The following is a 57,671-nucleotide window of genomic DNA, read 5'->3' as shown; positions in this document are numbered from 1 at the left end:
CCGTGCTGGTGTGTACGACAACCTTGCGCTGAGCCGTGGTTTGTCACCAGAGCGTCGTCGTATGTTCTTTGAGAACAATGGTGATGGTCGCATGAAGGTGAACGATAAAGTGAAGCGAATGGTGAACTTCCGTCCGCAAAACTTGAAAGACAGCTACGCGCTTTTGGGCAAGTTCGATGTCATTTTCTGTCGTAACGTACTGATTTACTTCTCTCCAGAGATGAAGTCTAAAGTACTTAACCAAATGGCAGCATCGCTAAACCCTGGTGGTTATTTACTACTGGGTGCATCTGAGTCACTAACGGGTCTGACTGATAAGTTTGAAATGATCCGTTGTAACCCAGGTATCATCTACAAACTTAAGTAATAATCGGTCGTCAGTTCAGCGGAGAAGCCATATCGCGTCTTCTTAGCTCTGATACCAGATTGGCATAAAACTAGCATCGCATTGTTTAGGGCACGCTCTAAACGGCGATGCTTTTTTTGTTTTTGTGGCGCAGTTTTGCTATTGCGCTGTAAAGCCCTTATGCTGGCAAAGCGAAACCTTTTCCCTTTTTCTGAACACCACAAAACAAACTTGGCACCCTACTTGCATTTATTCGTGCAGGTTAACTGGAGGCAACATATGTCCATTTCTTTTGATAAAGCATTAGGTATTCATCAACACACCGTTGGTGTACGTGCAAAACGTGCGGAAACCTTGGCAAGTAACATCGCTAACGCGAATACGCCGGGCTATAAAGCAAAAGATTTGGATTTCGATCGTGCACTGCGAGCGGCAAAGTCTGGGGCAAGCATTAGCCTTAGTCGTACCAGCGAGCGGCATATCTCTGCCTCAACCCAGTTAATGGGTGAGCAAATGTACCGTGTACCAACGCAACCTGATACAGGTGATGGCAACACAGTAGACGCCCAACTGGAAAAAAGCTTGTTCATGCAGAACTCGCTGGAGTACCAAGCATCGTTAGACTTCCTTGGGTCTAAGTTTAAAAACATGTCCAAGGCACTGAAAGGAGGGGAGTAATAAATGAGCCTATTTAACGTATTTAATGTGGCAGGTTCTGCCATGAGTGCAGAATCGGTTCGTTTGAACACTACTTCAAGTAACCTAGCGAATGCTAATAGCGTAAGCAGTTCTGCAGAAGAAACCTACAAAGCGCGTCACCCTATTTTTGCTGCGGAGCTGCAAAGCGCAAGCTACCGTCGTGAAGATAGTGTGCCAGTGCAAGTGAAAGGTATTGTTGAAAGCCAAAAACCACTGCGTGCGGAGTATAACCCTGCGCACCCAATGGCAAATGCGGAAGGCTACATCTACAAACCGAATGTTAATGTGATGGAAGAAATGGCTAACATGATTTCAGCCTCACGTTCCTATCAAACCAATGTGCAAGTAGCTGATGCGGGTAAGCAAATGCTGATGAGCACATTGCAGATGGGCAAATAGGTTAAGGAGTTTCTGTAATGACCGGTATTAATGGTGCGGGTGGTGCTTCTAACCTGACTTATCTTGATCAGCTTAAAGCGATGCAAGAGAAGAAGGTACAAGAAGAGCAGAAAACCACAGGTCAGAATGAACTAAAACAAGAAGATTTCTTGTCGCTCCTAACGAAGCAGTTAGCGCAGCAAGACCCGTTCAAACCTGTGGGTAATGACCAAATGATTGCCCAAATGGCATCATTTGCGACCGTAGATGGCATCAGCCAAATGAACGAACAGTTCGGTAGCTTGAACTCAGCAATGACGTCGAATCAGGCGTTACAGGCATCGTCTTTGGTCGGACGTGACGTACTGATCCCAAGCACTACTGCAGTGAAGGGTATCGAAGGTGGGGTTGCTGGCATGGTGAAATTGCCACAAGCCATCGACAACCTGATGGTACGGATTGAAAACGAACAAGGCCAGTTGATTAAGACAATGGATCTTGGTGCTAAGCCACCGGGTGAACACCGCCTTGATTGGGATGGGAATGACGAAAACGGCAACCCATTGCCAGAAGGGCGTTACAAAGTGAAAGCGGCAGGCTTAGTTGGTGGTGAAAACCGTGAGTTCGATGTATCGACCTACGCCAACGTAAACAGCGTGTTGTTAGGCAACGGTGACGGCAACGTCATGCTTAACCTTGCCGGGTTTGATAGCCCATTTAAGTTAGCAGAAGTATTAGAAGTCGGTCAGGTTTAATACCACTAGGTAAAAGGTATTCGGAGAATTAATCATGGGATTCAACATTTCACTAAGTGGTATTGGTGCGTCACAAAAAGACCTCAACACTACCAGTAACAACATTGCCAACTCCAACACATACGGCTTTAAAGAGTCGCGTGCGGAATTCGGAGATGTGTACTCGGCGTCGATCTTTTCGAATGCAAAAACCACCACAGGCGGCGGTGTACAAACATCGGTTGTTGCTCAGCAATTCCATGAAGGCTCTAGTATCTACACCAATAACCCACTTGATATGCGTGTATCAGGTAGCGGTTTCTTTGCGGTGGCAGATGACCAACTGCAGCCACAAAATAATAGCCTGACTCGTAACGGTGCTTTCCACCTAAACAAAGACAACTACTTGGTTAACTCTGAAGACCAATACCTACTGGGTTATAAAGTCGATGCGACGACTGATCAGGTGACCTCATATGAGCCTCAAGCACTGAAAGTGCCAGATCAGTTTGGTCAGCCTCGCGCTTCAACCAATATTCAAGTGGGTGTGAACCTGCCTGCTAATGCTGAAGCAAAAGATGCTACACAGTTTAACTTTAGCGATCCGAATACTTACGATAAGTCGACCTCAGTTACGATTTATGACTCCCTTGGTCAGCCGTACAAGATGACCACTTACTACGTGAAAGACAACACTGCACCTAACCGCTGGGCAACGTACTACACAGTAACTGACGGTGATAGTGAAAAAGCACTAAACGTGGCTAACGGTGGTGCAACCAATGGTGCTGGCCATAAAGGTGTTGTGATGGACTTCAACTCTGACGGTTCGGTGAAAACCATTAATGGTGGTAACCCAATCGTGACCGAGAACTTTGCGGCAGCAGGCTTGAAGCTAAATGGTGGTGATGATCAGCAAACACTGACCTTTAACTACGATGAGCCGACTCAGTACGCTGCGCCGTTTGAAGTACGTCGTTTTAACGAAGATGGTGCAACCACAGGTTACCTAGCGAAAGTGGATATCGACCCGAAAGGCTCTATTGTTGCGACTTACTCTAACGGTGAGAACGTGACCCTTGGTCGTGTTGGTATGGTACGTGTACCAAACGAACAAGGCTTGGTATCGAAAGGCGGTACTCAGTGGGTAGCGAGCCAAAACTCTGGCGCAGCAATTTGGGGTGAAGCAACCCAAGGTGCATTCGGTGCGATTAAGAGTGGTACTCTTGAGCAATCAAACATCGACATGACGCAAGAGCTGGTGGATTTGATCACCGCTCAACGTAACTTCCAAGCGAACTCCCGTGCGCTTGAAGTGGATAACCAACTGCAACAAACAATTCTTCAAATTCGTTAATACCTTTTCTCGTGTATTAGCTGATTGCCGCTTGCCCTTGCAAGCGGCAATTTTTGTCATATCCAGCGTCAGCAAGTTGACGCCTCCTACCTTTGCGGCAACTTAAAAATATTAAGTTGTTGATATCTATTGATATTTATTTGTGGCATATATATTGCTTAACTTGTCGTCAGATGACGATGGGAGAGTAATATGGATCGCGCGCTATTTCTTGCCATGAGTGGTGCAAAGCAAGATATGTATGGAATGCAGTTGCATGCCAACAACCTTGCTAACGTAAAAACAACCGGTTTTCGAGCTGACCTTGAGCAGGCACGTAGTATGCAAGCTTACGGTGAAGGCATGCCGACCCGTGTTTTTGCGATGACCGAACGTCCTGGACAAGACTTTTCCCAAGGGTCAGTGATGACCACAGGGCGCGATCTGGATGTTGCCGTTCAAGGCGATGGTTGGTTAACCGTCACCGATGCGTCAGGACAAGAAGCCTACACCCGAGCAGGTCACCTGAAAATTGACCAGACGGGGATGCTACAGAACACCAATGGCAACCTGATGATGGGTGAAAATGGTCCTATTTTTGTTCCTCTTCCAATCAGCAAAATTGAAATTGGTACCGATGGCACGATTTCGGTACTTCCACAAGGTGCGCCACCAGAAGCGATGGAAGTGATTGATCGCTTGAAGCTTGTGCGCCCTGCAAACAACGAATTATATAAAGACGTCAACGGCTTATTTAAGTCGAAGACCCCAGGTAAAACCTATGATGCTGATGCCAATGTATCGGTACTTAAAGGTGCGCTGGAAGGCAGTAACGTGAATGCGGTTGGCGAAATGACCAGCATGATCGATCTGCAACGTCACTTTGAAATGCAAGTCAAACTGATGAAAACCGCTGAGCAGATGGATGAAGCATCTGGCTCGCTACTGCGCATGGGTTAATAGGGTAGAAGGAAACTAAGATGCATCCAGCACTTTGGGTAAGTAAGACTGGTCTTGATGCCCAGCAAACCAATATTTCAACCATTTCGAACAACTTGGCGAATGCCTCGACCGTGGGTTTTAAAAAGAGCCGTGCGGTCTTTGAAGATTTGTTTTACCAGAACATTAACCAGCCGGGTGGTCAGTCATCTCAAGACACTCAGTTGCCATCGGGCTTGATGCTTGGTGCGGGTTCAAAAGTGGTCGCGACGCAAAAAGTCTTCACCCAGGGTAATACCCAAACCACCAACAATGCGATGGATATGATGGTAGAAGGTGAAGGCTTCTTCCAGATCATGCTACCAGACGGCAACATTGGTTATACCCGTAACGGTCAGTTCACCATCAACAATGAAGGTCAGCTAGTCACCTCGGGTTCTGGTTATGTCTTACAGCCTGAAATTGCGATCCCTGAAGACGCAGTGGGTATCACGGTCGGTACGGATGGTGAAGTGTCGGCACGTATTCGTGGTCAGCAAGAGAATCAGGTGCTAGGCCAGATCACTACGGTTAACTTCATCAATCCAGGCGGTTTGGAACCTATTGGTCAGAACCTATTTTTGCCAACAGGCGCCAGTGGTGACCCGCAAGAAGGTGTTCCTGGACTGAATGGCTTGGGCTCTATCCGTCAATCAATGCTAGAAACATCGAACGTAAACGTAACCGAAGAGCTAGTGAATATGATTGAAGCTCAGCGTGTTTACGAGATGAACTCGAAAGTGATCTCAACAGTGGATCAGATGTTGAGCTACGTGAACCAGCAGCTTTAGTACGGAATTAGGGTCATGATGAAAAAAATCTTGTGTAGCTTGGTGTTTCTGACTTTAACCGGTTGTGAGTTGATACCTCAGCAACCAGATACTGGTAATGATGTTGAGAAGGCAACCACTAATGTCGATGCCGTTGAAGGCTCGACCAAAAAAGAAAGTGACTTGGTGGATATGCTACGCCGCCGCGAAGACCCTGAGCAAGGCGATCCGGCATGGGCGAGTGTGCGTCCTCAACCAAAACCAGAGCACTATGCGACAGCGACAGGCTCACTGTTTAGCACTTCGCATGTACAAGATCTTTATGATGACACTAAGCCGCGTGGTATTGGCGATATCGTCACGGTACTGCTAGAAGAGCGAACACAAGCGAAAAAGAGCGCAAGCTCTGACCTTGACAAGAAAACTGATATGTCGATGGACCCGCTAGCCTTGGGTGGTCAGAACATGCAGATTGCTGGGCGAGAACTGTCTTACGAAGTGAAGAACCAAAACAAATTCGCGGGCAGCACATCGGCCGATCAAAGCAACAGCATTAAAGGTGAAATCTCGGTAGAGGTGATCGACATTTTGGCGAATGGCAATTTGATTGTGCGCGGTGAAAAGTGGTTAACCCTGAATACGGGTGATGAGTACATTCGTGTTAGCGGCACCATCCGTCCTGACGATATCAGCCAAGAAAATACGATAACGTCTACTCGTATAACGAATGCGCGCATTCAGTATTCAGGTACAGGTGATCGCCAAGATATTCAAGAGCAAGGCTGGCTAGGCCGCTTCTTTAACGTCACGTTATAACCTCAGTTTGATGGGAGCATGAAGGTGAATTTTCGTTTTATCCTAACCAGCTTATTGTTGGTATTAGCGTTACCTTTGCAAGCGGCACGGATCAAAGATGTGTCGGAAGTGGCTGGGGTACGTGATAACCAATTGGTGGGTTATGGTTTAGTGGTGGGTTTGCCGGGTACTGGTGAAACTACGCCGTTCACCGATCAAAGCTTCCGCGCCATGTTACAAAACTTTGGTATTCAGTTGCCGGCAGGGCAGAAGCCGAAAACCAAAAACGTTGCAGCAGTAGCGGTCAATGCCACCTTGCCTGCGTTTACCAAACAAGGTCAGACGATTGATATTACAGTATCGTCGATTGGCTCTGCGAAAAGCTTACGTGGCGGTACTTTATTGCAAACCTTCCTTAAAGGTTTAGACGGTAAAGTTTATGCAGTTGCCCAAGGTAGCTTGGTGGTCAGCGGCTTCAGTGCCAGTGGTGCCGATGGCTCTAAAATTGTTGGTAATAACCCAACCGTGGGTCGTATTAGTAATGGTGCGATTGTGGAGCAAGAAGTACCGAACCCGTTTTCACGCGGCGATTTCTTAACTTTTAACTTGTTCGAATCCGACTTTACTACCGCGCAGCGCATGGCTGATTCGGTGAATCAGTTCCTTGGCCCTGATATGGCGGCAGCCATTGACGCGACGTCGATCCGAGTACGTGCCCCGCGCGATGTCACTCAGCGTGTCGCTTTCTTATCGACTATCGAAAACATTGAATTTAACCCAGCGGAAGGCGCGGCGAAAATCATTGTTAACTCACGCACAGGTACCATTGTAGTGGGTCAGCATGTGAAGTTAAAACCAGCGGCGATCACGCACGGTGGGATGACGGTAACCATTAAAGAAAACCCGCAAGCGAGCCAACCCAATGCGTTCTCTGGCGGTAATACCGTGGTTGTACCGAACTCAGAAATAGATGTGACAGAAGCGAACTCGCGCATGTTTAAGTTTGAGCCGGGGATCACCTTGGACGATCTTGTTCGTGCGGTAAACCAAGTGGGTGCTGCGCCGTCAGACTTGATGGCAATTTTGCAGGCCTTGAAACAAGCGGGCGCCATTGAAGGTCAGCTCATCATTATTTAATGGATGCATACGTTACACGTAAACGCTCAGAGTAAAGACGATGAATACGAACTATGACGCTGGCTTTGTTCACGACATTGCCAACTTAGACCGCTTACGTGCGGGCATTAAAGAAGATGAACAAGGGGCACTGCGTGCAGCGGCGCAACAGTTTGAATCTATCTTTACTCAGATGCTGTTTAAGTCGATGCGCCAAGCGAATGAAGCGTTTGAATCTGACTTGATGAGCAGTAACACCACCAAGTTTTTCGAGCAAATGCGTGATGAGCAAATGGCAAACGAGCTGAGTACCTCGGGCTCGTTGGGGTTAGCGGATTTGATCGTTAATCAATTGGGCGGTGAGCAAGAAAAGCCAAGCGAAGATGTGATCCGTAATGCGGTACACGACTCGCCACTGCGTTTGCCGACCGATAAAAATGGTGATAAACCAGACAAAGCAATGCTTGATAAAGCCGCTGATGATGCGATCAAAGTGATGAAAGCGGCACAAGCCCGTCAGCAAAATTTTGCGCCAGTGCCACCAATGGCGGCAGCGCCTATTCAACCGTCACAAACCTTTACTAGTCCAGAAGAGTTTGTTTCTAAGATGCAGCCGTATGCTGAGAAAGCGGCAAGTGCATTAGGCACCGATCCGGCGGTATTGATCGCCCAAGCCGCGCTCGAAACAGGGTGGGGTAAGAAGGTGATCAAGAATGCGGCAGGGTCGAGCAATAACTTGTTCAACATAAAGGCTGATCCGCGTTGGCAAGGGCCGAAAGTTGCCACCAATACCTTGGAGTTTCACAATGGTATACCGGTGCAAGAGAAAGCTGCATTTCGCTCGTATGATGGTTTCCAAGATAGCTTTAACGACTATGTGCGCTTCTTGAACGATAACCCGCGTTACGAAAAAGCCTTGAGTAGCCCAGAAGATCCGCGTCAGTTTATCCGTAATCTGCATAAGGCAGGCTACGCGACAGATCCGAATTACTCGCAGAAAGTCATCAGCGTGATGGATAAAGTTAATAGCTTGATGAAGTAGTTATTGCCTTTTATCGAACAGTCAATTTCGTTTGTATAACACCTCAATTCAAGAGTGGCACCCTAGGGTGCCTCTTTTATTTTTCCTCACCTTACGTGTTTTTTAGAACGGCAACCCTTTGCCATAAGAAAACCTCACACCATTTCATATAAAACAATGAGTTAAACGTACATCTTGTTATGGCATAAATATTGCATTTAAAGCGGTAATTGTAATTTTATGAACAGCTTACTGGAGGCGAGATGGGGTTTGACCTACTCAATATGGGGTCGCAGGGCGTATTAACGGCCCAGCGTCAGCTCAACACCACTAGCCACAATATTAATAACGTAAATACTGAGGGCTACAGTCGCCAGTCAGTTGTTCAAAGCACCAATGATCCAATTTGGTGGGGTGGCAACCAATACGGTACTGGTGTGCATGCGGCAGAAGTTCGCCGTGGCTACGATCAGTTTGCGACCAATGAGTTAAACCTGACTACCACTAACCTTAGCTACGCCTCAGAGCGTGAAGGGCAACTGGGTCGTCTGGATAACATGCTAAGTAACAGCGCGAAGAAGATTCCAGAAGACATGAACCAGTGGTACGACGCTGTGAAAGGCATGGCGGATAGCCCAAGCGATATCGGTGCCCGTAAAGTGGTACTTGAAAAAGCCAAGTTAGTGGCGGCAGGGCTAAACGATAACCACAAGGTGTTGGCACAACAGCAAACTGAAACCAATGATATTTTGGCGCGTACCTTAGATCGTGTGAACGATATTGGTCGTGAGCTTGTTGATATTCACAGTGCGATTATTAAAACTCCAACTGCGGGTACAGATAACGATTTACTTGATCGCCACCAAGCCCTGATTAATGAGCTATCGCAGTACACCAAGGTGACGGTGACGCGTAAGAACGACGAAACCTTCAATATTATGATCGGTAGTGGTCATACGCTGGTATCGGGTACCGAATCAAGCCAATTGAAAATGGTGGATGGTAGCCCTGACCCACGTCAAACCCAGCTAGCTTTGGTCGAAGGTAACGCGCTCAAGAAAATCCGTAACGATGATATTGGCGGTAAGCTGGCATCGTTGTTCCAGTTCCGTGATGAAACCCTTGCTCAAGCGATGGATGAAATGGGGCGCATTGCGGTCGGTTTTGCCGGCAGCATGAACGAACTGCAATCCCAAGGTTTAGATCTAAAAGGGCAAGTGGGCGAAAACATTTTTGCCGATATTAATGCTCCCGCGGCGGCTGGCGCACGCGCTCTGATCCCAAAAGGGTCAACGGCGGCGGTGAATGTGTACATTGATGATTTGAGTGCCTTGAAAGCAGGTGAGTACCAGCTGAGCTTCGATGGTAGCCAACATAAGTTGATCACCCCTGATGGTAAAAGCCAGAACGTCATGCCATCCGGTACGCCACCGAAATTTAGTGTTGATGGGCTCGAGATTGAAATTGCCTCGCCAGTGGGTATTGGTGAGCCGATTCTGATCCGCCCAACTCGTATGTCAGCTGGTGATATGCGAGTGACGATGGAAGACCCATCAAAAATTGCAGCTCAAAGCTACATGAGCTCGGCAACCAAGGCTCACGGTACGGCTGAATTCCAAGTGACTAATCCGGGTAGCCTTCGCGAGTTTCAAGTGGCGATTTCACCCGATGCCAGTCAATTTGCCGTGCTTGATATGAAAGGCAATATTCTTCAAGCGCCTCAAGCTTATCCACCGACGGGTGATGTGACCGTGAATGGCACTACTTTTAGCCTAAGCAACGGTGCGATGGGGAACGATATTTTTGCGGTTAACCTGAACCCAGCGATGGGGGATAACGGCAACCTGATCAAAATGCAGGATGTACAAACCGCCAAAGTGATGGATAACGGTCGCTCAACGGTATTGGATGTTTACGAAGGTTTGAACACCGAAATGGGCGTGCAAAAAGCCTCGGCAAGCCGTTTACGCGAAGTGGGGCTGGTGGAGAAAGATGCGGCAGAAAGCCGCGTTGCAGAAATCTCAGGGGTTAACCTGGATGAAGAAGCAGCCAATATGATGCGCTTCCAGCAAGCCTATGCCGCGTCGTCACGCATTATGACAGTGGCGAACGAAACCTTTGAAACCTTACTGAATGCCTCTCGCTAGGAGTAACTCGATATGATCACTCGTATGGCAAGTTTTCATAATTATCGCCAAGTGGCGAATGATATGAACCGTCAACAAGTTAAAGTCGCAGAAAATCAGCAGCAGTTAGCATCTGGTAAGCGTTTGATGACAGCGGGTGATGATCCGGTCGCATCAATTTATATCCAGAACTTTGATCAGCAAAATACTCAGATTGATCAGTCATTAAAAAGTATAACTTTGGCTCGTAACCGTCTGACCAATGAGGAAACGGCGATTGCCGAAGTCGAAACTTTGCTTGATGACGCGAAGCGTAAATCCATGATGATGGTCAACGGTTCCCTTTCAACCGATGACCGTATTGCCCACAAGCAAGATATGCAGGGCTTGTACGATTCCTTTATGCACTTGGTAAACAGCCAAGATGAATCAGGCAACTTTGTTTTTGCCGGTACGCGTTACAACAAGCAGCCGTTCTTCCGTGATAACAACGGGGTGGTGGCATACGCAGGTGACAGTTACCAACGAATGGCGAAAGTGTCTGCCTCGGTTGATGTGCCAGTCAATGATGCTGGTGACAAACTGTTTTTAGAAGTGGCGAACCCGTATGGCGATTACCAGCCAGACTACGATTTAAAAAGTGGTTCGTTATTGCTGCTATCGAATGCCAGCAATACCAACAATGCGGATAACTCACAATACGATATTACCTTTAGCAACGATGCTTCGGGGACTAATTATGAGCTATTTCAAAATGGTGTCTCGGTGCAAAAAGGCAAATACGAACCAGATGTTGGTGTGAAATGGGGTACCTTACAGGTTGATCTTGAAGGGGAAATCAAAGATGGCGATACCATCAGTTTGAACCGTCAGTCGCATGTCAGTGTATTTGACGCTTTCCGACGCGGGATCGAATTATCTGATAGTAGTGTGTCTGATGCATCAGCCAGTGCAGAGTTACATCAGGTTGCCGCTGAGCTTTCTGAAGCGTTTAAACATATTAACCGGGCACGCTCTGAAGTCGGCACACGCCTGCAAACCTTAGATCGCCAAGAAGATATGCATGAAGACTTTAAGATCGTAATGAGCCAAGCTCGCGGTACATTAGAAGATCTTGATTATGCCAGTGCGGTGATTGAGTTGAACGAGAACATGATGTCGTTGCAGGCATCGCAACAAGCGTTCGCTAAGACCAAAGATCTGAACTTGTTTAATTACATCTAATCGCTAATTTATTTTTATCTGTTGGCATACATAACTAACAGATAACAAAAAGCCTTTGCATGATGAGTGCAAAGGCTTTTTTGATCATCAGGATAGCGGGTTAAGCTTCACGGAAATCGTTCTTAATTCGATCACTAATGGCTTCAATCATAGGGTACTTGTTACCCATTAGTGGTGGGAAGCGGAATAAAAACTCTTGTTTTTCATGCATGTCACCAAAGTATTCGGTTGGCTCGGCAAAATTAGATTCGTTAGAGCCTGCACCGTAGACATAGCACGGTGTGGTGGTGCTCACCGTCAGCATGTGAACGGCAGTTGGTGCTGTGAATACTAAGTCCAATGAGTCCATTACTGCAGCAGTGGCAAGAAAATCATCTTTCAGATCGAGCTCATCGAGCTGGATGACTTTTTTGCCGCTGAGCTTTTCAATCTTTTTCAGCTCTTTGCTGCATTCACCGTATTGCAGGTTATAGAAAGTGGCATCGGGGAATTGCTTGATAAAGTGCGCCACTTCATGAGTCTTTAAGAAGTTGATGTTACGCGCAGCTGAGCCTAACCCGCTTCGCCAACTAATACCGATACGTAGACCTTTACCTGTGTGGTGTTGGTCTACTTGCTGTTGCCATTTTTGTTTTACGTCTTGCGGGAATACAGCGTAATGCGGTTTTGCCCAGTGCTTGCCAGTGGTGAGGTAGATTTCACGGCCAATACTACCAGCGGGGATCCAGCTGGTTGCTTGGTCAGCAATATGCATTGGGATATCAAGAGTGTGGCCTTCTTGCTTACGTACCACAGGTACAAACTCAATATCTGGGTAAGCGTTTGATAAAAATGGCACTAAGCGTTGATCACAGGCCGCGAAAACTTTCTTTGCTCGCTCGCTGATATAACCAAGGCTATGGTAGTAACGAATTTCATCCCCCACACCTTGCTCAGGTAAAACGAGTACAACTTCTTCACTTGATGCATTGGTATGCCAGCGTGGTGTGTCTTGGTTGTGACTAACACGCGCGTTTTGCTCAATACCAAGTTCGAAAGCGTCGTAGTATTTATCCCATTCGTGTTGGTGTAAGAAGGCATGGTGCTGAACCCAGTGGGTGTATTTTGAATCCGGGTTTAGTTGCAAAATGTCACTAAAATATTGGCGTGATTGAGTCAGATCACCCATATACCAGCAAACTTCACCCTTATAACCGGTGAGTTCGATATGGCGCTTCTTCGATGCCCCAGCTAACGCTTTTTCAAGTACATTCAAGGTTTCTTGCATACTCTCTGGGGTGTAATTGTGACGTTCGCGAAGCAGCTGCATTTTGGCAAATGCAAAGAGATAGCGAATATCATTGTCTTCAGGGTAACGTGCAACCAAAGATTTACCGAGTTCATCGCTTTGGAGCCACAACTCTTCTTTTACACATGTAACCAACCACTGTTTTTCAATTAATGCATTGGGGCCATTGTCACGCACAAATTGTTGGCAAACTAAACGGCTTTCATTGTAGTTACTTAGGCGTGCAAGGACTTTTGCGAGCAGAAAAGTTGCCAGTTCGTCGCTTGGATCCAGTTCAACGAGACGGCGTAGCTGGTGGGATGCTTCAATGTTTTTCTCTTGTGAAATTAAAAGCTGCGCCCACTTGTGCAAAGTGGCGCTGTTATTTTCATCAAGGGATAAGATCGCCAAGATCAATTGCTCTGCTTGCTGGTGGTGGCCTTGAGCAATTAGGGTGTCAACAGTATCGAGGGTTTTCTGGATCTCGGTATCAAGTTGCTGCTGTTTTTGACTTTGGATGGCTTCTAGCGAGTATTGATCGCGTTTGCTGGCACCACGTTGCCCCATGAGGGCGGTAAGCTCTTGCCGAAGTTGCAGCGCGCTAGTATTGGCAGGATCGTAGGACAATACTTCTTCAATAAAACCGAGCGCTTCTTTATTTCTTCCTTGTGCTTTGATCGCAATAGCAAGATCGAGGATCAGCGAAAGATCTTGTGGTGCCAAGCTTTGTGCATGGCGAAGTTTAGCTTCTGCTGCTGCAAACTCTTGTTCTTCCATATCTAACACTGAGAGCACTTGTAGTACGGGTAATGAATCAGGAGCAACAGCAAGGATTTTTTCAAAGATCTCCCGTGAGCTTGCTTTCTCACCTTTTTGGTAATGTTCAACCCCAAGGTTGAAAGCCTCTTCCAGCGTCATACTGGTGCTGTCGTGTTCACTTGTCATAGTTGGATCTCAGTGTGCTCGCAGTTTGTCTGTTTGAGTCAAATAAGCGTCGATATCAATATAACTGTAAGTATGCAAATACTGTTCCTAATCTGTTCTATGGGCTGTTTAGTGGTGATGTCAGTGTGTTACTGATGATCTTTTTAAAGAGCGGCAAATTGAAAGGCAAAAGGTGGAGGCAAGTTACCGTCTTGCGTAGGAATTACTAGGCAGCCTTTTGCCTCTTCGTGATTATACCTTGTGTAATTGAATTAATATTGAGTTCAATTTGTTGATTATAAAGGATTTTAATTTTTGGCACACTTGTTGCTAAATACCGAACGGTGGCAAGTGTACTTTGCCAAAGATGAATTATTTTATATAGCTAGTCCCGCTTCATTGTCTTTTGGATTGACTGTCGCGGGTAGGCTGTTTCGCTGGCAATGACAGCGAAAGTCAAAGGAGAGCAAAATGGGTGTAACAGTAAACACCAACGTGTCTGCCATGACTGCGCAGCGTTACCTGTCTAAGGCATCAGATGATCTAAGCCGTTCGATGGAACGCCTATCGACAGGTGAGAAGATCAACAGTGCAAAAGATGACGCAGCGGGTCTGCAGATCTCTAACCGTCTTGTTGCTCAGACTCGTGGTCTGAATGTGGCAATGCGCAATGCCAATGATGGTATTTCGATTGCACAAACCGCAGAAGGTGCAATGCAGGAATCAACCAATATCCTGCAACGTATGCGTGACCTATCACTTCAATCGTCTAACGGTTCAAACTCAGATGATGACCGTGTGGCGATTCAAGAAGAGGTGAATGCACTACAAGACGAACTTAACCGTATTGCTGAAACCACAGCATTCGGTGGTCGTAAGTTGCTGAACGGTACATTCGGCGAAGCGGCATTCCAGATTGGTTCTGACTCAGGTGAAGCGATCATCATGGGCATTACTAGCGTGCGTGCTGACTACGAAGATATGGGTGGTCAGAAAATTAAAGCGACGGGTATGGCGAATGCGGATTGGACCGCAGGTTCAAGTAATGTCATGAAGATCAAAATTGGTGGTGAATCAACGCCTTCAATTTCTGTTGACCTTATTCAAGGTGATGACATTGAAGAAGTGGCAACCCGTATCAATGGTCAGAGCGGCGGTCGTGTTAATGCATCTGTAACAGAGAAAGGTGAGCTACAGCTGTTCTCTGAAGAAGGCACGATTGAAATCGACAGTAAGAGTAAGCTGGCAAAAGGTGTGGATGCCGCTGGTAAGAGTGTAGATCTGTTTGCAGCTGGTGCTAAGAGTGGATTAACCACAGTGCAAGAAGTTGATGTAACTTCAGTTGGTGGCGCTCAGTCGGCGGTTAGCGTTATCGATGCAGCCCTGAAGTACATTGATAGCCAGCGTGCTGACTTAGGTGCAAAACAAAACCGTTTAGGTCACACCATTAATAACTTGGCGAATGTATCTGAAAATGTTTCGCAATCAAACAGCCGTATCCGTGATACTGATTTTGCGAAAGAAACGACAGAGATGACTAAGAACCAGATCCTACAGCAGGCAAGTACCTCAATTCTTGCTCAAGCGAAACAGATCCCACAAGCGGCAACGTCATTGCTGCAATAAGCCTAACAACGACTCAGCTTTCCAAAAGCGGCAAGGTTTTTCCTTGCCGCTTTTTTATTTCCCGTCTTTTGAACTTCCTCGCACTTTTCGTTACTCATCCAGTTACACATAACTCTCCATCAATTTTTTTCTCTTTTTCGATAAAAAAACACTAAAGGTTTCCTGTGGTATGTCGTTAAACCTTTTAAATAAAGATTATAGAGGTTTTGCCGGCTGAGCTGGTCAAGCCATTTTGAAAGAGTTAAGGAGATACATTATGGCAGTTACAGTAAATACTAACGTTTCTGCAATGACCGCTCAGCGTTACCTAAACCAAGCGTCTGAAGCATCAGCAAAATCAATGGAGCGTTTGTCGACTGGTAGCAAGATCAACAGTGCGAAAGACGATGCTGCAGGTCTGCAAATCTCTAACCGTTTGATGACCCAAAGCCGTGGTCTTGATGTAGCTGTGCGAAACGCCAATGACGGTATCTCAATGGCACAGACAGCAGAAGGTTCGATGCAAGAAACCACTAATATTCTGCAACGTATGCGTGATCTATCACTACAGTCTGCGAACGGCTCTAACTCAGCAGAAGACCGCAATTCGATGCAAGAAGAAGTGAGTGCGCTGCAAGATGAATTAAACCGTATTGCTGAAACGACCTCTTTCGGTGGTACTAAGCTACTGAACGGTACGTTTGGCTCGCGTTCTTTCCAAGTGGGTGCAGATTCGGGTGAAGCGGTTCAGATGGAATTTAAGAACATCCGTGCTGATGAAAAAGAGATGGGAGGCAAAGTATACACTTCGAGCAAAGGTGTTGCTTCAGATTGGACTATCCCTACGGGCAAAGGGTTGAACGTTGAAGTGAATGGCAAAACCGTAGACGTGAACGTAAAGGCAGGCGATGACATTGAAGAGCTAGCGACCAAGATTAATGGTGCTGTCGAAGGTGTTAATGCCTCTGTTGGTGAAGATGGCAAAATCCAAGTGATTGCAAACACCGACACAGCTCTTAAATTTACCGGCGATCTTGCTCAGAGTGTTGGCTTGAATTCAGCAACGGGTGTTGATACCTCAATCCAAGATGTGGATATCAGTACCGTTGCGGGTGCACAAAAGTCGGTAGCGCTAATCGATAATGCGCTGAAATATGTTGATTCAAACCGCGCGGAGCTGGGTGCTTCACAAAACCGTTTGAACCACACCATTAATAACTTGAATAACGTTAATGAAAACGTATCGGCATCAAATAGCCGTATTCGTGATACTGACTTCGCTAAAGAAACCACAGAAATGACCAAGAACCAGATTCTGACTCAGGCATCGACATCAATCTTGGCGCAAGCAAAGCAATCGCCACAAGCTGCATTAAGCCTTTTAGGCTAATTCGGTTAGTAATGGCAAGGCTGACCCTTGCCGTCATTATTTTTAATCAAGATTATTCTGGTTTACCGGCTGAGCTGGTCAAGCCATCTTGGATTATCAAGGAGATACATTATGGCAGTTACAGTAAATACTAACGTTTCTGCGATGACCGCTCAGCGATACTTAAACCAAGCGTCTGATGCATCAGCAAAGTCTATGGAGCGTTTGTCGACAGGTAGTAAGATCAACAGCGCGAAAGACGATGCTGCAGGTCTGCAGATCTCTAACCGTTTGATGACCCAGAGCCGTGGTCTTGATGTTGCGGTCCGAAACGCGAATGATGGCATTTCGATGGCGCAAACCGCTGAAGGTTCGATGCAAGAAACCACCAATATTCTGCAACGCATGCGTGACTTGTCGCTACAGTCTGCGAACGGCTCTAACTCAGCAGAAGATCGTTCCTCAATGCAAGAAGAAGTTACCGCATTGCAAGACGAACTAAACCGTATTGCAGAAACGACTTCTTTCGGTGGTACTAAACTTCTCAACGGAACATTTGGGGCGCGTTCTTTCCAAGTGGGCGCCGATTCTGGTGAAGCTGTTCAGATGGAATTTAAAAACATCCGCGCTGATGAAAAAGAGATGGGTGGGCAGGTTCACACTGCTGCTACAGCTAAAGATAGCAATTGGACTGTGGGCGATAAAGATACTCTTATTATATCGACAACTGGTAAGACGGATACGGGGGTCAATATCAATGTTAAAGCGGGTGATGACATTGAAGAACTTGCTACTAAGATCAATGGTGCTATGCCAGATGTAAATGCATCGATCACGGAAAAAGGTGAACTTCAGATAGTAAGCGCCTCAGGTCAAAGCCTCACATTCGGTGGTACTTTGTCGGAAGCTAAAGGTAACGGCTTAAGCTTAAAAGATGGTATGGGAGCGGCAACCTCTATCCAGGAAGTTAACATCGATACTGTTGGCGGCGCACAAAAAGCGGTAGCACTTATTGATAACGCCTTAAAATACGTTGACTCAAACCGTGCCGAGTTAGGTGCTTCACAAAACCGTTTGAATCACACCATTAACAACTTGAACAACGTTAATGAAAACGTATCGGCATCAAACAGCCGTATTCGTGATACTGATTTCGCGAAAGAAACCACAGAAATGACCAAGAACCAGATCCTGACTCAGGCATCGACATCAATCTTGGCGCAGGCGAAACAGTCGCCACAAGCGGCGCTTAGCCTACTCGGTTAATCTAATTGAAGGCGGCAAGGTTTAACCTTGCCGTTTTATATTTATTCACCAAATCAAAAACTTACGTTTTTATATTGTACTGTTCGATAACTGTTTTCTTTTTTTTTTCAAAAAGCCTTAAAGGTTTTTTTATCCATGCCGTTACAACTCTTGAATAAAGATTATAAAGAACAAAGGTTTTTCCGGCTGAGCTGGTCAAGCCATTTAGGATTAGAAGGAGATTCATTATGGCAGTTACAGTAAATACTAACGTTTCTGCAATGACCGCTCAGCGTTACCTGAACCAAGCGTCTGATGCATCAGCAAAATCAATGGAGCGTTTGTCGACAGGTAGCAAGATCAACAGTGCAAAAGACGATGCAGCAGGTCTTCAGATCTCTAACCGTTTGATGACACAAAGCCGTGGTCTTGATGTGGCAGTTCGAAATGCGAATGACGGTATTTCGATGGCGCAAACCGCTGAAGGTTCGATGCAAGAAACAACCAACATCCTGCAACGTATGCGTGACCTATCGCTACAGTCTGCGAACGGCTCGAACTCAGCAGAAGACCGTACCTCAATGCAAGAAGAGGTAACAGCACTGCAAGACGAACTTAACCGTATTGCAGAAACCACATCTTTCGGTGGTACTAAACTGCTAAACGGTACTTTTGGTACGCGTTCTTTCCAAGTGGGTTCGGATTCTGGTGAAGCCGTTCAAATGGAATTCAAAAACATCCGTGCTGATGAAGCTAAAATGGGTGGTGTAGTTCACACTGCAACAACACCTAAATCATCAGACTGGACTGTTACCGCAGGTAAAACACTGAACATTACTGTTGACGGTAAGAGCTTCGATGTTGGCGCGAAAGGCGGAGACGATATCGAAGAACTAGCAACCAAGATCAACGGTGCTGTAGAAGGTATCAACGCATCTGTAGGTGACGACGGTACACTACAAGTTGTGTCTGCAACTGGCTCTAGCGTTAAATTCTCTGGCGGTCTAGCAGCAAGTGTGGGTCTGTCAGGTGCAACTAAGGCAGATACAACAATTCAAGACGTGAATGTTGAAACTGTTGCTGGCGCACAAAAAGCAGTGGCACTAATCGATAACGCACTTAAGTACGTTGACTCAAACCGTGCAGAGCTTGGTGCTTCGCAAAACCGTCTAAACCACACCATTAACAACTTGAACAACGTTAATGAAAACGTATCGGCATCGAACAGCCGTATCCGTGATACAGACTTCGCGAAAGAAACAACCGAAATGACGAAGAACCAAATCCTATCTCAGGCTTCTACGTCAATTTTGGCACAGGCGAAACAGTCGCCTCAGGCGGCACTAAGCCTACTAGGCTAATCCGGTTAAAAACGGCAAGGTTAATCCTTGCCGTTTTTCCGTCTAAAGAAGGTAAATAAAGAATGGAAGTGAAACCCGTAACGTCAACTCCGCCACCTTCGTCTTCATCTGTATATTCAAAAGCGACTGGCACGAATGTTGCAGATAAAAACGGGACTGGCAGTGCAGTGCCACTTTCTCAATCAGCTAATCAAGCAAACCAAGTTAACAGCAGTGACAAGGGCAACACCGATGTTCGTCGGGTAGAGCAGACGGTTTCTGTTGAAAAACAACATCAACTTCAACGCCAAGAGCTAGAAAAGGTGGTGGAGAGCATGGAAGAGTTTGTGGGGCAGTTGAATCGTGGTTTGGCGTTTCGTTTAGACGAAGATAGTGGTCGGCAAATTGTTACCGTTTACGATAAAAAAAGCGGTGAAATTGTCCGCCAGATCCCAGATGAGGATCTGTTGACTTTATCTCGTCAGTTGGCTGCACATTCAGGGGGGTTATTTACCACTCAAGTTTGATTTAGATTTGTTCGAGGATGTAAATGAATATAGGCGCTACGTCGGCATCAGGGCTTGATATCAGCAATATGGTAAACAAAATTGTTGATTCTGAGCGTGCTCCGAAAGAAGCGCGGATCAATGCTCAACGCGAACAAATTAACACCTCTATTAGTGCTTACGGGCATTTGAAAAGCTCCCTTGATGTCATGAAAAACATGATGTCAGATTTTCGTCGTAACGATGTCTTCGACGCTCGCATGGTGACTGTCGATAACGACGAAGTGCTCACCGCCGACGTTGATGCTGAAGCGATCCCCGGTAAATATTCGGTGGAAGTGCAGCAACTCGCCCAGTCCCACAAAGTAGTTTCCAGCTCATTCGATGAAAAAGAGAAGCTGGGAGCAGGCAAGCTGGCTATTAGTTTAGGCGGCGGTCAATCCTTTAATGTCGATATTCCCGACAACGAAAGCAAAATTCTTGATGTTGTTCGTTTGATCAACCGTCACCCATCAAACTCTGGGGTGATGGCTTCACTGATCAAAGACGACGTAGGCACCCGTTTGGTGCTGTCTTCCGATAAACCAGGTGAAGATAATACCATCAAGGTTAAAGTTGATGCGCCAGTTACCAGTACTCTGCAAAAATTTGGTTTTAACACCAATAACGAATTTAGCTCAATGAGCGAGATGCAGCAGGCGCGTGATTCAAAAGTATTGATCGACGGTCTGGCGGTAGTAACCAGTAACACCAATGTGATCCAAGATGCGATCAAAGGCGTGGATTTAAACCTCGAAAAACTGACGACAGGCGAAGATGGCGGTCCTGTGATTATTGAGGTGGGTTATGACCGCGATACAGTGCGTAGTTCGGTTGAACAGTTTGTGCAAGCGTATAATCAGTTTCAACAGACCGCAGAGCAACTTGCCAAGTTTGATCCCCAGACTCAAGAGAAAGGGCCACTGGTAGGTGACAGTATTGTCCGTGTTGCGAGTAACCAATTGCGGGCAGCGTTTTCAACCCCGCTTGAAAAAGCGCCTGAGTCGATCAGCACCTTTAGTGAGCTTGGGGTGAGTACTACTCTCGAAGGTAAGCTGGAAATTGACTACAAGGTGCTGGATAAGCAAATCGAGCAGAACTTTACCGATGTGGGTGAGTTTCTTGGCGGACGTAACGGGTTTGCTCGTCGCATTGAGGAGGTTATTCACGCCCATACCGGGATCACCGGCAGTATCCGTGGTCGTGAAAACAGCCTAAACGATCAAAATATGCGTCTGAATAGCGATCAAGATAAACTCGATCGCCGAATGGAAAGTGTCCACAAGCGTACTTTTGATCAGTTTACCGCCATGGATAAAGCCATGGGGCAGATGCAAAGTCAGCTAGGCTCAATGATGAGCATGATGCCGCAATAATCGCGGCCTAAGCAGAATTAAGAGATTTCTTGTATGCAGCAATTAGATCAACTCGACCAACAGTTAGCGTCATTATTGACCTCGTCGGCGGAAGTAGATGCTGAGCAGCTGCAGCAATTATTACAGCAACGGGAAACCTTGCTACAAACACTTATGGCGCAACCAGAGCAGTTAGACCAACAGCAATGGCAAGCCGCCGTAGAACGAACATCGTTACTCCTTGAGCAGATCCGCCAACATAGAGAAAGATCGGCAAGTGAGTTGCAACGATTACAGCACGGGCAGCGCTCGATGCAGATTTATAACAAATTTCGTTAAGGTAAGTAATCATGGCTATGAGAGGTTCTCTTCAAGCTTACAAGCGTGTTTCTGTTGACAGTCAGTTAACAGCGGCAACACCTCACCGTATTGTCCAAATGCTGATGGCAGGTGCGATCGAGCGTTTGATTCAGGGCAAAGCTGCAATGGAGCAAGGTTCGATTGCTGCCAAAGGTGAGCGTCTTGGTAAAGCGATGGATATCGTAATGAGTTTACGTGCGTGTCTATCCATGGAAGACGGCGGCGAGATCGCCAGCAACCTTGATGCATTGTATGATTTTATGATTCATCAGATTTCTGAAGCGAACCACCATAATAAACCAGAGATGTTAGATGACGTGGTTGGTATTCTTCGTGAGATTAAATCAGCGTGGGATCAAATCCCTGCTGAATACCACAACATGACACAGCTTGAAAATTAAGCAAAATCCAAATTGAGTTGTGTCTGTCTTGTACTGGGGTCACAGGTTTTTGTCGTCCCCAGTTGCCAATTGCTGTGCATTTATTACAATAGCCAGTTATGAATTTTGGTAGCTGTTCCTAATTTAGAATACGCCACGAAATAAAACCCCTCATAAAGGCAGGCAGTTAGACCTATGCAAGGCTTAGCTAAAACTCTCGTTATTGATGACGACTCGCAGCACCGACATGATTTAAGTGTCATTTTGAACTTTGTTGGTGAACAGCATGAAGCCGTCTCGACAGGTGAAGTGCACAGTTCACTCTTGGATCAACCGTGGGGAGCGTGTTTACTAGGTAAAATTAGCTCGCCAGCTGCTTTAAATAAGATTCTGGATTTTCTTCAGATCCACCATCATGTTCCTGTGATCGCGCTATCGACTCATAATAGCGAAGTTGCAGGTCTTCCAAATTATGTTGGTGAACTTGAACTGCCTCTTAATTATCCTCAGCTCACTGATGCACTACGTCACTGTCAGGAATTCCTTGGCAAACGCAGCTTTCATGTGCCTCAGCTTGGGCGTAAAAATACCTTATTCCGTAGCATGGTTGGTCGTAGTGAAAGCATCAGCCAAGTGCGTCACCTTACAGAGCAAGTGTCAGGAACTGATGCGAGCGTATTGATCTTAGGTGAGTCAGGAACGGGTAAAGAGGTAGTTGCGCGTAATATTCACTACCATTCATCTCGCGGTAAAGGCCCATTTGTGCCTGTGAACTGTGGCGCAATTCCACCTGATTTGTTGGAAAGCGAACTATTTGGTCATGAGAAAGGGGCATTTACGGGAGCGATTGCTGCGCGTAAAGGCCGTTTTGAACTTGCTGAAGGCGGCACCTTATTCCTTGATGAAATTGGTGATATGCCAATGTCGATGCAGGTGAAGCTATTACGTGTACTTCAAGAGCGTTGTTTCGAGCGCGTTGGTGGTAACAAAACTATCAAGGTGGATGTTCGTATTATTGCGGCAACACACCGTAATCTTGAAGAAATGATCGAGCAGAACAAGTTCCGTGAAGATCTGTATTACCGTCTCAATGTTTTCCCAATTGAGATGCCAGCGCTGCGTGAACGTATCGAAGATACGCCGTTGCTACTGCAAGAGTTGTTAGCACGTATGGAAGCGGAAGGGGCGAAGCCTATCCACTTTACACCACGTGCGATCAATTCATTGATGGAGCACGATTGGCCGGGTAACGTTCGTGAATTGGCAAACTTGGTTGAACGTTTGATTATTCTATACCCAGGTGAAATGGTCGATGTGAATCATTTGCCAATGAAGTACCGTTACAGTGATTTGCCGGGCTTCCAACCGGAAGACAATAGTTTGTCGGTGGAAGAACAAGAGCGTGCTGCGTTAGCAGATATGTTCTCGACCACGTACGAAGAAGAGCTTGATGACGATAATTGCTACAGCGACTTACCTCCTGAAGGTGTGAACTTGAAGGAAATGTTAGCTGAGCTAGAAATTGACATGATCCGTCAAGCGCTTGACGCTCAGGGTGGTGTTGTTGCTCGTGCGGCAGACATGTTGGGTATGCGTCGTACCACGCTTGTTGAAAAAATGCGCAAATATGGCTTAAATAAAGCTAGTTAATCGTTATAAAAACACCGGTGTCAAAAATGCGGCGCTGGTGTTTCCTTTCTCATATTCCCAATCCATTGAAATTCAAGGTTTTTAATTGGCATAAAAAATGCTAATAAGTGCTCTATAGTTTTTATTCGCGTGAGCAAGCCCAAATACCTATGGATCAGCCAGTACATCAAGAATCTCCCCTTGGCACATTGAGCCAGCAGGTCAGCCGTTATCAGCAGGTACTCGAAGTAATGCCCGCCGGTGTGATCATGCTCGACCCTATGGGATGTGTATGTGAGGCGAACCCAGAAGCTCACCGATTACTTGATACGCCGCTTGAAGGCGAGCGCTGGTTTGATGTTATACAGCGTGCATTTGCACCCAAAGATGACGATGGTCATGAAGTTTCGCTCCGTAACGGACGCAAAGTGAAGTTGGCGATCTCCGCTTCCGATGCGGGTCAGCTGATCTTAATCACCGATATGACGGAAACCCGTCTACTGCAATCACGTCTTGGTGAGATGCAGCGTATGTCCTCGTTAGGACGCATGGTGGCATCACTGGCGCACCAAGTGCGCACCCCGTTGTCGAGTGCGATGCTATACGCCTCTAATTTGTCATCACCAAACTTGAACCAGCAAACACGCGAACGTTTTCAAACCAAGCTGGTGGATCGTCTGCACGATTTAGAAAAACAAGTTAACGACATGCTGTTGTTTGCTAAAGGTGGCGACAACAAGGTGGTAGCGCAATTCACACTGGAAGAGCTGCTTAACGAAATTGAACCTATGGTCGAAGCGCAAGTTGTGGCGCAACAGGTTGATTTCAGCATTGAGTGTGATGATGAAAGTATTGTGTTACTGGGCAATGTTAATGCTTTGGCGAGCGCGCTCAGTAACTTAATTACCAACGCCATTCAGATGGCAGGTAAAGGCTGTCAAGTCTCGTTGGTATGTCGTCCTAATCAAGATCAAGTGCACTTAAGTGTGATTGATAATGGACCAGGTATTGCACCTGAGATGCAAAGCAAAATTCTTGAACCGTTTTTCACCACCCGCCAGCAAGGTACAGGGTTGGGATTAGCGGTTGTTCAAATGGTGGCAAAAGCCCATAAAGGGCAGTTGTCACTGGTATCCGAACTTGGTCAAGGTGCCTGTTTTACGGTATCGCTGCCAATAGCCAATGACGAAAGCTCAACGTCAGAAGAAAACCATAATTCGCTAACTCAGCAACAAGGTCAACAGACCCTAGATATCGCAACCGGAGAGAATAAATGAATACAAGCCGTGTCTTGGTCGTAGAAGATGATGAGGGCCTTCGCGAAGCCTTAGTTGATACCTTAGCGCTTGCTGGCTATCAATGGCTTGAAGCCGACAGTGCCGAGCAAGCATTGCTGATTTTGAAATCGGAATCGGTTGATATTGTGGTATCAGATGTTCAAATGGCAGGCATGGATGGCTTAGGTTTATTGCGCAATATTAAGCAGCATTGGCCTAAAATTCCGGTGTTGTTGATGACAGCTTATGCCAACATCGAAGATGCCGTTGCTGCGATGAAAGAAGGTGCGATCGACTACATGGCTAAGCCGTTCGCGCCAGAAGTGTTGCTAAATATGGTTAGCCGTTACGCGCCAGTGAAACTGGAAACCAGCCAAGCGGTTGTGGCGGATGAAAAGAGCCTCAAGTTGTTGTCATTGGCTGATAAAGTGGCCAAAACAGACGCCAGTGTGATGGTGTTGGGGCCAAGTGGTTCGGGTAAAGAGGTGATGTCGCGCTACATTCACCAACACTCAAATCGCAGTGATAAGCCGTTTGTGGCGATTAACTGTGCAGCGATCCCTGACAATATGTTGGAAGCGACACTCTTCGGTTACGAAAAAGGGGCATTTACCGGCGCGATCCAAGCGTGTCCGGGGAAGTTTGAACAAGCGCAAGGTGGCACCATTTTGCTAGATGAAATCAGCGAGATGGACTTAAACCTACAAGCAAAGCTGTTGCGTGTGCTGCAAGAGCGTGAAGTCGAGCGTTTGGGTAGCCGTAAGAGCATCAAGCTGGACGTACGCGTGTTGGCGACCAGTAACCGCGACCTTAAGCAATATGTGATGGAAGGTAACTTCCGTGAAGACTTGTACTACCGTTTGAATGTTTTCCCATTGGTTTGGCCGGCACTTAGCGAACGCCCTGGCGATATTATTCCGTTGGCGACGCATTTGCTTGAGCGCCATTGCGTGAAGCAGGGTTGCGCGGTGCCAAGTTTTACCCCAGCGGCGCAACAAAAGTTACTGAGTTACCAATGGCCGGGTAATGTGCGTGAGCTAGACAACGTAGTGCAACGAGCGATGATTTTAGCAAGTGGTAACCATATCGACGCTGAAGCGGTACTACTTGAAAGCTTTGATTGGATGGATGCGTGCAGTTTTGCGCCTACCGAGAGCCATGTGGCAGCTCCGCAAGTTGCACCCGTGGCAGAGCCTGTTCAAGGCAGCGCTGCGGCAGGTGCTATGGCTAATAGCGCGGCGGGTCGTGAAGGTTTGGGGAATGAGCTACGCGAGCAAGAGTTTGCCATTATTCTCGACACCATTATTGCCTGCGAGGGGCGTCGTAAAGATGTTGCTGAACAATTGGGGATCAGCCCGAGGACTTTGCGCTACAAACTGGCTAAAATGCGCGATGCAGGTATAGAAATTCCAATGTAAGCATGAGACGCCATTAATGATTGAGTTTAATGGCGTAAAGATTGCATCTTTTAGCGTTAAAAGCGTGATAAACCCTGTTTCTGTCAATATAATGACAGGCTCATAAATAAAAAAGATAACGGCACGAGGTAGCGAATGAAAATCGGTGGTCTTCAATCTGAAATGCAAGCTATGGCATTAGAAGCACAAAGTGCCTCACGTCCAGGTACCGCACAACAAGTGAGTGCTGATTTTGGCGCGCTACTGGGTGATGCTATTAAATCGGTAAATCACCTTCAAGGTGAGTCGAGTGCCTTGCAAACACGTTTTGATGAAGGTGACCGCAGCGTTAGCCTATCTGATGTCATGATTGCCCGTAACAAATCCAGCGTTGCTTTTGATGCAACCGTGCAAGTACGTAATAAGCTGGTCGAAGCCTACAAAGAAATGATGAATATGCCAGTTTAATTCGGGAAATAATTCGTGTCTGAACAATCGCAAAACCATGATTTGGCCGTCGCAGGTGACCCTGGCTCAGCTGTGATTGCTGCCGATAGTGAACTCGAGCTGCAAAATCCGGATCTTGAAGAAAAAAGTGTCTCGAAGGTTGACGGTCTACTCGGCAACCTCGATTTGCTTCGTCAAGTGATCCTGGTGCTTTCTGTTGCTATCTGTGTTGCTTTGATTGTGATGGTTGTCATGTGGATCAAAGAGCCAGAAATGCGTCCTTTGGGCACTTATGAGACCGAAGAGCTGATCCCAATTCTTGATCATTTCGACCAAAAGCAAATCCCTTATAAGCTCGATGGCAACACCATTCGAGTGCAAAGTGACAACTATTCATCCATTAAGTTGGAGCTTTCACGTGCTGGTTTGAATACGCCTGTCGCTGAAGGCGATGACATTTTGTTGCAAGACATGGGGTTTGGGGTTTCACAGCGTCTTGAACAAGAACGTTTGAAGCTGAGCCGCGAGCGTCAACTTGCCCGCGCAATTGAACAAATCCGTCATGTTCGTAAAGCACAAGTGTTGCTAGCAACGCCTAAGCACAGTGTGTTTGTTCGTCACAATCAAGAAGCGACTGCGACTGTTTTCCTTACCTTGTCATCGAATACATCGCTTAAACAGCAAGAAGTTGACTCGATTGTCGATATGGTGGCAACGGCAGTACCAAGCTTGAAACCAAGCCGAGTGACAGTAACCGACCAACACGGTCGTTTGCTAAGTTCAGGTACCGAAGACCCATCGGCAACCGCTAAACGCAAAGAATACGAGTACGAGCGTAAGCAAGAACAGGCGCTGCGTGAAAAAATCGACTCTATTTTGATCCCTGTGTTGGGCTTGGGTAACTACACCTCGCAAGTCGATGTGTCGATGGACTTCAGCGCGTTAGAAGAAACCCGCAAGAAGTTCGACCCGAATGCGCAGTCCACCCGCAGTGAATACACGCTGGAAGATTACAACAACGGTAACATTGTGGCGGGTATTCCTGGTGCTTTGAGTAACCAGCCGCCAGCGGATGCTTCAATTCCACAAGATGTACGTGATTTACAATCGGGCAAAGGTTCGGGTGATGGACGCGTGCACCGCGAAGCGACACGTAACTATGAACTAGATACCACGATTAGCCACAAGCGTGCGCAAACCGGGGTGATCAGCCGCCAGACTGTTTCGGTTGCGGTGGACTACAAACAAGTGACGAACCCCGAAACGGGCGAGATGATGCGTGTGCCAGTGAGCGAAGCTGAACTGGCGAAGATCCGCCGCTTGTTGATGGGAGGTGTTGGTTTCTCTGAGCTGCGTGGCGATATGTTGGAAGTGATTGCTGTGCCGTTTGCTCAGCCAGAAGAACAAGCCTTGGCTGATCTACCGATTTGGGAACACGAAAACTTTAACACTTGGGTACGTTGGTTGGCAGCGGCACTGGTTATCGTGGTGGTCTTGATCACCTTGGTACGCCCTGCGATGCGCAAACTGCTATACCCAAATCAGGCTTCGGATGGTACGCCGTTGGATGAAAATGGCCTGCCGATTGTGGCGCAAGATGGTGATCTCAGCCTGATTGGATCGGAATTAGATGGTGCGGATGGCTTTGAGTTAAGCAGTGGGTTGGATTTACCGAACCTACACAAAGATGAAGACTTGCTGAAAGCTGTACGTGCCTTGGTTGCAAATGAACCTGATCTTGCCGCTCAGGTTGTGAAAACTTGGGTAAATGAAGATGGCTGATGAAGTCGCTAAAGTAGACGAAAAAAAATTCGACGTAACCAGCTTATCGGGTACTGAAAAAGCTGCGATTTTGCTCCTGAGTTTAAGCGAGCAAGATGCGGCGAGTATTATCCGTCACCTTGAACCTAAACAAGTTCAACGTGTGGGTGGCATCATGGCGAGTATGGCTGATTTGAGCCAAGAGAAGCTGTCTGCCGTTCACCGTCATTTTCTGGAAGATATCCAGAAGTACACCAGCATTGGTATGGGCAGCGAAGACTTTGTGCGTAATGCCCTAGTTGCGGCGCTAGGTGAAGATAAAGCCAATAACTTGGTTGATCAGATCTTGATGGGCAGCGGTTCCCGTGGTCTAGATTCATTGAAATGGATGGATCCACGTCAGGTGGCAAGCATCATTCTTAATGAGCACCCGCAGATCCAAACTATCGTTCTGTCGTACCTTGAGCCTGAACAATCTGCAGAAATCCTGTCTCAGTTCCCTGAACGTGTTCGTCTCGACTTGATGATGCGTATTGCCAACCTTGAAGAAGTTCAGCCAGCGGCACTGCATGAGTTGAACGACATCATGGAGAAACAGTTCGCAGGTCAAGCGGGTGCCCAAGCTGCGAAAATTGGTGGCCTGAAAGCTGCGGCAGAAATCATGAACTACCTCGACAACAATGTTGAAGGCTTGTTGATGGATCAGATCCGCGATAACGATGAAGACATGGCAACCCAAATCCAAGATCTGATGTTCGTGTTCGACAACCTTGCGGAAGTGGATGATCGTGGTATCCAAGCGCTACTGCGTGATGTACCGCAAGAGCTATTGCAGAAAGCCCTTAAAGGTGCTGATGATATGCTACGCGATAAAATTCTTCGTAATATGTCGAAACGTGCCGCTGAAATGCTACAAGACGATCTTGAAGCCATGGGACCAATCCGTGTTGCTGACGTGGAGTCGGCACAGAAAGAAATTCTATCTATTGCACGTCGCTTGGCTGATGCCGGTGAGCTAATGCTGTCGGGTGGTGGCGGTGATGAATTCTTGTAATTCAACACCTTCACAAACTAACTATTTTCAAATGAGGAATGCGTAAATGACCATTGAGCGCCGTCGCGGCTTTTTACGCGTTACCGAACACCAAGCACAAGAGCTTGAGCGTTGGGCATTCCCAGATTATGCCGATGAGCAGCTGGAGCCGCGCGATAACGCCATTAACTATGATCCGCAGTGGGAGCCTGAGCCGCTGGAGCCGGAAGAAGAGCCGGGTCCACCGCCATTAACGGCGGCAGATTTAGATGAAATCCGTCAATCTGCCTACGAAGAAGGGGTGGCAGAGGGGCGTAGTGCCGGTCACGACGAAGGTTTTGAAGTCGGTAAACAAGCCGGACTTGAAGCTGGTTTGCTCGAAGGGCGTGAGCAAGGTTTAGCAGAAGGGATCGCACAAGGTCAGCAAGTGATCACCGAGCATGTGTCTGCCTTGGCAAGCGTGATTGAAAAGCTGGCAGCCCCACTTCAGCAGATGGATGTTGAGGTCGAAAGCCAAGTGGTGAATATGGTGGTCGCGTTAGCGAAAGAGCTGATCCGCGTTGAAGTGCAAACTAACCCACAAGTGATTCTCCAAACGGTGCGTGAAGTGGTTTCCGCCCTTCCTATCGCAGGGCGTAGTATTACCCTGCAATTGCACCCTGAAGATCTAGCGATTATTCGCGATGCTTACAGCGAAGATGATCTGGCTAACCGTCAATGGCAACTGCAAGCTGAGCCTGCAATGAACCGTGGCGATCTTCAAGTGAGCTCTGGTGATTCTAGTGTTGATTTCCTAATGGAAGATCGCATTCGCCAATTGCTGCAACAATTTCAAGGTGTTAACCAGCAGCCTCCCGGAGCTGCTTAATGTCTTCCAACACCCAAGACCCGTCGATGCCAGCGGGCGGTGCAGAGCCACAATTTGTCGAAACGACTTACGGTGATGCGCCTCATATCGAACAGCAACCGATACAAACTTCAGATGCATTTGACGCCCCACCAATGGCTGAGGACTCATCTGTACCCGCACCTGCGTTTGAGTCAACACCTGAGGTAACACAAACCGCTTTCACTGATGGGCATGAGATGCCCGCTATCAGCGTGCCACCGTTACCTGAGTTTGCGATTCCAGAACTCCCACTTACTACCAGTTTGTCGCAAAAGCTAGGGCGTTATAAAACCCAAGGCTTGTCGTCGAAGCCGGTTGCATCCGGTCGCTTAGTACGCGTGGTTGGTTTGACCTTGGAAGCCATCGGCTGCCGGGCACCTGTTGGTAGTCTCTGTAAGGTTGAAACCTTGCAAGGTGAAATTGAAGCGGAAGTGGTTGGTTTTTCTGGTGAAACCTTGTTTTTGATGCCAAGCGAGCAGCTAACAGGGGTGATGCCGGGCGCTAAAGTGACGCCAATTACCGAAGCGGCAGGTTTGCCTGTTGGTATGGAGTTGCTAGGGCGTGTCATCGATGGTGTTGGTAATCCGCTCGATGGACAAGGTGAGATCTATACCGAACAGCGCGCATCTTTTAATGCCGAGCCAATTAACCCGTTAGCGAGAAAACCAATCAAAGAACCACTTGATGTTGGGCTTAAAGCTATCAACGGCTTATTGACCGTAGGTAAAGGGCAGCGGATTGGTCTGTTTGCGGGCTCTGGTGTTGGTAAATCGGTGACCTTGGGCATGATGACGCGCGGTACCACGGCACAAGTGGTGGTTGTGGGTTTGATTGGTGAGCGTGGCCGCGAAGTTAAAGAATTTATTGATGAGATTTTAGGTGAAGAGGGGCGTGCCCGCTCTGTGGTGGTGGCGGCACCTGCCGATGCTTCACCTCTGATGCGTTTGAAAGGCTGTCAGACCGCACTCACCATTGCGGAGTATTTCCGTGACCAAGGCTTAGATGTGTTGTTGTTGATGGACTCGTTAACCCGTTTTGCTCAGGCTCAGCGTGAGATTGCGCTGTCGGTGGGTGAGCCGCCAGCCACTAAAGGTTATCCGCCGTCGGTATTTGCTAAGCTTCCTGCGCTAGTTGAACGCGCCGGTAATGGTGGCGAGCATCAAGGTTCGATCACCGCGTTTTTTACCGTGTTATCGGAAGGTGATGACTTACAAGATCCGATTGCCGATGCGTCACGTGCGATCCTCGATGGTCACATCGTGTTATCGCGTGAGATGGCAGATGCCGGTCATTACCCTGCAATCGATGTTGAGCGCTCGGTAAGCCGTGTTATGCCTGCGATTGTCGATGATGAGCATATGTTGATGTCGAAAGCGGTGCGCCAGGTATTGTCGATTTGCCGTAAGAACCAAGACTTGGTGTCGATCGGTGCCTACAAGCCGGGCACGGATCCCACGATTGATCAGGCGTTTGTTCTTAAGCCTAAGCTGGATGCCTTCTTGCAACAGCAGATGAAAGAATCAGTGCCGTATCAGATGTGTGTCAACATGCTGCGTAGTACCTTGAGCGGGCAATAATGAAAGTGGTGAACTATGTCTAACAGTGCCTTAGAGCTTATTTTAGAACGTGCCAAAGAAGACGAGCATCAAGCGTCGATGGCACTCAGTAATGCCCGTAACGAGCGGGATAATTATTTGGTACAGCTCCAGCAAATTGAGCAGTACCGCTTAGATTACTGTAAGCAGCTTTCTGCTCGAGGACAGCAAGGGTTAACCGCTAGCAATTATAACCACTTACAGAAATTCTTAACTCAGCTTGATGAAACCTTGGCTAAGCAAAAGCTGGCAGGTGCTCAGTTTGATGAACAAGTAAAAAACTGTAGCGAGTTTTGGCATGAAATGCGTAAAAAACGACGCTCGATAGAATGGTTGCTAGAGAAAAAGCAGCAAGAGCGTAAGGCAATGCTCGATAAACAAGAGCAAAAGATGATGGATGAATTTGCCACTTTGCAGTTTGCTCGTCGGGTGACGCAAACTTATTAACACTTACTCAAGTAGCCATAATGTTATTTGGGGATAGAAGAACGTATTTATTGTGCTTCTTTGGCGGTTTGAGCATGATTTTTGCATTGATTACCGCTTAGTATGAGTTCCTTCGTAATAATGAGTGTTTATGAGTTTATCTAACTTGATGCCTTTTAACTTTTCTTCTGCCTCAAAAGCGACGGCTCAGCCGGCGGCTGATAGCGCTAAGCTTGATGCTACGGGCAAGATGGCGAAAAGCGATACGGCTAATAGTGGTGATGGAGTTAAAAGTGAAGCAGGGCGCGACTTTGCATCTGATTTAGATCAAGCGGCTAATCCATCATCGTTAGAAAGTAGCTCTAAGAAGAACGTAACCACACCAGATGAGGTGGCATCAGATCAAGCTGATGTTAGCGAAACTGGCGATAGTAAAACCACTGCGTCGCAAGTAACGGCTGCAGAGGGTGAATCGCTTGTAAGTGATGGTGAGCTCAGCGCTGATGCGATGAAGGGACAAGATCAGCAAGTTTCATCGACTAACGAGTCCGCATCTGCGAGTGATAAAAAGCAGGCGATGGATGAAGGTGATGCTTTTTTAAAACAGTTAGATGCAGCGAATAAGCAACTGCCGCAGCAGGGCTCTTCACCGCAAGCTTCTTCGCAACAAGCCTCTCTTCAGCAAGGTTCGCCGATGACAGGTGAACAGCAGGCAATGGCGGCTGCTGTGAGTGGCAACGGTGCTAGCAAGGAGGAAGCTGGAGGCAAGAGTTTGCCAGCAGGTTCAGTGCTGGCTGCAGATAAGGCAACAGGTCAAACTGCTGGGCAGCAAGGTGAGTTAACTGATGACGCGACTCAACAAAATCAGCTTGCTCATGTTTTCTCGCCAGCGGCTTCAGCGCAGGTGGGACAAAATACTGTTGCTTCGGCTGAAGGTGTTGAGGGAGCATTACCCAACTCTGACGCGAGCCAAGATATGCAAGGCGATAGCTTTGCGGCTAGTTCCGCTGTTGCTGCAGGTGCGCTTCAAGCGGGATCGCCTCAGACGACAGGCTCGTCTGTAGCATCTGCGATGACGCCAGAATCCGCTGCTAATTTGGCAACGGCATCTAATGCCACCGCGACGAGTCAAGCCGTCGCAGGTTCTGGCCAAGTTGCAATGAATGCCAATGGCGTGACAGAAGGTGCGCTGATTGGTAGTAAGTTGGCTGGCGGTAATGTGGCTGATAGTACATTAGCCTCAGATGTGACAGCACGAACAAATGCTGCAATGGCTAACCAAGCTGCAGCATCAACAGCGCACATCCCTTGGGCTTCAACTACAGCGACTGACGGTACTAGGTTACAGGGCAGTGCGAGTAGCGCTGCGTTAGCTGGTTCATTGGCGGGCTCATTTGCCGGAGAAACTGCTGACTCCCTTGGTGCAGAAGGGCAAGAGGCAGTCGAGCTGCGTAATGCTGCAATGCTCGCGGGTGGAATGCATGCTGTAGCGGGTGATGAGTCACAAGAGCTTACCCGTGCTACTGCGCAAGATGGCGCTCAGCCTTTAACGGCAACAGCGGGCAGTCAAACCATGCAGCAAATGGCAAGAGCAGAGGCAGTCGCACAAGCACAGCAAACCCCGATCCAGTTGAGTAAAGATCAGGGCGGTGATGAGCTGGCTGAAAAAGTGAATATCATGATGTCGAAGAATTTAAAGCATGTTGATATTCGCCTTGATCCGCCAGAGCTTGGTAAGGTTCAGATCAAACTATCGATGAATCAGGATCAAGCATCGCTACAATTTACCGCAGCAAATAGCCAGACGCGTGAATTGCTAGAGCACTCGATGCCACGTTTGCGCGAACTATTGCACCAGCAAGGTGTGCAATTAGCGCAGACCTCGGTTCAGCAAGATACCAGTCGCCAAGCCAGTAACGGTCAAAACTTTGCGGGTCAGCAAGGGCAGCAAACCGATGGTCAAGGTGGCTCTGGTCGTGGACAACAAGGTGGTTCGCAACAAGGTGACGGTCACTGGGGTGACGGCGAATCGCTAGAAATGTATGCAACGCCTTCAAACGATGGTGTTGATTACTATGCTTAATGACAAAAATACATGACAATAGTCGCATTGGTTTAGGTTTTAGAAACAGTAAAGGATTCACATGGCTGACGAATTACAAGAAACGAGTGGTAGCAAAAAGAAGCTGATCATCATTATTGCTGCGGTCGTTATCTTGCTGGCTGGTGGCGGTGCTGCCGCATGGTTTATGTTAGGTGATGATGTACCAGAACCTGAGGTTGCGTCTGAGCAAACGCAAGCAACAGCAGCTCAGAATGAGCCAGCGTACTATGTCACTCTCCCTCAGCCATTTATCTTTAATGTTACAGGCGACAAACGTGATCGCTTGGTACAGGTGAAAGTGCAGCTGATGGTACGCGGTGATGACAACGAAGAAACCGCGAAACAGCATATTCCGCTGTTAGAAAGTACACTGTTGCAAACCTTTGGTGCTGCGACGGTTGAAGAACTGCGTACCCCAAATGGGCGTGTTGAGTTGCGTGAAAAAGCACTGCAATCAGTACAGAATGCTTTGCAGAAAGTCTCAGGACAACAAGTGGTTGAGCGTGTGTTATTTACTGGCTTCGTAATGCAATAGGTTCAAAGTGAGTGATCTATTAACCCAAGACGAAATTGATGCCCTGTTACACGGTGTTGATGATGTAGAAGATGATGAGGGCCTTGATGGCGGTGAAGCCTCCACGGCCACGACCTTTGACTTCTCATCGCAAGACCGGATTGTCCGTGGACGGATGCCAACGCTCGAATTGATCAACGAGCGTTTTGCCCGCCACATGCGCATTAGCTTATTTAATATGCTGCGCAAAACGGCGGAAGTATCGATCAACGGTGTACAGATGATCAAGTTTGGTGAATACCAAAACACACTGTATGTACCGACAAGTTTAAACATGGTGCGATTCCGTCCGCTAAAAGGTACGGGTCTTATCACCATGGAAGCCCGCTTGGTGTTTATTCTGGTAGAAAACTTCTTTGGTGGTGATGGTCGTTTCCACGCCAAGATTGAAGGTCGTGAATTTACCCCAACGGAGCGCCGCATTGTTCAAATGCTGCTGAAACTGGTGTTTGAGGATTACCGTGAAGCATGGTCACCAGTGATGGGGGTTGAGTTCGAGTACCTCGACTCTGAAGTGAACCCGACCATGGCTAACATTGTCAGCCCAACCGAAGTGATTGTGGTGAGCTCTTTCCACATCGAAGTCGATGGTGGTGGCGGTGACTTCCACGTGGTGATGCCGTACTCCATGGTTGAGCCCATTCGTGAATTATTGGACGCCGGTGTTCAGTCAGACAAGATGGATACCGATGTTCGTTGGAGCAAGGCACTGCGTGACGAAATCATGGATGTGCCAGTGAATATGCGTGCTAAGTTGTTAGACGTAGATTTAACCCTGCGGGATTTGATGGAGCTGCAAACGGGAGACGTGATCCCGATTGATATGCCGGGGGCGGCAACGGTGTTTGTTGAAGACCTCCCAACCTATCGCGCAAAAATGGGTAAATCAGGCGATAACGTAGCACTGAAAATTACCGAGAAGTTGAAACGTCCAGATATGGTGAAAACCGATCTGGCCTTCCTCGACCGTGATGCGTTAGGCAGCGCGTTGATGGAAATTAACGATGACGAATAACCATAGGTGTAATCATGTCTCAAAATGACCAACAAATTGCTGACGATTGGGCTGCGGCGCTGGCGGAGCAAGCGGATGAAGAAAGTGTACAGGCTGCGCCGCTTGAAGAATTAACCGACGAGAGCTCACCGATTTCTGAAGATGAGCGTCGTAAACTCGATACCATCATGGATATTCCGGTGACCATTTCGATGGAAGTCGGTCGTACTCAAATCAGTATCCGTAACTTACTGCAATTGAACCAAGGCTCGGTAGTTGAGCTTGATCGAATTGCGGGTGAATCGCTGGATGTGATGGTAAACGGCACCTTGATCGCCCACGGCGAAGTGGTTGTGGTCAACGACAAGTTTGGTATTCGTCTCACTGACGTGATCAGCCAAACTGAGCGTATTAAGAAGTTGCGTTAAGCGAAAGGGTAGTACCACCATGTTTCGATTTGTTACTCTGACGCTGATCCCGCTACTGATGGCGGGATTAAGTTTGCCAGCAATGGCTGCGCCACCTGAAATTAATATGACCACCACCTTTGCGTCTTTGATGCTGGTGGTGATGTTGATCTTAGTGTTGGCAGTTGTCGTGAAAAAAATGCGTCTGCCAAACCTACAAGGTGACAGTAGCCTTAAAGTGATCAAACAGATCCCTGTGGGGCAGAAAGAGCGCATTGTGTTGGTGCAAGTGGGTGATGAGCAGTTGTTAGTTGGTGTAACCCAACACAACATCTCACTCTTGAATAAGCTCGACACTCCATTAGCTGAGCCGGAAATGGAACGTCCTGATTTTGCCTCACAGCTTGGCAAGTTATTAAAAAACGATATGAATAAGCAATGATGAGACAAGGTCTGTTGGCTGCTGTTCTGGCAGCATGTGCTTTACTATTTAGCGTATCTGCGTGGGCAGCTGAAGAAGATGGCACTGTGACTGTCACTGAGAGGGCAATGCAGTCAGAGCAGGGCGCATCTCATATGGTGGCAAAACGAAACGGCGGTGGTATCCCTGCCTTTTCGGTCACAGTGAATCCCGATGGCACTGAAGATTATTCAGTAACCTTGCAAATCCTAGCCTTGATGACAGCGCTAGGGTTCTTGCCTGCCATTATCATCTTGATGACCTCATTTACCCGTATCGTGGTGGTGATGTCGATCCTTCGGCAAGCGATGGGTTTGCAACAGACGCCATCAAATCAGGTGATCATCGGGATCGCGATGTTCATGACGTTTTATGTCATGTCGCCGGTGATCGATCAGATCAATACCCAAGCGGTACAGCCTTATATCAATGATGAGATCAATGCTGAGCAAGCCTTTAATGCAGCGCAAGATCCGCTCCGTCAGTTCATGTTGAAGCAAACGCGGGTAAAAGACCTCGAAAGCTTCGTTAACATGTCTGGCTCTAGCGCGACCGATCCGCAAGAAGTGCCGATGACGGTATTGATCCCAGCCTTTATTACGTCAGAGTTGAAAACGGCGTTCCAAATTGGCTTTATGCTGTTTTTGCCGTTTTTGATCATCGACTTAGTGGTGGCATCGGTACTAATGGCGATGGGTATGATGATGCTATCGCCAATGATTGTCTCATTGCCGTTTAAACTCATGTTGTTCGTATTAGTCGATGGTTGGAACCTGATCTTGTCGACCTTGGCTGGCAGCTTTGGCACTTAGCCTAAGGATGAAACATGACACCTGAAGCGTTTGTCGAAATATTCCAAGATGCGCTCTACATCGTATTGGTGATGGTGTGCATGATTGTATTGCCGGGCTTGGTGGTTGGTTTGATTGTTGCCGTATTCCAAGCGGCAACCTCGATCAACGAACAAACCTTGAGCTTCTTGCCGCGTTTGGTTGCTACCTTGATAGCCTTGATGTTATTTGGTCATGCCATGACCAGTATGTTAATGGACTATTTCTATCGGGTGATAGAGCGAATACCGCAATTATTGTATTAGCGCGATAACGCACACTAACCCAGCTAAACAGAGAGTGCGTATAACATGCGCAAGATGACCGAGATGAAACATACCGAGATGGAACAACGCTAACCATGTCGTACCCAGCGACACAGCTCCTCGATTGGATGGCGAATTACTTTTGGCCCTTCGTTCGAATTTCATCGATGTTAATGTCGATGACTTTCTTCGGTGCTCGCTTTGTCTCGCCTAAAATTCGTCTCTATCTTGCTATCACCGTCACTATTGCTGTTATGCCAGCCTTGCCTGCGGTGCCAAAAGAAATCCAAGTGGTATCTTTTCATGGTTTTTTGATCATCGCGCAACAAGTGGTGATTGGGGTTTGCATGGGGCTAGTGACTCAATTTGTTAGCCAAACGTTCGTGTTGCTTGGTCAGATCTTGGGTATGCAATCGAGTATTGGTTTTGCCTCTATGGTTGACCCGGCCAACGGCCAAAGTACGCCCGTTTTGGGTCAGCTATTTATGATGTTTGCCCTGATGCTGTTTCTATCGACCGATGGCCACTTGGTGATGCTGCAGATGGTGATCATGAGCTTCACTACCTTGCCGATTGGTAAATCCATGTTTGAAGCTGGTGACTATTATCAGCTAGCAGGTTGGTTTGGTCTGATGTTCAAAGCGGCATTGAATATGGCGTTGGCGGGAATTATCGCTCTGATGACAGTCAATCTGTCTTTTGGTGTCATGACCCGTGCGGCACCACAGTTAAACATTTTTGCGCTCGGTTTTTCTTTTGCATTATTACTTGGCTTGACCATTACATGGTTCTTGCTAATGGGTATGCTGCCACAGTACGAGTATCAGTGGCAGTTAGGTGTCGATCAGGTGTGTAGCTTGATCCGGTTGGATTGTTAGGTCAGTAAGGTTAGGTAGAAGCAGACATGGCAGATTCCGACGGTCAGGAACGTACCGAACAGGCCACTCCCCGAAGGCTCGAGCAGGCGCGGGAGAAAGGTCAAGTACCGCGCTCAAGAGAATTGGCATCCGTTGCAGTGTTAGTTGCAGGCGCCGTATCACTGATGTGGTTCGGCGAAACCCTCGCCCACGGCATGATTGCCATCATGACAAAAATGTTCACGTTAAGCCGTGAAGAAATCTTCGATGTCACCAAGTTGTTTGCGGTGGTCCTCCAATCGTTGAAACACATCGCAATGCCACTGTTTATTGTGCTGGCGTTCTTGTTTTCCTGTGCCTTGATTGGCGCTGCTGCGTTAGGTGGCGTGAGTTTCTCTGCGGAAGCGGCGCGTCCTAAGCTATCGAAAATGAACCCAATGAGCGGTTTGAAGCGAATGTTCGGGATGCAAAGCTGGGTTGAGCTGATCAAATCGATTTTGAAAGTGTTGTTGGTGGCGGGCATTGCTATCTACTTGATGTATAGCAGTTTGAACGACTTGTTTTTGATCAGCACTGAGCTCTATCCCAATAACTTCTATCATGCGCTGCAACTGTTGATGCGCTTTATTCTGCTGATTTGTTGCTCGTTGCTGGTGGTGGTTGCCATCGATGTGCCGTATCAGATTTGGCAGCATAACGAACAGTTAAAAATGACTAAGCAAGAGGTCAAAGACGAATTTAAAGACAGCGAAGGTAAGCCTGAAGTTAAAGGGCGGATCCGTATGTTGCAGCGTGAAATGGCGCAGCGTCGTATGATGGCTGAAGTTCCACAAGCCGATGTGGTGATCACCAACCCGGAGCACTTCTCGGTAGCCCTTCGTTACGACACCAGTATCGATGCCGCGCCGATTGTGATCGCTAAAGGTACCGATCACATCGCGCTTAAAATCCGAGAAATCGCCAACAAAAATGATATTGATATCGTGCCATCGCCACCTTTAGCGCGTTCGATTTATCACACCACAGAGCTTGAACAGCAGATCCCCGACGGCCTGTTTATCGCTGTGGCGCAAGTGCTCGCATACGTTTATCAGCTTAAGCAATACCGCAAAGGGCAGGGCAAGAAACCTGTACTGTCGAAAGAAGCAAATAACATCCCACCGGAATACCGCCACTAGCATTTTTACGCCGGCAATTGATAGCCCATTAATGCGGCTCGTGTTTTACATTGAATTGTGTGAATTTTAATCACTCAGTATCAATTTGTGAGCTATCTCCAAAATCAATTTTGGTCAAAAAATTGTCGTTTATTTGGGCATGATTGTTGCTTTACTATTTCGTTTTTTTGGTGGAAACCTTAGAATATTCGCCATAACCATAATACTCATATTCTGAGCGACAAGACGTGTAACGATTGAATGAAACTGCCTGCTGCTTTAGCGGATAAATTACCGCTGTCTCGCCTTAAATCCATGCCATCGGTAGGAGCGCCAATTTTGGTGCTTGCAACTTTGGCGATGGTGATTTTGCCGATGCCGCCGATCCTGTTGGATATGGCGTTCTCGTTCAATATCGCACTAGCAATGGTGGTATTGCTGGTGACTATCTATACCCGTCGTCCGCTCGATTTTGCTGCTTTCCCAACAGTACTGCTTATTGCGACCTTGTTACGTCTAGCGCTAAACGTCGCGTCAACCCGTGTGGTTCTCCTGTATGGACACGAGGGTTCGGATGCCGCTGGTCAAGTTATCGATGCTTTTGGCTCGGTGGTGATTGGTGGTAACTACGCCGTTGGTCTGGTGGTATTCCTGATCTTGATGATCATTAACTTCATGGTTGTTACCAAAGGTGCGGGTCGTATCTCGGAAGTAAGTGCCCGTTTCACCTTGGATGCCTTACCGGGTAAACAGATGGCTATCGATGCCGATTTGAACGCAGGCTTGATTGACCAAGAGCAAGCGCGTACCCGTCGTGGTGAAGTGACCAAAGAGGCGGATTTCTACGGTTCTATGGATGGTGCGTCAAAATTTGTAAAAGGTGACGCCATCGCCGGTATCTTGATTTTGTGTATCAACATCATCGGTGGACTCGTGATCGGCATGGGTCAGCATGGCCTAGCGTTTGGTCAGGCGCTTGAAATTTATAGCTTGCTAACCATTGGTGATGGCTTGGTTGCTCAAATTCCGTCACTTTTGTTGTCAATTGGTGCAGCAATGATGGTAACTCGTCAAAATACTGACGAGGATATGGGCCAGCAGATGTATTTCCAGATGTTCAACAACCCGCAGGCGTTGATCATCACAGGTGCCATCTTGTTTGTAATGGGCATCGTGCCGGGGATGCCACACATCCCATTCTTGCTACTTGCGCTGTTAATTGGCGCCATTGCTTATTGGCGAGTGAAGAAACAAAAAGAAGCCGAGTTGGTGGAGAAAGAAGAAGCGTCCACCGAGCTGGCAACGACACCACCGTCAAAAGAGCTATCGTGGGACGATGTTCAGCCGGTCGACATTATCGGGCTGGAAGTGGGTTACCGTTTGATCCCTATGGTGGATAAAGAGCAAGGCGGTGAACTGCTTGAGCGCGTGAAAGGGGTACGGAAGAAGCTCTCGCAAGACTTTGGCTTTCTGGTACCGCCAGTACATATCCGCGATAACTTGGAATTACCACCCAACAGCTATCGTATTAGCTTGATGGGCGTTGCCTGTGGTGAGGCCAATATTCACCACAACATGGAGCTGGCGATTAACCCAGGGCAAGTGTTTGGTTCTATCGACGGCGAAGTGACCACTGACCCTGCCTTTGGCTTAGAAGCGGTGTGGATCATGGAATCACAACGTGAACATGCACAAGCGCTTGGCTATACCGTGGTAGATGCCGCGACGGTACTGGCAACGCACTTAAGCCAGATATTGACCAACAGTGCCGCGCAGCTACTGGGTCATGAAGAAGTACAGAATCTGCTTGAAATGCTTGGTCAATCAACACCTAAGTTGGTTGAAGGTTTTGTACCGGATCAAATCTCATTGGGTGTGGTTGTGAAAGTGATGCAGAACTTGCTGCATGAAGGCATTCCAATCCGAGATATTCGTACCATAGTACAGACATTGTCGGAGTACGCACCGAAGAGTCAAGATCCTGACATTCTTACTGCCGCGGTTCGCATATCATTAAAACGTCTAATTGTTCAGGAAATCAACGGTATAGAGCCAGAACTTCCTGTTATCACTTTAGTGCCAGAGTTGGAACAAATATTGCATCAAACGATGCAGTCTGCCGGAGGCGAATCAACAGGTATCGAACCTGGCTTGGCAGAACGCTTGCAACGCTCGCTAACCGAAGCGACGCAACAACAAGAATTAAAAGGCGAACCAGCAGTATTACTGACTTCTGGCGTCCTACGCTCGACACTGGCGAAGTTTGTGAAAAATACCATTCCAAGCTTGCGTGTCTTGTCTTATCAGGAAGTACCTGATGAAAAACAAATTCGCATTGTAAATGCCGTGGGTAATTAACCGCAGTCAGCACATAAGCTAAGGCTGTTAACCCCTTTTAGTTGCTCGCGTTTACGCTTGCTGAACCACTCTGAAATATGGTGTTACGCCATTTGACGGGAATAGTAGATTGAAGATTAAACGATTTTTTGCCAAAGACATGCGAACCGCATTGAGCCAAGTGAAGGAAGAACTTGGCTCGGATGCAGTGATCATGTCGAATAAAAAAGTCACCGGCGGGGTGGAAATTGTTGCCGCTGTGGATAATGACTCCGGCAATCAGCCGCCGCCACCATCTCCAGTCCGTGACGACTTAGCCAATCGCTTAGGTCAAGCGAAACGTAAACTGGCTGACGATAAGGTACAGCTTAAGCAATCGGCGGGAAGCCGTTTTGCTAACATGCTGCAAAACTATCAAGGGCAAGACAACGCACAAGAGGGTGGCAGTGAAGAAGATTCGCTGTCAGCACTGTTACAGCGTCAATCTAAGCATCAAAACAATGCCCGTGATTATGGTTACGAGCGCGATAACATGCGCCCTTCTCGTCAAGAGCAGCATGAACCACGTCGTGCCAACAATAATCACAATCAAGGGCATAGCCAGAACCGCAATCAACAAAGTGGTGGCTATAGTGGTTTAGGTAAGCGCCAACCAGCGAAACACGCGCTTGATATTGGTGATTACAAGCGTCCGAATTCTAAAAGCTATGACGATCAGCAAGAGTGGTCTGGCGGCAATAATCGCAATCAAGGCTATCGTGGTCAGCAGAACAACCCTCGTTCTTCATTTGGTGAGCGTGGCGGTAATCGCTTAGACCCATCTCGTTATGAGCCAAAATCATCCTCGAACATGGATGAAATGGATGCGATGCGCAATGAAATGGCATCTATCCGCCGCCTGCTTGAACATCAACTATCTGGCTTGATGTGGCAAGAGGTTGAGCGTCGTGAGCCAATGCGCGCCATGATGATCAAACGCCTAGAGAAAATGGGCTTATCACCTGAATTAAGTGATCAGCTCGCCTGTTATATTCCAGAAGATGTGCCTGCGCATGAAGCGTGGCCAGCATTGCTGGAGTTGCTAGCGGATCAAATTATCACCACCGATGACTGTATTTTAGAAACCGGTGGGGTAGTGGCACTGTTAGGGCCGACAGGGGTGGGTAAAACGACCACTATCGCTAAGCTGGCAGCGCGTGCGGCAATGGATTTTGGTCCAGAAGAAATTGCCCTCGTCACAACAGATACTTACCGTATCGGTGCCCACGAGCAACTTTCTACTTATGGTCGAATTTTAGGCTGTCCGGTAAGAGTTGCTAAAGATGCTGAAGAACTGGCCGATATACTTCACCAGTTACGTCATCGTCGACTGGTTTTATTGGATACCGCAGGGATGGGACAGCGCGATATTCGCCTGTCAGAACAACTTGATACATTGATGCAAAATAGCGGAGCACAAATCCGCAGTCTATTGGTATTACCATCAACCGCGCAGCGTCGTGTGTTGCATGAAACGATTGAACATTTCCGTCGGATACCATTATCAGGTTGTGTGTTAACCAAGCTTGATGAGTCATTAAGTTTGGGTGAGGTAATGTGCGTGACGATTGAAAATGCACTACCTATTGCGTATTTGGCCGATGGTCAACGTGTACCTGAAGATATCAAAGTAGCCTCTGGCAAATATCTGGCGGCACGTGCCAACGAACTATTAGAACAAGAAATTAGTCAGCAACCTCATTTCTGGAGTAGCGACAATTCAGAAAATCAGGCGGCAGATTTTTATGATTGAGAACATGATGCAGGATCAAGCGAGCGGCCTACGCCGTATGACTAAACTCTCTTCAACCCGAGTGATCACAGTAACTGGTGGTAAGGGTGGAGTTGGTAAAACCAATGTCACGCTCAATATGGCAATCTCAATGGCTCGTCAGGGCAAGAAGGTCATGGTACTGGACGCCGACTTGGGGCTGGCTAATGTCGATATTATGCTAGGACTGCGTGCGGGACGTAACTTATCGCACGTACTAGCAGGGCTGTGTGACCTTCAAGATATTATTGTTGAAGGTCCTTACGGGGTGCAGATTATTCCTGCCTCGTCAGGTACGCAAAATATGGCCGAGTTAACGCCAGCACAACACGCAGGCTTAATTCGAGCATTTGGTAGCTTGCCAAATGATATCGATGTTTTATTGGTCGATACCGCAGCGGGTATTTCTGACATGGTGCTGAGTTTCTCTCGCGCCGCGCAAGAAGTGCTGGTGGTGGTGTGTGATGAGCCAACATCGATCACCGATGCTTATGCTCTGATCAAAATTCTTAGCCGTGAATATGATGTACAGCGCTTTAAGATTGTGGCCAACATGGTACGCAGCTACCGTGAAGGTCGCGAACTGTATGCCAAATTAACACGGGTAACGGAACGCTTCCTACACGCCAATTTAGAATTGGTGGCGTGTGTGCCACTGGACGACAAAGTGCGTCAGTCAGTGAAGCGTCAAAAAATTGTGGTTGATGCTTACCCTAAAAGTCCTGCAGCATTGGCACTGTCATCGTTAGCGAATAAAGCGTTAACTTGGCCAATGCCAACGAGTGCAGGTGGACACCTAGAGTTTTTTGTTGAGCGACTATTAGTGAAACCTACGCCAACAGAGGTACCTATCGGTGAATAAAGCGTTAACTTACGGCCGTTACCAAGAGAGCCCGCAGGCATTTGTCATGCGGTACTCGCCCTTGGTCAAACGGATCGCGCATCACTTGATGGGGCGGCTTCCCCCAAGTGTGCAAGTTGAAGATTTAATTCAAGCTGGCATGATAGGCCTGCTTGAGGCGCAGCAAAATTACGACCCTACCAAAGGGGCGAGTTTTGAAACTTTCGCCGGAATTCGTATTCGGGGCGCGATGCTCGACGACATCCGCCGAGGCGACTGGGTGCCACGCTCGGTATATAAAAATAGCCGACGTATCACCGAAGCCATCTCGGTACTGGAAAGCGAGCTAGGACGTGACCCGAACGATCAGGAAATTGCCGCTCACTTAGAAATGTCACTAGATCAGTACTATCAAGCGTTAAATGATGTGAATTGTGGTCGCTTAGTAGGTATGGATGATCTTGGTGTTACTGAAGATGCGATAGCAAATGAAGAATCGCTAGACGAAAATCTTCCATTTCAAGGTGTTGTAGACGATAATTTCCGCCATTCATTGGCAGAAGCCATTAAAACCTTGCCTGAACGTGAAGCACTTGTGTTGTCTCTTTATTACGATGAAGAGCTCAACTTAAAGGAGATTGGCGCCGTGATCGGTGTTAGTGAGTCTCGGGTGTGTCAGATTCATAGTCAGGCTATGCAACGCTTGCGCGCTAAGCTCTCAGCTTGGACCGCGTGAAATTAGAATATTATAAAAACACTGTGACCTCAGTGGAGGCAACTTTGAACAAAAACATGAAAATCCTCATTGTTGATGACTTCTCAACAATGCGCCGAATCGTTAAAAACCTTTTACGTGACTTGGGCTTTAACAACACCCAAGAGGCGGATGATGGATTGACCGCATTACCAATGCTGAAGAAAGGCGGCTTTGATTTCGTAGTGACCGACTGGAACATGCCAGGCATGCAAGGTATCGATCTACTGAAGCATATCCGTGCTGATGCTGAATTGAAGCATCTTCCTGTTCTGATGATCACTGCTGAAGCTAAGCGTGAGCAGATCATTGAAGCAGCTCAAGCGGGTGTGAATGGTTACATTGTTAAGCCATTTACGGCTGCAACGCTAAAAGAAAAGCTAGATAAAATTTTCGAACGTATGCAGTAATGCTGCCTGTCAGACGCTAACAGGGTAAACATAATAATGATAACACTCGCTCAAGCTAAACAGCTTGTCAGCTTGCTTGAAGACGACCAACAAGAAGAAGCCAATCAGCTCCTTCTGTCTGTCATGCATGAGCAGCGTGATCCTATGTACGATGAAGTAGGGAAGCTGACTCGTCAGTTGCACGATTCGCTACAAAACTTCCGCTTAGATCCTCGTATTTGTGATCTTGCTAAAACAGAAATACCTGATGCGCGTGGCCGTTTGTCGTTTGTTATTGAACGCACTGAAGAAGCAGCCAATAAAACGATGGATGCAGTTGAAAACATCTTACCGATTGCCGATAAACTTCACGACAATCTGCTACAAGTCCAACCTCAGTGGAAGCGACTTATGGCCGGTAAGATTGAGCTAAACGAATTTAAAGTGCTTTGTCACAGTATCGATGGCTTGCTGACGCAGGTTGAAGGTGACAGCGGCGAAGTTCGTAGCCAATTGACAGAAATCTTAATGGCGCAAGACTTTCAGGATCTCACCGGGCAGGTTATCCGCCGTGTGATCGATCTCGTGCATGAGGTTGAAGATCAGCTAGTTGATATCCTGAAAGCCTTTGACATGGACAATGACGACAAAGTTGAAGCCCTCACGGAAGCACCAACACTTGCCCCAGAAGGGCCAATTATCAACGGTGAAGAACGCGTAGATGTGATGTCTTCACAAGATGATGTTGATGATTTGCTGTCGAGCCTTGGATTTTAGGGGAACTATATGAGCTTTGATTTAGACGAAGATATCCTGCAGGATTTCCTTATTGAAGCAGGAGAAATCTTAGAGTTGCTTTCTGAGCAGCTTGTGGAGCTTGAACGCAGTCCTGAGGATGCTGAGCTTCTTAACGCAATTTTCCGCGGATTTCACACCGTAAAAGGTGGTGCAGGTTTCTTATCACTCGGTGAGCTGGTTGACGCTTGTCACGGCGCAGAAAACATTTTCGACCTGCTTCGTACTGGCAAACGTCAGGTTACACCTGAATTGATGGATGTGATCTTAGAAGCACTGGATACCATCAATGCAATGTTTGCCCAAGTCCAAGCTCGTGAGCCTCTGGATCCGGCAGAACAAACACTTCTTGACGCGCTGCATCGTTACAGCCAACCACCAACAGAAGAAGAGCTAAATGGCACCGCAGTGGCGGCAGAGCCAGAGCCTGTTGTTGAGCCAGAACCTATCGTGGTTCCTGAGCCAGTGGTTGCAGCGCCAGCACCTGTTGCTGCACCTGCGAGTGATAGCGTGATTGCAGGTGACTCTGTTGATGACATCACCCAAGACGAATTTGACCGTCTGCTTGATGAATTGCACGGTGTAGGTAACAGCCCATCATCAGCTTCTGCTGCTGAACCAGCGCCAGCCCCTGTTGAAAACAACGCGGCTGACAGTGCGGGTGGTAGCATTGTTGAGCAAATTCAAGCCGAAAGCGGTGACATCACCGACGACGAATTTGAGCGTCTACTTGATGAACTGCATGGTTCAGGTAACGCACCGGGTAACAGCGATGTTAGTTACGATACGCCTGTTGTAGAACAAGCGGCACCAGCGCCAGTCGCGCCTGCGCCAACACCAGCTGCAAGTGCGGCTGACGGTGATGATGACTTGATGTCTGACGACGAGTTTGAGCGTCTGCTTGATGAGCTACACGGTTCAGGTAAAGGTCCATCGGTTGAGGAGCTAGAGTTTGCAACTAAGCCAGTTGCAGAAATGGTCGCTGAAGAAAAAGCACCTGTAGCGCCTGCAACGCCAGCCCCTGCTGCTGCACCAAAAGCAACGCCTGCGCCAGCGGTTGCATCAGCGCCAGCAGCAAAACCTGTTGCTGAACGTAAAGCTCCGGCGAAAGCGCCAGCAAAAGCTGCGCCTGCGAAGCCTCAAGCTGAAGCGACTGTTCGTGTTGATACCTCAACCCTAGACACCATTATGAACATGGTGGGCGAGCTAGTATTGGTTCGTAACCGACTAGTAAGTTTGGGTCTTAATAACAACGACGAAGACATGTCAAAAGCGGTTGCCAACCTTGATGTGGTAACAGCGGATCTGCAAGGCGCGGTAATGAAGACCCGTATGCAGCCAATCAAGAAAGTCTTTGGTCGTTTCCCTCGCGTTGTTCGTGACCTTGCACGTAGCTTGAATAAAGAAATCGTGCTGGAAATGCGTGGTGAAGATACCGATCTCGATAAGAACCTAGTAGAAGCACTGGCCGATCCGCTAGTCCACTTGGTTCGTAACTCGGTTGACCATGGCATCGAAATGCCAGACGTACGTGAGAAAGACGGTAAACCTCGTATCGGTACTGTTCTGCTATCGGCATCACAAGAGGGTGACCACATTCTGTTGACCATCGAAGATGATGGCGGCGGTATGGACCCAGATAAACTACGTGCTATCGCGGTAGAGCGTGGTGTGATGGATGCAGATGCAGCGTCACGTATCTCTGATAACGAAGCGTACAACCTGATCTTTGCGCCAGGTTTCTCGACCAAGAAAGAGATTTCTGACATCTCTGGTCGTGGCGTAGGTATGGACGTAGTGAAGACGGGTATCAACCAGCTTAACGGTTCGATTCACATCGACTCAGCGCTGGGTAAAGGTACACGTATCGACATTAAAGTACCGCTAACGTTAGCAATTCTACCGACCTTGATGGTAGGTGTGGCAGAACAGCCATTTGCATTGCCATTAGCAAGCGTTAACGAAATCTTCCACCTAGATCTACGTAAGACTAACGTGGTTGATGGTCAGCTCACGACCATTGTTCGCGAAAAAGCGATCCCACTGTTCTACTTACAAGATTGGCTATCAGGTGTTGGTTTACCGAAGCGTGAACGTGAACACGGCCATGTGGTTGTGGTTCAGCTTGGTCACCAGCGTATTGGTTTCGTTGTAGATACTTTGATTGGTCAGGAAGAAGTCGTGATCAAGCCATTGGATGAACTACTACAAGGAACGCCTGGTATGGCAGGTGCAACGATCACGAGTGATGGTCATATTGCTCTGATCCTAGACGTGCCAAACCTACTTAAGCATTACGCTGGCCGCTAAGTAACAATAATAAAATCAAAAGAATGGGGTCTGTTAGTTTGAAATGAACTGGCAGCCCCAGATTCTTACCGGGCAACCGGAGCTACAGGATAACAATATAGATGGCACTAAAAGTATTGGTAGTCGACGACTCAAGTTTTTTTCGTCGTCGCGTAAGTGAAATTATTAATTCAGACCCACAGCTTGAGGTTATTGGCAACGCAGTCAATGGTAAAGAAGCGGTTGAGCAAGCTAAGCAGCTACGCCCAGACGTGATCACCATGGACATCGAGATGCCAGTAATGGACGGAATAACGGCTGTGCGTGAAATAATGAGCAGCACGCCAACGCCCATCTTAATGTTCTCATCGCTAACGCATGATGGCGCGAAAGCGACCCTTGATGCGCTAGATGCAGGTGCATTGGACTTCCTTCCGAAGAAGTTTGAAGACATTGCCCGCAACCGTGAAGAAGCAGTGGGTCTGCTGCAAAAACGCGTTAAAGAAATTGCCCGCAAACGTGTAATGATGCGTCGCCCTGCGGTAGCACGCCCAACGACGACAGCACGTGAACCTGCTGCGGCAACGACAGCCACTGCACGTCCGTTAGGTCGTACAACAACGGCAACCACAACACGTCCAGCAGCGGCAGCACCTGCTCGCCCAACAGCAAAACCTGTTGCTGGTCGCTTTAAAGCGACAGGTAAAAAATACCAGTTAATGGCAATCGGTACATCTACCGGTGGCCCAGTTGCACTACAAAAAGTGCTGACTAAGTTACCAGCGAATTTCCCGCTACCTATCGTATTGGTGCAGCACATGCCTGCAACCTTTACGGCAGCCTTTGCTGCACGCTTGAATAATCTTTGTAAGATTTCAGTAAAAGAAGCGGCGGATGGCGACATGCTAAAACCGGGTGTGGCATACCTTGCACCAGGTGGCATGCAAATGATGCTAGAAGGTCGTCCAGGCTCAACGCGCATCCGTATTATCGATGGCGGTGAGCGTATGAACTACAAACCATGTGTTGACGTGACTTTCGGCTCGGCAGCAAAAATTTACCAAGACAAAGTGTTGTCGATGATCCTAACCGGCATGGGCGCTGATGGTCGTGAAGGCTGTCGTATGCTCAAATCTGGCGGCTCTACTATTTGGGCGCAAGATGAAGAAAGTTGTGTGGTTTATGGCATGCCACAAGCTGTAGCCAAAGCCGGTTTGTCGACTGAAGATCTACCGCTAGAGCGTATTTCTGAGCGTATTTTGGTTGAGCTGGGGCTAGGCTAAGGAGTCAACGCAGGTGTTAGTCTGGAGCATTGCCAACCAAAAGGGTGGGGTCGGTAAAACCACAACCACGGTTTCGCTAGCTGGGTTGTTGAGTGAACGCAACAAGCGTGTCTTGTTGGTTGATACCGATCCTCATGCCTCGTTAAGTACCTATCTGAACATTGATTCCGATAGTGTGCCAGCGAGCTTATTTGATTTGTTTCAGTTAACGGATATCAACCGTAACACTGTAATGCCTTTGGTGATGAACACCAACTTCCCAGGTATCGACATCATTCCGGCTCACATGTCTTTAGCGACATTAGACCGTGTGATGGGGAGCCGAGGTGGTATGGGCTTAGTGCTGAAAAAAGCGTTGCGTAGTCTTGAACAAGATTACGATTACGTCCTGATTGACTGCCCGCCAATTTTGGGTGTCATGATGGTTAACGCCTTAGCTGCTAGTGATCGTATTCTGATTCCGGTACAAACCGAGTTCTTGGCGATGAAAGGGTTAGAACGCATGATGCGCACATTGCACATTATGCAAAAATCCCAGCCTAATGGCTTTAAAGTCACCATAGTACCGACCATGTACGACAAGCGAACCCGAGCGTCATTGCAGACGCTGCAAGAGCTTAAAGTACGCTTCCCTGAGCAGGTATGGGCGTCGGCAGTGCCGATTGATACTAAGTTCCGAGATGCCAGTATTAAACACATGCCACCGTCGTATTTTGCGCGCAGTTGTCGTGGTGTGTTTGCGTATAAAACCTTATTAAATTATCTGCTGCGGTTGGAACAAGATGAGCGATAACAATCGGTTATCCAGTGAACAAGCGCTGGATGATTATTTCTTTGACCTGCTGATTGAGGCTGAGCCAGAACCTGAGCCTCAAACAGAAGCAGAAACAGAGGTTGCAGACGCTGAGCTTGAGCTAGACTCTGCCGAAGCCGAAGCCGAAGCCGAAGCCGAAGCCGAAGCCGAAGCCGAAGCCGAAGAGATCACGGAAGCGAGTGTTGATGACAGTGACGATGTTGAATTACCGTCGTCATGGTCTACTGCTGAACAGCTTGAGGTGTCTATTCAAGCTGAAACATCACAAATTGAGGACACACTCAATAATTGTGATAAAAGCAGTGAAGAAACTGAGCTGACGGCCGATAGCTTAGATGAGTTTGTTGATGATTTGGCGCGTGAAATGTCGGCAGGCAATACGACGCAGCCTTATGTCTTTGCGGATAACGCGCAAGATGAAGAATCACCTGCAAGCGAAGACGAGTCAGTTTCGCTCGATAATGATGTCTTAGCACGCTCGTTTTCAGCGGCGAGTGAGCGGGTATCGCAAGTTTCAGACTGGGTGCCAAGCGCAGAGCCCGAAGTGAAACGAGAAACTAAATCTGAGCCGCAAGAACCAACACCTGTAATGGAGTTGGCGCAGCCAGATATGCAGGATGTGCAGCGCTTGCTTGATCAAATGTCGAGCATGCAACATGCCATTCAGCAAGACAGTGAGGCGTACATTGAGAATGTGACTGAGGCAGAATTTCTTGCCGCAGCTCAATCTGAAGCCACACTTGCAGAGCCAGAGCCAGAGCCAGAGCCAGAGCCAGAGCCAGAGCCAGAGCCAGAGCCAGAGCCAGAGCCAGAGCCAGAGCCACAATTAATTTCTGAGGTGGTGGTAGAAACACCGGCACCTGATCTGGAGACCAGCATTGCTGTCGAGCCTGAAACGCAGGCGGGTGGCGAATGGCCTCCAGCGCAAACCGCTGAAGAGTCGCTAGAGCAAGAGTTCCAAGCGCTCTTTTTTGAAGTGAACGGCGTGACATTCGCGGTATCACTGACCGATTTGGGCGGTATCCACCAGATGGCGGAGCTTAATCGTCTTCTTGGGCGTCCAGAATGGTACTTGGGGTTACTGAACAACCGAGAGCAACAACATGATGTTGTTGATACCGCGCGTTGGGTAATGCCAGAAAAACTCAGTGACGATGAGTATAAAGAAAATTATCGCTATATCGTCATGTTAGGGGAGAGTAAGTGGGGCTTAGCGTGTGATAAGCTTCATGGAACAGAAACCTTGACCCAACACAGTATTCGTTGGCGAGAAAAGGCGGGTAAACGGCCTTGGCTTGCTGGAATGGTTAAAGAAAAAATGTGTGCTTTAATTCACGTCGAAGAACTTATCAAGATGCTCAATGCTGGGCTGGATGTTAAGGGAATTCAGTGAGTAAGCTCTAAGAGGAAACAGCATGTCGCAGGTGAGTGTAGCCGAAATTCAAAAAGAAGACGGCGATCAAGTACTACAGTGGGTTACTTTCCAGTTGGAAGACGAAACTTACGGTATTAACGTAATGCAAGTACGCGAAGTACTGCGTTATTCTGAAATTGCACCTGTACCAGGTGCGCCAGACTACGTGCTAGGTATTATCAACCTACGCGGTAACGTAGTAACAGTTATCGATACCCGTTCTCGCTTTGGTCTAATGCCAGGTGAAATCTCTGACAATACTCGTATTGTGATCATCGAAGCTGAAAAACAAGTTATCGGTATCCTAGTTGATAGCGTAGCTGAAGTGGTTTACCTACGTAGCTCTGAAATCGACACTACGCCAAGTGTAGGTACAGAAGAAAGCGCGAAATTCATTCAAGGTGTGAGCAACCGTGATGGTGAGCTACTGATCTTGGTTGATCTAAACAAACTCCTTTCTGATGAAGAATGGGACGAGATGGCGTACCTATAATGCTTGAATTGGTCATCCAGTGGTTGCCGCTTGGTATTTCACTGTTCACCCTCATTATCCTTTGTGTGTTGCTAGGGCGAGAGCGAAAAGCGCGTCAGGCGCTAGAAGCCAAGTTTTCAGCAATGGAGCTGGTGGCAAAAAATGCCCGCCAGCAACACGAAAGCCTACTTAAGCAGTTTAATGAATTGCGCGTAGGTACTATGGGTATGAGCCAAAAAATGGCCGAGATAGCAGAAAATCAAGAGATGTTAGCCGAACGCCAAAGCGAAATCTCGATGCATGACCCTGATGGGCGTTTATATAGCCGTGCATCGAAAATGGTTGAGCTTGGGGCTGACGTTAATGAGCTGATGGAAGAGTGTGATTTGCCGAAAGCTGAAGCCGAGTTGCTCATGCGCCTTCAGCAAATGACCCATGATCGTCGCCGTTAAACCTCGACATTGATTTTGTCTAACCCTTCCCAGCCGGGAGGGGTTTTTCCGTTTAGGACCCACGAAAACGCAATCAACTCCGCAATCACCAGATACACCTGTTCCGGGATTGTATCACCCACCTCTAACTCATTCAGGTACTCGGCCAGTACGGGATCTTGATGGACTAATCCACCTTGTTTTTTCACCTGCTCAATGATGTGTTCAGCTAACCCTTGATAACCTTTGCTGGTAACGCTTGGGGTATTGTAGCCATCGTAGTGTAGGGCTATAGCACTCTTTTCTTGATTCATATTCTGTATGGCTTATTCGGTAGCGGTTATTAGACTTTGGCTATTAAGCCCGACTGTTGGGTAGTAAAGCTGGCTGGCAGCGGCTTTTCTACGCGATGAAAATTGGGCGGCTCTGTCTCAAAACCGAAGGTGGCTAAACGCGCCACCAGAAGAGGTGCGAGCTGTTGGCTGGTGGTGAGTACCTTGGCGGAGTCACTGGTAAAGGTTAGTGCCAAGCTGTGATCTTCAATTTGCGCTTTGGCTGTTAAGGTATCTTCGTCGCCAATAGGTAATTCGATTTCAACCCGCCATTGGTGTTGAGCGGCTTTCCCTTTCTTTTGTCGCTGAGCTGGGTAGCGGCTGACTTTGCATTTGATCTCGCGTTGCGCTGCTTGTGCTAAGTGTAATTGCAGAAAAACAGGGTCATTACTGTCAGCTTGGCTGTGAGGTAATACTCGTTGCTCTGCGGCAAGGCGTAAAAGCGCCTTGAACTCACTTTGCTGGCTGGATGAGAGATCGGATAACCATTGGCTGATCGTACTATTTGGAGTAGCCAATTGCTGGATAAGTTGCTTTAAAACTGCTGCACCTGCGCCTTGTTTTAAAAATTGCACCACAGCTGCTTGATTATTCGGCAATAGTAACTGGGGTAACCATTGTTGCACCGGGCTGTGGCTAGGGGCTGGTGTGCCAGAAAGTGACGTCAAAAGTGCAACGAAACGTTGCAGCGCTGGCAAGTTTGTTAACAATTGCTGAAGGCGAAAATGCGGTGAGTTGATTACCTCTTTAGGGGTAACTGATTGACTTGTATCAATAAGTTTGGGGTTATTCGGCACTTTCACTGTATTGACTTGTCTATCGCCAGATACTATGGCCGTTAACGTTTTATTGATATGTGTTGGGTTCACAATTACTTACCTTCATCAGTAATCTAGATAAACTGGTCGCTAACAATATACAAGCTCGATGTGGTAATATGCGTGCTCATTTTGTGTCAGTTAGGATACATCATTTCGTATGTTGTCAGTAGAGAAGTTAAGCTGTATTCGTGATGAGCGTGTACTGTTCGATGACCTCAACTTTACCGTTGGAAACGGCGAGTTGGTTCAGATTGAAGGTCATAACGGGGCAGGTAAAACAACCTTACTACGGATCATTGCTGGTTTAGGTAACGCCGACGAAGGTCAGGTGTGTTGGAATGGCGAGAACATTCTGACGTCGCGTGAAGAGTTTCACCAAGACTTGTTGTTCTTGGGGCACCAGACGGGGATCAAGCGCGAGCTGACGGCATACGAAAATTTGGCTTACTTTGAAGCCATGCACGCTGAACAAGGCAGTGCGCCGCTTGAAGGTCAAGCAAAGGTGTGTGGCGATGATTGCTTATTTCAAGCATTAGCACACGTTGGCTTAGCAGGGCGTGAAGATGTTCCTGCAGGGCAATTATCAGCCGGTCAGCAACGCCGTGTAGCTCTAGCGAGATTATGGATCAGTAATCACCGCATTTGGGTACTCGATGAGCCTTTGACGGCGATCGATAAGCAAGGTGTCAAAGTGCTGGAGCGTTTGTTCCTGTCACACGCTGAGCGCGGCGGTATTGTGTTGCTAACGACGCACCAAGATATGTTCACCGACAGTGATCAACTAAGAAAAATTAAATTGGGCCAGTAGCCATGATCAAAGCTATTTCTCAGGTGATCCGTCGTGAGTTGTTGATTGCCTTTCGTCGTCAGGCTGACGTGTTTAACCCGCTGTGGTTTTTTATCATTGTGATTACCTTGTTCCCATTGGGAGTAGGGCCGGAGCCAAACTTATTGGCACGCATTGCACCGGGCATTGTGTGGGTCGCGGCACTCTTGGCGGCTTTGTTATCGCTAGAGCGGTTATTCCGTGATGACTTCGCCGATGGCTCATTAGAACAGATGATGTTGATGCCAACACCGCTACCTGTATTGGCATTAGCGAAAATGTTAGCACACTGGTTGCTTACAGGTGTGCCACTATTACTTATAAGCCCATTATTGGCGATCTTGCTGTCGTTGGATTGGGCAACTTGGATTGCAGTGGTGTTAACCCTGCTAATTGGTACACCTACGTTGAGCTTTTTAGGCGCGATTGGGGTCGCATTGACTGTGGGTTTACGTAAAGGTGGTGTTTTATTGAGTTTGCTCATATTACCGCTTTACATACCTGTGCTTATATTTGCGACATCTGCGATAGATGCAGCAAGTCTAGGTATGGCTTATAACGGTCAATTGGCCTTGATGGGCGCAATGCTAGTCGGTTCTGCAACTTTAGCGCCTTTTGCGGTTGCGGCATCGCTACGAATTAGCGTGAACTGATCATTATCTATAGATAATGGCAGCATTATAACGATATTAAACAACATTTTAGACTGAGTAGAGTTGATATATGTGGAAGTGGTTACATCCCTACGCAAAAGCTGAGAACTGCTACCGTTTGTGCGGTACCTTGTTACCTTGGTTTTCCATTATTTCTTTAACAACCATTATTATTGGTACCGCTTGGGGCCTAGCTTACGCACCAAGTGATTACCAACAAGGTGACAGTTTCCGAATCATTTACCTGCACGTACCTGCAGCCATTTGGTCAATGGGCGCCTACATGTCGATGGCGATTGCCGCTTTCATCGGCTTGGTATGGCAAATCCGTTTATCTGATATGGCAGCGGCTGCAATGGCACCCATTGGTGCGGTGTTTACTGTGATTGCACTATTAACGGGTGCGATTTGGGGTAAACCAATGTGGGGCGCATGGTGGGTATGGGACGCTCGTCTGACTTCTGAGCTTATCCTTTTGTTCTTATACCTAGGTGTTATTGCGCTATACAGTGCTTTTGATGACCAAAAAACAGCGGCGAAAGCGGCGGGTATTTTGGCTATCGTGGGTGTGATTAACCTGCCAATCATTCACTTTTCTGTTGAGTGGTGGAATACCCTACATCAGGGTGCCACTATCACTAAATTCGATAAGCCATCAATGGATGCGTCCATGCTATGGCCATTACTACTGAATATTATCGGTTTTGCCTTCTTCTTTGGTGCTGTGACTTTAGTTCGTCTGCGTAATGAAATTATCGCGCGTGAAAGTCACCGCCCTTGGGTCCGTCAACTGGTTAAGTGAGGAAAGTATGCATTTTGAATCATTCAGCGACTTCTTAGCGATGGGCGGTTACGCCTCATACGTTTGGAGTGCTTACGGTATTTCTTTCCTAGCGATGCTTTGGATCCTAATGTCGAGTTTAAATAAAAAGCGCCGTCTCATGGCGGAGCTTAAAAATAAAATTGCTCGTGAGCAACGTATTCAAGACGCCGAAAAATTGGAGAACACACTATGAACCCGAGACGTAAAAAACGCTTAACCTTGGTGTTAGCGTTAGTCGTTGGCCTCGGTGCAACCGTCGGTTTAATGCTTTATGCATTGAATCAGAATATGGACTTGTTCTACACCCCTACAGAATTGGTAAATGGTAAGCCAGATGGCACCAAGCCAGAAGTAGGACAACGTCTACGGATTGGCGGCATGGTTGTGGCGGGTACGGTAAAACGTGATCCGCAATCGCTGAAAGTAAGTTTTGATGTGGCAGATGTAGGCCCAGCGGTAACGGTAACCTACGATGGTATTTTGCCGGATCTATTCCGTGAAGGTCAGGGCATTGTGGCGCAAGGTGTGTTAGTCGACGCTAAGACAGTTCAAGCCCACGAAGTACTGGCAA

General features: G+C 47.6%; 58 protein-coding genes (2 of these 58 running past the window's edge). 55 read left to right on the top strand and 3 right to left on the bottom strand.

The window, feature by feature from the left end:
- The 12 genes from A3K86_RS07055 to flgL form a co-directional block, all read left to right on the top strand.
- Positions 1 to 367 carry the final stretch of a protein-glutamate O-methyltransferase gene (locus A3K86_RS07055; RefSeq protein ID WP_068329744.1) on the top strand. 461 nt of this gene lie to the left of the window's left edge, so only the last 367 of its 828 coding nucleotides appear in the window; its start codon lies off the left edge, out of view; the stop codon is at positions 365 to 367.
- A 258-nt stretch (positions 368 to 625) separates the two neighbouring features.
- Positions 626 to 1,024, top strand: coding sequence for a flagellar basal body rod protein FlgB (flgB, locus tag A3K86_RS07050; protein WP_068329741.1), 399 nt, complete (start codon positions 626 to 628; stop codon positions 1,022 to 1,024).
- A 3-nt stretch (positions 1,025 to 1,027) separates the two neighbouring features.
- On the top strand, positions 1,028 to 1,444 hold the full coding sequence (gene flgC, locus A3K86_RS07045) for a flagellar basal body rod protein FlgC (RefSeq protein ID WP_068329731.1): 417 nt from the start codon (positions 1,028 to 1,030) through the stop codon (positions 1,442 to 1,444).
- 17 nt (positions 1,445 to 1,461) lie between these two features.
- Positions 1,462 to 2,178 (top strand): flagellar hook assembly protein FlgD, encoded by a 717-nt coding sequence (flgD, locus tag A3K86_RS07040; RefSeq protein WP_068329728.1) that lies wholly within the window; start codon positions 1,462 to 1,464, stop codon positions 2,176 to 2,178.
- A gap of 34 nt (positions 2,179 to 2,212) precedes the next feature.
- A complete protein-coding gene (gene flgE, locus A3K86_RS07035) occupies positions 2,213 to 3,514 on the top strand; it encodes a flagellar hook protein FlgE (protein ID WP_068329725.1) in 1,302 nt (433 codons plus the stop codon).
- A 192-nt stretch (positions 3,515 to 3,706) separates the two neighbouring features.
- The gene (gene flgF / locus A3K86_RS07030; protein ID WP_068329722.1) at positions 3,707 to 4,453 is read left to right on the top strand and encodes a flagellar basal-body rod protein FlgF; all 747 of its coding nucleotides are present in this window, start codon (positions 3,707 to 3,709) and stop codon (positions 4,451 to 4,453) included.
- 20 nt (positions 4,454 to 4,473) lie between these two features.
- Positions 4,474 to 5,262 carry a flagellar basal-body rod protein FlgG gene (flgG, locus tag A3K86_RS07025; protein WP_068329719.1) on the top strand — a complete coding sequence of 263 codons (789 nt, stop codon included), beginning with the start codon at positions 4,474 to 4,476 and terminating at the stop codon, positions 5,260 to 5,262.
- Between the two features lie 18 nt (positions 5,263 to 5,280).
- The gene (gene flgH / locus A3K86_RS07020; protein ID WP_068330284.1) at positions 5,281 to 6,057 is read left to right on the top strand and encodes a flagellar basal body L-ring protein FlgH; all 777 of its coding nucleotides are present in this window, start codon (positions 5,281 to 5,283) and stop codon (positions 6,055 to 6,057) included.
- Between the two features lie 24 nt (positions 6,058 to 6,081).
- Positions 6,082 to 7,173 (top strand): flagellar basal body P-ring protein FlgI, encoded by a 1,092-nt coding sequence (locus A3K86_RS07015; protein ID WP_415860027.1) that lies wholly within the window; start codon positions 6,082 to 6,084, stop codon positions 7,171 to 7,173.
- A 40-nt stretch (positions 7,174 to 7,213) separates the two neighbouring features.
- Positions 7,214 to 8,194: a flagellar assembly peptidoglycan hydrolase FlgJ gene (gene flgJ, locus A3K86_RS07010; protein ID WP_068329712.1), complete on the top strand. Its 981-nt coding sequence runs from the start codon at positions 7,214 to 7,216 to the stop codon at positions 8,192 to 8,194.
- Positions 8,195 to 8,436: 242 nt separating this feature from the next.
- A complete protein-coding gene (gene flgK, locus A3K86_RS07005) occupies positions 8,437 to 10,320 on the top strand; it encodes a flagellar hook-associated protein FlgK (RefSeq protein ID WP_068329710.1) in 1,884 nt (627 codons plus the stop codon).
- Between the two features lie 12 nt (positions 10,321 to 10,332).
- Positions 10,333 to 11,523 (top strand): flagellar hook-associated protein FlgL, encoded by a 1,191-nt coding sequence (flgL, locus tag A3K86_RS07000; RefSeq protein WP_068329707.1) that lies wholly within the window; start codon positions 10,333 to 10,335, stop codon positions 11,521 to 11,523.
- A gap of 100 nt (positions 11,524 to 11,623) precedes the next feature.
- Here the strand turns inward: flgL and A3K86_RS06995 are convergent, their stop codons facing one another.
- Positions 11,624 to 13,735, bottom strand: a complete 2,112-nt coding sequence (locus tag A3K86_RS06995) for a tetratricopeptide repeat protein (RefSeq protein ID WP_068329704.1) — start codon at positions 13,733 to 13,735, stop codon at positions 11,624 to 11,626.
- Between the two features lie 450 nt (positions 13,736 to 14,185).
- On the opposite strand from A3K86_RS06995, the gene A3K86_RS06990 reads away from it, so the two are divergent.
- The 38 genes from A3K86_RS06990 (at position 14,186) to A3K86_RS06805 (ending at position 53,666) form a co-directional block, all read left to right on the top strand.
- Entirely contained in the window at positions 14,186 to 15,340 is a 1,155-nt protein-coding gene (locus A3K86_RS06990) for a flagellin (RefSeq protein ID WP_068329701.1), read from the top strand.
- Between the two features lie 256 nt (positions 15,341 to 15,596).
- The gene (locus tag A3K86_RS06985; protein WP_068329698.1) at positions 15,597 to 16,709 is read left to right on the top strand and encodes a flagellin; all 1,113 of its coding nucleotides are present in this window, start codon (positions 15,597 to 15,599) and stop codon (positions 16,707 to 16,709) included.
- 111 nt (positions 16,710 to 16,820) lie between these two features.
- The gene (locus A3K86_RS06980) at positions 16,821 to 17,954 is read left to right on the top strand and encodes a flagellin (RefSeq protein WP_068329695.1); all 1,134 of its coding nucleotides are present in this window, start codon (positions 16,821 to 16,823) and stop codon (positions 17,952 to 17,954) included.
- Positions 17,955 to 18,181: 227 nt separating this feature from the next.
- On the top strand, positions 18,182 to 19,294 hold the full coding sequence (locus A3K86_RS06975; protein WP_068329693.1) for a flagellin: 1,113 nt from the start codon (positions 18,182 to 18,184) through the stop codon (positions 19,292 to 19,294).
- A 62-nt stretch (positions 19,295 to 19,356) separates the two neighbouring features.
- Entirely contained in the window at positions 19,357 to 19,800 is a 444-nt protein-coding gene (locus A3K86_RS06970; protein ID WP_068329690.1) for a flagellar protein FlaG, read from the top strand.
- 23 nt (positions 19,801 to 19,823) lie between these two features.
- Positions 19,824 to 21,194 (top strand): flagellar filament capping protein FliD, encoded by a 1,371-nt coding sequence (fliD, locus tag A3K86_RS06965; RefSeq protein ID WP_068329687.1) that lies wholly within the window; start codon positions 19,824 to 19,826, stop codon positions 21,192 to 21,194.
- A 33-nt stretch (positions 21,195 to 21,227) separates the two neighbouring features.
- Positions 21,228 to 21,512 carry a flagellar rod protein FlaI gene (locus A3K86_RS06960; protein WP_068329684.1) on the top strand — a complete coding sequence of 95 codons (285 nt, stop codon included), beginning with the start codon at positions 21,228 to 21,230 and terminating at the stop codon, positions 21,510 to 21,512.
- 17 nt (positions 21,513 to 21,529) lie between these two features.
- Positions 21,530 to 21,934, top strand: a complete 405-nt coding sequence (fliS, locus tag A3K86_RS06955; protein WP_068330282.1) for a flagellar export chaperone FliS — start codon at positions 21,530 to 21,532, stop codon at positions 21,932 to 21,934.
- Between the two features lie 174 nt (positions 21,935 to 22,108).
- Positions 22,109 to 23,563 (top strand): sigma-54 dependent transcriptional regulator, encoded by a 1,455-nt coding sequence (locus A3K86_RS06950; RefSeq protein ID WP_068329682.1) that lies wholly within the window; start codon positions 22,109 to 22,111, stop codon positions 23,561 to 23,563.
- A gap of 149 nt (positions 23,564 to 23,712) precedes the next feature.
- The gene (locus tag A3K86_RS06945) at positions 23,713 to 24,819 is read left to right on the top strand and encodes a sensor histidine kinase (RefSeq protein ID WP_068329679.1); all 1,107 of its coding nucleotides are present in this window, start codon (positions 23,713 to 23,715) and stop codon (positions 24,817 to 24,819) included.
- Entirely contained in the window at positions 24,816 to 26,237 is a 1,422-nt protein-coding gene (locus tag A3K86_RS06940) for a sigma-54-dependent transcriptional regulator (protein ID WP_068329676.1), read from the top strand. Before A3K86_RS06945 ends, A3K86_RS06940 begins: the two co-directional genes overlap by 4 nt.
- A 135-nt stretch (positions 26,238 to 26,372) precedes the next feature.
- Positions 26,373 to 26,684: a flagellar hook-basal body complex protein FliE gene (gene fliE, locus A3K86_RS06935; RefSeq protein ID WP_068329673.1), complete on the top strand. Its 312-nt coding sequence runs from the start codon at positions 26,373 to 26,375 to the stop codon at positions 26,682 to 26,684.
- A 15-nt stretch (positions 26,685 to 26,699) separates the two neighbouring features.
- Positions 26,700 to 28,445, top strand: coding sequence for a flagellar basal-body MS-ring/collar protein FliF (fliF, locus tag A3K86_RS06930; RefSeq protein ID WP_068329668.1), 1,746 nt, complete (start codon positions 26,700 to 26,702; stop codon positions 28,443 to 28,445).
- Positions 28,438 to 29,478: a flagellar motor switch protein FliG gene (gene fliG / locus A3K86_RS06925; protein WP_068329665.1), complete on the top strand. Its 1,041-nt coding sequence runs from the start codon at positions 28,438 to 28,440 to the stop codon at positions 29,476 to 29,478. The genes fliF and fliG overlap by 8 nt, the downstream gene beginning before the upstream one ends.
- A gap of 46 nt (positions 29,479 to 29,524) precedes the next feature.
- Positions 29,525 to 30,325 carry a flagellar assembly protein FliH gene (gene fliH, locus A3K86_RS06920; RefSeq protein ID WP_068329662.1) on the top strand — a complete coding sequence of 267 codons (801 nt, stop codon included), beginning with the start codon at positions 29,525 to 29,527 and terminating at the stop codon, positions 30,323 to 30,325.
- 218 nt (positions 30,326 to 30,543) lie between these two features.
- Entirely contained in the window at positions 30,544 to 31,923 is a 1,380-nt protein-coding gene (fliI, locus tag A3K86_RS06915) for a flagellar protein export ATPase FliI (RefSeq protein WP_084406541.1), read from the top strand.
- A gap of 15 nt (positions 31,924 to 31,938) precedes the next feature.
- Positions 31,939 to 32,388, top strand: coding sequence for a flagellar export protein FliJ (gene fliJ, locus A3K86_RS06910; RefSeq protein WP_068329656.1), 450 nt, complete (start codon positions 31,939 to 31,941; stop codon positions 32,386 to 32,388).
- 130 nt (positions 32,389 to 32,518) lie between these two features.
- Positions 32,519 to 34,450: a flagellar hook-length control protein FliK gene (locus tag A3K86_RS06905; protein WP_068329654.1), complete on the top strand. Its 1,932-nt coding sequence runs from the start codon at positions 32,519 to 32,521 to the stop codon at positions 34,448 to 34,450.
- 61 nt (positions 34,451 to 34,511) lie between these two features.
- Positions 34,512 to 35,006 (top strand): flagellar basal body-associated protein FliL, encoded by a 495-nt coding sequence (fliL, locus tag A3K86_RS06900; protein ID WP_068329652.1) that lies wholly within the window; start codon positions 34,512 to 34,514, stop codon positions 35,004 to 35,006.
- Between the two features lie 7 nt (positions 35,007 to 35,013).
- Entirely contained in the window at positions 35,014 to 36,060 is a 1,047-nt protein-coding gene (fliM, locus tag A3K86_RS06895; protein WP_068329650.1) for a flagellar motor switch protein FliM, read from the top strand.
- 14 nt (positions 36,061 to 36,074) lie between these two features.
- Complete coding sequence (gene fliN / locus A3K86_RS06890; RefSeq protein ID WP_068329647.1) at positions 36,075 to 36,467, top strand: flagellar motor switch protein FliN; 393 nt, start codon at positions 36,075 to 36,077, stop codon at positions 36,465 to 36,467.
- Between the two features lie 19 nt (positions 36,468 to 36,486).
- On the top strand, positions 36,487 to 36,888 hold the full coding sequence (gene fliO, locus A3K86_RS06885; protein ID WP_068329643.1) for a flagellar biosynthetic protein FliO: 402 nt from the start codon (positions 36,487 to 36,489) through the stop codon (positions 36,886 to 36,888).
- Positions 36,885 to 37,718, top strand: coding sequence for a flagellar type III secretion system pore protein FliP (gene fliP / locus A3K86_RS06880; protein ID WP_068329636.1), 834 nt, complete (start codon positions 36,885 to 36,887; stop codon positions 37,716 to 37,718). The genes fliO and fliP overlap by 4 nt, the downstream gene beginning before the upstream one ends.
- Before the next feature lie 14 nt (positions 37,719 to 37,732).
- Positions 37,733 to 38,002 carry a flagellar biosynthesis protein FliQ gene (fliQ, locus tag A3K86_RS06875; RefSeq protein WP_068329634.1) on the top strand — a complete coding sequence of 90 codons (270 nt, stop codon included), beginning with the start codon at positions 37,733 to 37,735 and terminating at the stop codon, positions 38,000 to 38,002.
- A 95-nt stretch (positions 38,003 to 38,097) separates the two neighbouring features.
- Complete coding sequence (fliR, locus tag A3K86_RS06870) at positions 38,098 to 38,880, top strand: flagellar biosynthetic protein FliR (protein WP_068329632.1); 783 nt, start codon at positions 38,098 to 38,100, stop codon at positions 38,878 to 38,880.
- 26 nt (positions 38,881 to 38,906) lie between these two features.
- The gene (gene flhB / locus A3K86_RS06865) at positions 38,907 to 40,037 is read left to right on the top strand and encodes a flagellar biosynthesis protein FlhB (RefSeq protein WP_068329624.1); all 1,131 of its coding nucleotides are present in this window, start codon (positions 38,907 to 38,909) and stop codon (positions 40,035 to 40,037) included.
- Between the two features lie 240 nt (positions 40,038 to 40,277).
- Entirely contained in the window at positions 40,278 to 42,374 is a 2,097-nt protein-coding gene (flhA, locus tag A3K86_RS06860; RefSeq protein ID WP_068329621.1) for a flagellar biosynthesis protein FlhA, read from the top strand.
- A gap of 109 nt (positions 42,375 to 42,483) precedes the next feature.
- Positions 42,484 to 44,145, top strand: coding sequence for a flagellar biosynthesis protein FlhF (gene flhF / locus A3K86_RS06855; protein ID WP_068329618.1), 1,662 nt, complete (start codon positions 42,484 to 42,486; stop codon positions 44,143 to 44,145).
- Complete coding sequence (locus tag A3K86_RS06850) at positions 44,138 to 45,025, top strand: MinD/ParA family protein (RefSeq protein ID WP_068329615.1); 888 nt, start codon at positions 44,138 to 44,140, stop codon at positions 45,023 to 45,025. The genes flhF and A3K86_RS06850 overlap by 8 nt, the downstream gene beginning before the upstream one ends.
- Positions 45,018 to 45,740 carry an RNA polymerase sigma factor FliA gene (locus A3K86_RS06845; RefSeq protein WP_068329611.1) on the top strand — a complete coding sequence of 241 codons (723 nt, stop codon included), beginning with the start codon at positions 45,018 to 45,020 and terminating at the stop codon, positions 45,738 to 45,740. The genes A3K86_RS06850 and A3K86_RS06845 overlap by 8 nt, the downstream gene beginning before the upstream one ends.
- 56 nt (positions 45,741 to 45,796) lie before the next feature.
- A complete protein-coding gene (cheY, locus tag A3K86_RS06840) occupies positions 45,797 to 46,168 on the top strand; it encodes a chemotaxis response regulator CheY (protein ID WP_039467413.1) in 372 nt (123 codons plus the stop codon).
- Between the two features lie 36 nt (positions 46,169 to 46,204).
- Positions 46,205 to 46,924 (top strand): protein phosphatase CheZ, encoded by a 720-nt coding sequence (locus tag A3K86_RS06835; RefSeq protein WP_068329605.1) that lies wholly within the window; start codon positions 46,205 to 46,207, stop codon positions 46,922 to 46,924.
- A 9-nt stretch (positions 46,925 to 46,933) separates the two neighbouring features.
- A complete protein-coding gene (locus A3K86_RS06830) occupies positions 46,934 to 49,252 on the top strand; it encodes a chemotaxis protein CheA (protein ID WP_068329603.1) in 2,319 nt (772 codons plus the stop codon).
- 101 nt (positions 49,253 to 49,353) lie between these two features.
- On the top strand, positions 49,354 to 50,514 hold the full coding sequence (locus A3K86_RS06825; protein WP_068329600.1) for a protein-glutamate methylesterase/protein-glutamine glutaminase: 1,161 nt from the start codon (positions 49,354 to 49,356) through the stop codon (positions 50,512 to 50,514).
- A 13-nt stretch (positions 50,515 to 50,527) separates the two neighbouring features.
- A complete protein-coding gene (locus A3K86_RS06820) occupies positions 50,528 to 51,307 on the top strand; it encodes a ParA family protein (protein WP_068329589.1) in 780 nt (259 codons plus the stop codon).
- A 661-nt stretch (positions 51,308 to 51,968) separates the two neighbouring features.
- Positions 51,969 to 52,721 (top strand): chemotaxis protein CheW, encoded by a 753-nt coding sequence (locus A3K86_RS23130; protein ID WP_415860031.1) that lies wholly within the window; start codon positions 51,969 to 51,971, stop codon positions 52,719 to 52,721.
- Positions 52,722 to 52,743: 22 nt separating this feature from the next.
- Positions 52,744 to 53,235, top strand: coding sequence for a chemotaxis protein CheW (locus A3K86_RS06810; RefSeq protein WP_068329586.1), 492 nt, complete (start codon positions 52,744 to 52,746; stop codon positions 53,233 to 53,235).
- Positions 53,235 to 53,666 (top strand): DUF2802 domain-containing protein, encoded by a 432-nt coding sequence (locus A3K86_RS06805; protein ID WP_068329581.1) that lies wholly within the window; start codon positions 53,235 to 53,237, stop codon positions 53,664 to 53,666. Before A3K86_RS06810 ends, A3K86_RS06805 begins: the two co-directional genes overlap by 1 nt.
- Here A3K86_RS06805 and A3K86_RS06800 read toward each other — a convergent pair.
- Both A3K86_RS06800 and A3K86_RS06795 read right to left on the bottom strand, forming a co-directional pair.
- Positions 53,663 to 53,959: an EscU/YscU/HrcU family type III secretion system export apparatus switch protein gene (locus A3K86_RS06800; RefSeq protein WP_068329575.1), complete on the bottom strand. Its 297-nt coding sequence runs from the start codon at positions 53,957 to 53,959 to the stop codon at positions 53,663 to 53,665. The two genes, A3K86_RS06805 and A3K86_RS06800, sit on opposite strands and share 4 nt — an antisense overlap.
- A gap of 29 nt (positions 53,960 to 53,988) precedes the next feature.
- Entirely contained in the window at positions 53,989 to 54,846 is an 858-nt protein-coding gene (locus A3K86_RS06795) for a hypothetical protein (protein ID WP_068329572.1), read from the bottom strand.
- A 109-nt stretch (positions 54,847 to 54,955) separates the two neighbouring features.
- On the opposite strand from A3K86_RS06795, the gene ccmA reads away from it, so the two are divergent.
- The 5 genes from ccmA to ccmE form a co-directional block, all read left to right on the top strand.
- A complete protein-coding gene (gene ccmA, locus A3K86_RS06790) occupies positions 54,956 to 55,606 on the top strand; it encodes a cytochrome c biogenesis heme-transporting ATPase CcmA (protein ID WP_068329561.1) in 651 nt (216 codons plus the stop codon).
- Between the two features lie 2 nt (positions 55,607 to 55,608).
- Positions 55,609 to 56,277, top strand: coding sequence for a heme exporter protein CcmB (gene ccmB / locus A3K86_RS06785; protein ID WP_068329559.1), 669 nt, complete (start codon positions 55,609 to 55,611; stop codon positions 56,275 to 56,277).
- 70 nt (positions 56,278 to 56,347) lie between these two features.
- On the top strand, positions 56,348 to 57,079 hold the full coding sequence (locus tag A3K86_RS06780) for a heme ABC transporter permease (protein WP_068329556.1): 732 nt from the start codon (positions 56,348 to 56,350) through the stop codon (positions 57,077 to 57,079).
- A 7-nt stretch (positions 57,080 to 57,086) separates the two neighbouring features.
- Positions 57,087 to 57,293 carry a heme exporter protein CcmD gene (gene ccmD / locus A3K86_RS06775; RefSeq protein WP_068329553.1) on the top strand — a complete coding sequence of 69 codons (207 nt, stop codon included), beginning with the start codon at positions 57,087 to 57,089 and terminating at the stop codon, positions 57,291 to 57,293.
- On the top strand, positions 57,290 to 57,671 hold the 5' portion of the coding sequence (ccmE, locus tag A3K86_RS06770) for a cytochrome c maturation protein CcmE (RefSeq protein ID WP_068329552.1). 104 nt of this gene lie beyond the right edge of the window; the window shows 382 of its 486 coding nt (coding positions 1–382); the start codon lies at positions 57,290 to 57,292; its stop codon lies beyond the right edge, outside the window. Before ccmD ends, ccmE begins: the two co-directional genes overlap by 4 nt.

This window comes from Photobacterium jeanii, from assembly GCF_001650345.1.
Classification (GTDB): Bacteria; Pseudomonadota; Gammaproteobacteria; order Enterobacterales; family Vibrionaceae; genus Photobacterium; species Photobacterium jeanii.
Note: the sequence above shows the minus strand (reverse complement) of the source record. Positions and strands in the feature narration are given on the sequence as shown.

Coding starts and splice junctions, on each gene's coding strand:
- flgB (WP_068329741.1), top strand. CDS start 626: ATGTCCATTTCTTTTGATAAAGCATTAGGTATTCATCAACACACCGTT.
- flgC (WP_068329731.1), top strand. CDS start 1,028: ATGAGCCTATTTAACGTATTTAATGTGGCAGGTTCTGCCATGAGTGCA.
- flgD (WP_068329728.1), top strand. CDS start 1,462: ATGACCGGTATTAATGGTGCGGGTGGTGCTTCTAACCTGACTTATCTT.
- flgE (WP_068329725.1), top strand. CDS start 2,213: ATGGGATTCAACATTTCACTAAGTGGTATTGGTGCGTCACAAAAAGAC.
- flgF (WP_068329722.1), top strand. CDS start 3,707: ATGGATCGCGCGCTATTTCTTGCCATGAGTGGTGCAAAGCAAGATATG.
- flgG (WP_068329719.1), top strand. CDS start 4,474: ATGCATCCAGCACTTTGGGTAAGTAAGACTGGTCTTGATGCCCAGCAA.
- flgH (WP_068330284.1), top strand. CDS start 5,281: ATGAAAAAAATCTTGTGTAGCTTGGTGTTTCTGACTTTAACCGGTTGT.
- flgJ (WP_068329712.1), top strand. CDS start 7,214: ATGAATACGAACTATGACGCTGGCTTTGTTCACGACATTGCCAACTTA.
- flgK (WP_068329710.1), top strand. CDS start 8,437: ATGGGGTTTGACCTACTCAATATGGGGTCGCAGGGCGTATTAACGGCC.
- flgL (WP_068329707.1), top strand. CDS start 10,333: ATGATCACTCGTATGGCAAGTTTTCATAATTATCGCCAAGTGGCGAAT.
- A3K86_RS06995 (WP_068329704.1), bottom strand. CDS start 13,735: ATGACAAGTGAACACGACAGCACCAGTATGACGCTGGAAGAGGCTTTC.
- A3K86_RS06990 (WP_068329701.1), top strand. CDS start 14,186: ATGGGTGTAACAGTAAACACCAACGTGTCTGCCATGACTGCGCAGCGT.
- A3K86_RS06985 (WP_068329698.1), top strand. CDS start 15,597: ATGGCAGTTACAGTAAATACTAACGTTTCTGCAATGACCGCTCAGCGT.
- A3K86_RS06980 (WP_068329695.1), top strand. CDS start 16,821: ATGGCAGTTACAGTAAATACTAACGTTTCTGCGATGACCGCTCAGCGA.
- A3K86_RS06975 (WP_068329693.1), top strand. CDS start 18,182: ATGGCAGTTACAGTAAATACTAACGTTTCTGCAATGACCGCTCAGCGT.
- A3K86_RS06970 (WP_068329690.1), top strand. CDS start 19,357: ATGGAAGTGAAACCCGTAACGTCAACTCCGCCACCTTCGTCTTCATCT.
- fliD (WP_068329687.1), top strand. CDS start 19,824: ATGAATATAGGCGCTACGTCGGCATCAGGGCTTGATATCAGCAATATG.
- A3K86_RS06960 (WP_068329684.1), top strand. CDS start 21,228: ATGCAGCAATTAGATCAACTCGACCAACAGTTAGCGTCATTATTGACC.
- fliS (WP_068330282.1), top strand. CDS start 21,530: ATGAGAGGTTCTCTTCAAGCTTACAAGCGTGTTTCTGTTGACAGTCAG.
- A3K86_RS06950 (WP_068329682.1), top strand. CDS start 22,109: ATGCAAGGCTTAGCTAAAACTCTCGTTATTGATGACGACTCGCAGCAC.
- A3K86_RS06945 (WP_068329679.1), top strand. CDS start 23,713: ATGGATCAGCCAGTACATCAAGAATCTCCCCTTGGCACATTGAGCCAG.
- A3K86_RS06940 (WP_068329676.1), top strand. CDS start 24,816: ATGAATACAAGCCGTGTCTTGGTCGTAGAAGATGATGAGGGCCTTCGC.
- fliE (WP_068329673.1), top strand. CDS start 26,373: ATGAAAATCGGTGGTCTTCAATCTGAAATGCAAGCTATGGCATTAGAA.
- fliG (WP_068329665.1), top strand. CDS start 28,438: ATGGCTGATGAAGTCGCTAAAGTAGACGAAAAAAAATTCGACGTAACC.
- fliH (WP_068329662.1), top strand. CDS start 29,525: ATGACCATTGAGCGCCGTCGCGGCTTTTTACGCGTTACCGAACACCAA.
- fliI (WP_084406541.1), top strand. CDS start 30,544: ATGCCCGCTATCAGCGTGCCACCGTTACCTGAGTTTGCGATTCCAGAA.
- fliJ (WP_068329656.1), top strand. CDS start 31,939: ATGTCTAACAGTGCCTTAGAGCTTATTTTAGAACGTGCCAAAGAAGAC.
- A3K86_RS06905 (WP_068329654.1), top strand. CDS start 32,519: ATGAGTTTATCTAACTTGATGCCTTTTAACTTTTCTTCTGCCTCAAAA.
- fliL (WP_068329652.1), top strand. CDS start 34,512: ATGGCTGACGAATTACAAGAAACGAGTGGTAGCAAAAAGAAGCTGATC.
- fliN (WP_068329647.1), top strand. CDS start 36,075: ATGTCTCAAAATGACCAACAAATTGCTGACGATTGGGCTGCGGCGCTG.
- fliO (WP_068329643.1), top strand. CDS start 36,487: ATGTTTCGATTTGTTACTCTGACGCTGATCCCGCTACTGATGGCGGGA.
- fliP (WP_068329636.1), top strand. CDS start 36,885: ATGATGAGACAAGGTCTGTTGGCTGCTGTTCTGGCAGCATGTGCTTTA.
- fliQ (WP_068329634.1), top strand. CDS start 37,733: ATGACACCTGAAGCGTTTGTCGAAATATTCCAAGATGCGCTCTACATC.
- fliR (WP_068329632.1), top strand. CDS start 38,098: ATGTCGTACCCAGCGACACAGCTCCTCGATTGGATGGCGAATTACTTT.
- flhB (WP_068329624.1), top strand. CDS start 38,907: ATGGCAGATTCCGACGGTCAGGAACGTACCGAACAGGCCACTCCCCGA.
- flhA (WP_068329621.1), top strand. CDS start 40,278: ATGAAACTGCCTGCTGCTTTAGCGGATAAATTACCGCTGTCTCGCCTT.
- A3K86_RS06850 (WP_068329615.1), top strand. CDS start 44,138: ATGATTGAGAACATGATGCAGGATCAAGCGAGCGGCCTACGCCGTATG.
- cheY (WP_039467413.1), top strand. CDS start 45,797: ATGAAAATCCTCATTGTTGATGACTTCTCAACAATGCGCCGAATCGTT.
- A3K86_RS06835 (WP_068329605.1), top strand. CDS start 46,205: ATGATAACACTCGCTCAAGCTAAACAGCTTGTCAGCTTGCTTGAAGAC.
- A3K86_RS06830 (WP_068329603.1), top strand. CDS start 46,934: ATGAGCTTTGATTTAGACGAAGATATCCTGCAGGATTTCCTTATTGAA.
- A3K86_RS06825 (WP_068329600.1), top strand. CDS start 49,354: ATGGCACTAAAAGTATTGGTAGTCGACGACTCAAGTTTTTTTCGTCGT.
- A3K86_RS23130 (WP_415860031.1), top strand. CDS start 51,969: ATGTCGAGCATGCAACATGCCATTCAGCAAGACAGTGAGGCGTACATT.
- A3K86_RS06810 (WP_068329586.1), top strand. CDS start 52,744: ATGTCGCAGGTGAGTGTAGCCGAAATTCAAAAAGAAGACGGCGATCAA.
- A3K86_RS06805 (WP_068329581.1), top strand. CDS start 53,235: ATGCTTGAATTGGTCATCCAGTGGTTGCCGCTTGGTATTTCACTGTTC.
- A3K86_RS06800 (WP_068329575.1), bottom strand. CDS start 53,959: ATGAATCAAGAAAAGAGTGCTATAGCCCTACACTACGATGGCTACAAT.
- ccmA (WP_068329561.1), top strand. CDS start 54,956: ATGTTGTCAGTAGAGAAGTTAAGCTGTATTCGTGATGAGCGTGTACTG.
- ccmB (WP_068329559.1), top strand. CDS start 55,609: ATGATCAAAGCTATTTCTCAGGTGATCCGTCGTGAGTTGTTGATTGCC.
- A3K86_RS06780 (WP_068329556.1), top strand. CDS start 56,348: ATGTGGAAGTGGTTACATCCCTACGCAAAAGCTGAGAACTGCTACCGT.
- ccmD (WP_068329553.1), top strand. CDS start 57,087: ATGCATTTTGAATCATTCAGCGACTTCTTAGCGATGGGCGGTTACGCC.